The sequence below is a fragment of the Arthrobacter sp. 24S4-2 genome, from assembly GCF_005280255.1.
Classification (GTDB): Bacteria; Actinomycetota; Actinomycetes; order Actinomycetales; family Micrococcaceae; genus Arthrobacter.
Window position 1 is genome coordinate 4,861,639 of record NZ_CP040018.1, and the last position, 55,318, is coordinate 4,916,956.

Annotated in this window: 54 protein-coding genes, 4 pseudogenes and 1 riboswitch (1 of these 59 cut by a window edge); of the genes and pseudogenes, 24 read left to right on the top strand and 34 right to left on the bottom strand. The window is 66.0% G+C overall.

All coding sequences use genetic code 11. The features are described from left to right. The 7 genes from FCN77_RS22550 to gcvP all read right to left on the bottom strand — a co-directional run. Window positions 1-61: the 5' end (the start) of a methylenetetrahydrofolate reductase gene (locus FCN77_RS22550; protein WP_137324073.1), read on the bottom strand. 770 nt of this gene lie to the left of the window's left edge; the window shows 61 of its 831 coding nt (coding positions 1-61); it begins with the start codon at window positions 59-61; the stop codon falls past the left edge of the window. A 38-nt stretch (window positions 62-99) separates the two neighbouring features. Next, on the bottom strand, window positions 100-1,107 hold the full coding sequence (gene lipA, locus FCN77_RS22555) for a lipoyl synthase (protein ID WP_137324074.1): 1,008 nt from the start codon (window positions 1,105-1,107) through the stop codon (window positions 100-102). Window positions 1,108-1,174: 67 nt separating this feature from the next. Beyond that, entirely contained in the window at window positions 1,175-2,572 is a 1,398-nt protein-coding gene (locus FCN77_RS22560; RefSeq protein WP_137324075.1) for an L-serine ammonia-lyase, read from the bottom strand. A gap of 299 nt (window positions 2,573-2,871) precedes the next feature. Then, complete coding sequence (gene glyA / locus FCN77_RS22565) at window positions 2,872-4,197, bottom strand: serine hydroxymethyltransferase (RefSeq protein WP_137324076.1); 1,326 nt, start codon at window positions 4,195-4,197, stop codon at window positions 2,872-2,874. Continuing rightward, on the bottom strand, window positions 4,194-4,577 hold the full coding sequence (gene gcvH, locus FCN77_RS22570) for a glycine cleavage system protein GcvH (RefSeq protein ID WP_137324077.1): 384 nt from the start codon (window positions 4,575-4,577) through the stop codon (window positions 4,194-4,196). Before gcvH ends, glyA begins: the two co-directional genes overlap by 4 nt. A gap of 179 nt (window positions 4,578-4,756) precedes the next feature. Then, on the bottom strand, window positions 4,757-5,908 hold the full coding sequence (gene gcvT, locus FCN77_RS22575; protein ID WP_137324078.1) for a glycine cleavage system aminomethyltransferase GcvT: 1,152 nt from the start codon (window positions 5,906-5,908) through the stop codon (window positions 4,757-4,759). Window positions 5,909-5,917: 9 nt separating this feature from the next. Beyond that, window positions 5,918-8,839, bottom strand: coding sequence for an aminomethyl-transferring glycine dehydrogenase (gcvP, locus tag FCN77_RS22580; RefSeq protein ID WP_137324079.1), 2,922 nt, complete (start codon window positions 8,837-8,839; stop codon window positions 5,918-5,920). Between the two features lie 160 nt (window positions 8,840-8,999). Further along, a riboswitch (glycine riboswitch) is annotated at window positions 9,000-9,097 on the bottom strand. 353 nt (window positions 9,098-9,450) lie between these two features. Here gcvP and FCN77_RS22585 point away from each other — a divergent pair. The 3 genes from FCN77_RS22585 to FCN77_RS22595 all read left to right on the top strand — a co-directional run bounded on the left by FCN77_RS22585 (window position 9,451) and on the right by FCN77_RS22595 (window position 11,121). Next, window positions 9,451-9,897, top strand: a complete 447-nt coding sequence (locus tag FCN77_RS22585; protein ID WP_137324080.1) for a hypothetical protein — start codon at window positions 9,451-9,453, stop codon at window positions 9,895-9,897. Between the two features lie 176 nt (window positions 9,898-10,073). Beyond that, window positions 10,074-10,466, top strand: coding sequence for a VOC family protein (locus FCN77_RS22590; RefSeq protein ID WP_175417359.1), 393 nt, complete (start codon window positions 10,074-10,076; stop codon window positions 10,464-10,466). 130 nt (window positions 10,467-10,596) lie between these two features. Continuing rightward, a complete protein-coding gene (locus FCN77_RS22595; protein WP_137324081.1) occupies window positions 10,597-11,121 on the top strand; it encodes a flavodoxin domain-containing protein in 525 nt (174 codons plus the stop codon). A gap of 30 nt (window positions 11,122-11,151) precedes the next feature. Here the strand turns inward: FCN77_RS22595 and FCN77_RS22600 are convergent, their stop codons facing one another. After that, window positions 11,152-11,688, bottom strand: coding sequence for a nucleotidyltransferase family protein (locus FCN77_RS22600; protein ID WP_254678698.1), 537 nt, complete (start codon window positions 11,686-11,688; stop codon window positions 11,152-11,154). Between the two features lie 148 nt (window positions 11,689-11,836). Here FCN77_RS22600 and FCN77_RS22605 point away from each other — a divergent pair, with 148 nt between their 5' ends. From FCN77_RS22605 to FCN77_RS22620, 4 genes and pseudogenes are all read left to right on the top strand, one after another. Then, a complete protein-coding gene (locus FCN77_RS22605) occupies window positions 11,837-12,307 on the top strand; it encodes an ATPase (protein WP_254678699.1) in 471 nt (156 codons plus the stop codon). A 495-nt stretch (window positions 12,308-12,802) separates the two neighbouring features. Beyond that, window positions 12,803-13,552, top strand: a complete 750-nt coding sequence (locus FCN77_RS22610) for a GAF and ANTAR domain-containing protein (protein WP_254678700.1) — start codon at window positions 12,803-12,805, stop codon at window positions 13,550-13,552. A 548-nt stretch (window positions 13,553-14,100) separates the two neighbouring features. Then, window positions 14,101-14,253: a hypothetical protein gene (locus FCN77_RS27165; RefSeq protein WP_254679054.1), complete on the top strand. Its 153-nt coding sequence runs from the start codon at window positions 14,101-14,103 to the stop codon at window positions 14,251-14,253. Between the two features lie 771 nt (window positions 14,254-15,024). Then, a pseudogene (locus tag FCN77_RS22620) lies at window positions 15,025-15,381 on the top strand (GNAT family N-acetyltransferase); the annotation flags it as partial. 201 nt (window positions 15,382-15,582) lie between these two features. Here the strand turns inward: FCN77_RS22620 and FCN77_RS22625 are convergent. Both FCN77_RS22625 and FCN77_RS22630 read right to left on the bottom strand, forming a co-directional pair. Next, window positions 15,583-16,368 carry an alpha/beta fold hydrolase gene (locus FCN77_RS22625; RefSeq protein ID WP_254678701.1) on the bottom strand — a complete coding sequence of 262 codons (786 nt, stop codon included), beginning with the start codon at window positions 16,366-16,368 and terminating at the stop codon, window positions 15,583-15,585. Window positions 16,369-16,432: 64 nt separating this feature from the next. Continuing rightward, a complete protein-coding gene (locus FCN77_RS22630) occupies window positions 16,433-17,197 on the bottom strand; it encodes a GPP34 family phosphoprotein (RefSeq protein WP_137324086.1) in 765 nt (254 codons plus the stop codon). An 88-nt stretch (window positions 17,198-17,285) separates the two neighbouring features. Here FCN77_RS22630 and FCN77_RS22635 point away from each other — a divergent pair, with 88 nt between their 5' ends. Continuing rightward, window positions 17,286-17,603: a hypothetical protein gene (locus FCN77_RS22635; protein WP_137324087.1), complete on the top strand. Its 318-nt coding sequence runs from the start codon at window positions 17,286-17,288 to the stop codon at window positions 17,601-17,603. Here FCN77_RS22635 and FCN77_RS22640 read toward each other — a convergent pair. Then, window positions 17,577-18,353: an alpha/beta fold hydrolase gene (locus tag FCN77_RS22640; protein WP_254678702.1), complete on the bottom strand. Its 777-nt coding sequence runs from the start codon at window positions 18,351-18,353 to the stop codon at window positions 17,577-17,579. The two genes, FCN77_RS22635 and FCN77_RS22640, sit on opposite strands and share 27 nt — an antisense overlap. A 109-nt stretch (window positions 18,354-18,462) precedes the next feature. After that, entirely contained in the window at window positions 18,463-19,080 is a 618-nt protein-coding gene (locus tag FCN77_RS22645) for a TetR/AcrR family transcriptional regulator (protein ID WP_137324088.1), read from the bottom strand. Window positions 19,081-19,167: 87 nt separating this feature from the next. On the opposite strand from FCN77_RS22645, the gene FCN77_RS22650 reads away from it, so the two are divergent. The 3 genes from FCN77_RS22650 to FCN77_RS22660 are packed head-to-tail and all read left to right on the top strand — an operon-like array spanning window position 19,168 to window position 21,793. Further along, the gene (locus FCN77_RS22650; protein WP_137324089.1) at window positions 19,168-19,902 is read left to right on the top strand and encodes an SDR family oxidoreductase; all 735 of its coding nucleotides are present in this window, start codon (window positions 19,168-19,170) and stop codon (window positions 19,900-19,902) included. Next, on the top strand, window positions 19,899-20,930 hold the full coding sequence (locus FCN77_RS22655; RefSeq protein WP_137324090.1) for an NADP-dependent oxidoreductase: 1,032 nt from the start codon (window positions 19,899-19,901) through the stop codon (window positions 20,928-20,930). Before FCN77_RS22650 ends, FCN77_RS22655 begins: the two co-directional genes overlap by 4 nt. Continuing rightward, a complete protein-coding gene (locus FCN77_RS22660) occupies window positions 20,927-21,793 on the top strand; it encodes an alpha/beta fold hydrolase (protein WP_137324091.1) in 867 nt (288 codons plus the stop codon). The genes FCN77_RS22655 and FCN77_RS22660 overlap by 4 nt, the downstream gene beginning before the upstream one ends. Window positions 21,794-21,895: 102 nt before the next feature. On the opposite strand, the gene FCN77_RS22665 is transcribed toward FCN77_RS22660, so the two are convergent. From FCN77_RS22665 to FCN77_RS22675, 3 genes are all read right to left on the bottom strand, one after another. Next, window positions 21,896-22,690: a hypothetical protein gene (locus FCN77_RS22665; RefSeq protein WP_137324092.1), complete on the bottom strand. Its 795-nt coding sequence runs from the start codon at window positions 22,688-22,690 to the stop codon at window positions 21,896-21,898. Window positions 22,691-22,873: 183 nt separating this feature from the next. Beyond that, a complete protein-coding gene (locus FCN77_RS22670) occupies window positions 22,874-24,352 on the bottom strand; it encodes an HNH endonuclease signature motif containing protein (protein WP_137324093.1) in 1,479 nt (492 codons plus the stop codon). Between the two features lie 135 nt (window positions 24,353-24,487). Then, on the bottom strand, window positions 24,488-25,372 hold the full coding sequence (locus FCN77_RS22675; RefSeq protein WP_137324094.1) for an aminoglycoside phosphotransferase family protein: 885 nt from the start codon (window positions 25,370-25,372) through the stop codon (window positions 24,488-24,490). Window positions 25,373-25,501: 129 nt separating this feature from the next. Here FCN77_RS22675 and FCN77_RS27435 point away from each other — a divergent pair, with 129 nt between their 5' ends. Together FCN77_RS27435 and FCN77_RS22680 are read left to right on the top strand one after the other, a co-directional pair. Beyond that, window positions 25,502-25,636, top strand: a complete 135-nt coding sequence (locus FCN77_RS27435; protein WP_302646256.1) for a hypothetical protein — start codon at window positions 25,502-25,504, stop codon at window positions 25,634-25,636. A 120-nt stretch (window positions 25,637-25,756) separates the two neighbouring features. After that, window positions 25,757-26,035, top strand: a pseudogene (locus FCN77_RS22680) (restriction endonuclease); the annotation flags it as partial. 205 nt (window positions 26,036-26,240) lie between these two features. Here the strand turns inward: FCN77_RS22680 and FCN77_RS22685 are convergent. The 3 genes from FCN77_RS22685 to FCN77_RS22695 all read right to left on the bottom strand — a co-directional run bounded on the left by FCN77_RS22685 (window position 26,241) and on the right by FCN77_RS22695 (window position 29,124). After that, entirely contained in the window at window positions 26,241-27,032 is a 792-nt protein-coding gene (locus FCN77_RS22685) for a GPP34 family phosphoprotein (protein ID WP_137324095.1), read from the bottom strand. Window positions 27,033-27,195: 163 nt separating this feature from the next. Then, window positions 27,196-28,233, bottom strand: a complete 1,038-nt coding sequence (locus FCN77_RS22690) for a hypothetical protein (RefSeq protein WP_137324096.1) — start codon at window positions 28,231-28,233, stop codon at window positions 27,196-27,198. A 33-nt stretch (window positions 28,234-28,266) separates the two neighbouring features. Then, the gene (locus tag FCN77_RS22695; protein ID WP_137324097.1) at window positions 28,267-29,124 is read right to left on the bottom strand and encodes a phosphatidylinositol-specific phospholipase C/glycerophosphodiester phosphodiesterase family protein; all 858 of its coding nucleotides are present in this window, start codon (window positions 29,122-29,124) and stop codon (window positions 28,267-28,269) included. Window positions 29,125-29,355: 231 nt separating this feature from the next. Between FCN77_RS22695 and FCN77_RS22700 the strand changes: the two genes are divergently transcribed. Together FCN77_RS22700 and FCN77_RS22705 are read left to right on the top strand one after the other, a co-directional pair. Continuing rightward, window positions 29,356-29,913 (top strand): hypothetical protein, encoded by a 558-nt coding sequence (locus FCN77_RS22700; protein WP_137324098.1) that lies wholly within the window; start codon window positions 29,356-29,358, stop codon window positions 29,911-29,913. After that, window positions 29,910-32,849 (top strand): ATP-binding cassette domain-containing protein, encoded by a 2,940-nt coding sequence (locus FCN77_RS22705; protein WP_137324099.1) that lies wholly within the window; start codon window positions 29,910-29,912, stop codon window positions 32,847-32,849. Before FCN77_RS22700 ends, FCN77_RS22705 begins: the two co-directional genes overlap by 4 nt. Here the strand turns inward: FCN77_RS22705 and metH are convergent. From metH to FCN77_RS22730, 5 genes and pseudogenes are all read right to left on the bottom strand, one after another. Continuing rightward, window positions 32,839-36,488: pseudogene (gene metH, locus FCN77_RS22710) on the bottom strand (methionine synthase). The gene FCN77_RS22705 and the pseudogene metH sit on opposite strands and share 11 nt — an antisense overlap. 62 nt (window positions 36,489-36,550) lie before the next feature. After that, on the bottom strand, window positions 36,551-36,856 hold the full coding sequence (locus FCN77_RS22715) for a hypothetical protein (protein ID WP_137324100.1): 306 nt from the start codon (window positions 36,854-36,856) through the stop codon (window positions 36,551-36,553). A gap of 124 nt (window positions 36,857-36,980) precedes the next feature. Beyond that, window positions 36,981-37,145: pseudogene (locus tag FCN77_RS22720) on the bottom strand (short-chain dehydrogenase); the annotation flags it as partial. A gap of 272 nt (window positions 37,146-37,417) precedes the next feature. Next, entirely contained in the window at window positions 37,418-39,427 is a 2,010-nt protein-coding gene (locus FCN77_RS22725) for an ABC transporter ATP-binding protein (RefSeq protein WP_137324101.1), read from the bottom strand. Next, window positions 39,424-41,166, bottom strand: a complete 1,743-nt coding sequence (locus tag FCN77_RS22730) for an ABC transporter ATP-binding protein (protein ID WP_137324102.1) — start codon at window positions 41,164-41,166, stop codon at window positions 39,424-39,426. The genes FCN77_RS22725 and FCN77_RS22730 overlap by 4 nt, the downstream gene beginning before the upstream one ends. Before the next feature lie 188 nt (window positions 41,167-41,354). On the opposite strand from FCN77_RS22730, the gene FCN77_RS22735 reads away from it, so the two are divergent. Then, window positions 41,355-41,807 (top strand): group II truncated hemoglobin, encoded by a 453-nt coding sequence (locus tag FCN77_RS22735; RefSeq protein WP_137324103.1) that lies wholly within the window; start codon window positions 41,355-41,357, stop codon window positions 41,805-41,807. 134 nt (window positions 41,808-41,941) lie between these two features. Continuing rightward, complete coding sequence (locus tag FCN77_RS22740) at window positions 41,942-42,790, top strand: PhzF family phenazine biosynthesis protein (protein WP_137324104.1); 849 nt, start codon at window positions 41,942-41,944, stop codon at window positions 42,788-42,790. Here the strand turns inward: FCN77_RS22740 and FCN77_RS22745 are convergent. Further along, window positions 42,787-43,251 (bottom strand): GNAT family N-acetyltransferase, encoded by a 465-nt coding sequence (locus FCN77_RS22745; protein ID WP_137324105.1) that lies wholly within the window; start codon window positions 43,249-43,251, stop codon window positions 42,787-42,789. The genes FCN77_RS22740 and FCN77_RS22745 overlap by 4 nt on opposite strands. A gap of 92 nt (window positions 43,252-43,343) precedes the next feature. Further along, on the bottom strand, window positions 43,344-43,904 hold the full coding sequence (locus FCN77_RS22750; protein ID WP_254678703.1) for a helix-turn-helix domain-containing protein: 561 nt from the start codon (window positions 43,902-43,904) through the stop codon (window positions 43,344-43,346). 110 nt (window positions 43,905-44,014) lie between these two features. On the opposite strand from FCN77_RS22750, the gene FCN77_RS22755 reads away from it, so the two are divergent. From FCN77_RS22755 to FCN77_RS22765, 3 genes are all read left to right on the top strand, one after another. Next, the gene (locus tag FCN77_RS22755; protein ID WP_217496185.1) at window positions 44,015-44,671 is read left to right on the top strand and encodes an AzlC family ABC transporter permease; all 657 of its coding nucleotides are present in this window, start codon (window positions 44,015-44,017) and stop codon (window positions 44,669-44,671) included. Beyond that, the gene (locus FCN77_RS22760) at window positions 44,668-44,982 is read left to right on the top strand and encodes an AzlD domain-containing protein (protein ID WP_137324108.1); all 315 of its coding nucleotides are present in this window, start codon (window positions 44,668-44,670) and stop codon (window positions 44,980-44,982) included. Before FCN77_RS22755 ends, FCN77_RS22760 begins: the two co-directional genes overlap by 4 nt. A gap of 118 nt (window positions 44,983-45,100) precedes the next feature. Next, window positions 45,101-45,724, top strand: a complete 624-nt coding sequence (locus FCN77_RS22765; RefSeq protein WP_137324109.1) for a dihydrofolate reductase family protein — start codon at window positions 45,101-45,103, stop codon at window positions 45,722-45,724. Here the strand turns inward: FCN77_RS22765 and FCN77_RS26425 are convergent. The 4 genes from FCN77_RS26425 to FCN77_RS22780 all read right to left on the bottom strand — a co-directional run bounded on the left by FCN77_RS26425 (window position 45,615) and on the right by FCN77_RS22780 (window position 48,520). Beyond that, on the bottom strand, window positions 45,615-46,337 hold the full coding sequence (locus FCN77_RS26425) for an SDR family NAD(P)-dependent oxidoreductase (RefSeq protein WP_217496321.1): 723 nt from the start codon (window positions 46,335-46,337) through the stop codon (window positions 45,615-45,617). The two genes, FCN77_RS22765 and FCN77_RS26425, sit on opposite strands and share 110 nt — an antisense overlap. Further along, entirely contained in the window at window positions 46,252-46,533 is a 282-nt protein-coding gene (locus FCN77_RS26430) for an SDR family NAD(P)-dependent oxidoreductase (protein WP_217496186.1), read from the bottom strand. The genes FCN77_RS26425 and FCN77_RS26430 overlap by 86 nt, the downstream gene beginning before the upstream one ends. Window positions 46,534-46,662: 129 nt before the next feature. Next, window positions 46,663-47,547 carry an SDR family oxidoreductase gene (locus tag FCN77_RS22775; protein ID WP_137324110.1) on the bottom strand — a complete coding sequence of 295 codons (885 nt, stop codon included), beginning with the start codon at window positions 47,545-47,547 and terminating at the stop codon, window positions 46,663-46,665. Next, complete coding sequence (locus FCN77_RS22780) at window positions 47,540-48,520, bottom strand: helix-turn-helix transcriptional regulator (RefSeq protein ID WP_217496187.1); 981 nt, start codon at window positions 48,518-48,520, stop codon at window positions 47,540-47,542. The genes FCN77_RS22775 and FCN77_RS22780 overlap by 8 nt, the downstream gene beginning before the upstream one ends. Window positions 48,521-48,693: 173 nt before the next feature. Here FCN77_RS22780 and FCN77_RS22785 point away from each other — a divergent pair, with 173 nt between their 5' ends. Then, window positions 48,694-49,050 carry a VOC family protein gene (locus tag FCN77_RS22785; RefSeq protein WP_137324112.1) on the top strand — a complete coding sequence of 119 codons (357 nt, stop codon included), beginning with the start codon at window positions 48,694-48,696 and terminating at the stop codon, window positions 49,048-49,050. A gap of 37 nt (window positions 49,051-49,087) precedes the next feature. Here FCN77_RS22785 and FCN77_RS22790 read toward each other — a convergent pair whose 3' ends face one another. After that, window positions 49,088-50,008, bottom strand: coding sequence for a 2-hydroxyacid dehydrogenase (locus FCN77_RS22790; RefSeq protein ID WP_137324113.1), 921 nt, complete (start codon window positions 50,006-50,008; stop codon window positions 49,088-49,090). A 143-nt stretch (window positions 50,009-50,151) separates the two neighbouring features. On the opposite strand from FCN77_RS22790, the gene FCN77_RS22795 reads away from it, so the two are divergent. Then, on the top strand, window positions 50,152-50,511 hold the full coding sequence (locus tag FCN77_RS22795; protein WP_137324114.1) for a VOC family protein: 360 nt from the start codon (window positions 50,152-50,154) through the stop codon (window positions 50,509-50,511). On the opposite strand, the gene FCN77_RS22800 is transcribed toward FCN77_RS22795, so the two are convergent. Then, complete coding sequence (locus FCN77_RS22800; protein ID WP_254678704.1) at window positions 50,508-50,954, bottom strand: helix-turn-helix domain-containing protein; 447 nt, start codon at window positions 50,952-50,954, stop codon at window positions 50,508-50,510. The two genes, FCN77_RS22795 and FCN77_RS22800, sit on opposite strands and share 4 nt — an antisense overlap. Window positions 50,955-51,226: 272 nt before the next feature. Here FCN77_RS22800 and FCN77_RS22805 point away from each other — a divergent pair, with 272 nt between their 5' ends. Then, the gene (locus FCN77_RS22805; protein WP_137324116.1) at window positions 51,227-51,958 is read left to right on the top strand and encodes an FMN-dependent NADH-azoreductase; all 732 of its coding nucleotides are present in this window, start codon (window positions 51,227-51,229) and stop codon (window positions 51,956-51,958) included. On the opposite strand, the gene FCN77_RS22810 is transcribed toward FCN77_RS22805, so the two are convergent. The 3 genes from FCN77_RS22810 to FCN77_RS26115 form a co-directional block, all read right to left on the bottom strand. Continuing rightward, complete coding sequence (locus tag FCN77_RS22810) at window positions 51,940-52,362, bottom strand: VOC family protein (RefSeq protein ID WP_137324117.1); 423 nt, start codon at window positions 52,360-52,362, stop codon at window positions 51,940-51,942. The genes FCN77_RS22805 and FCN77_RS22810 overlap by 19 nt on opposite strands. Before the next feature lie 151 nt (window positions 52,363-52,513). Beyond that, the gene (locus tag FCN77_RS22815) at window positions 52,514-53,947 is read right to left on the bottom strand and encodes a cation:dicarboxylase symporter family transporter (protein ID WP_254678705.1); all 1,434 of its coding nucleotides are present in this window, start codon (window positions 53,945-53,947) and stop codon (window positions 52,514-52,516) included. A 148-nt stretch (window positions 53,948-54,095) separates the two neighbouring features. After that, window positions 54,096-54,260, bottom strand: coding sequence for a hypothetical protein (locus tag FCN77_RS26115; RefSeq protein ID WP_175417360.1), 165 nt, complete (start codon window positions 54,258-54,260; stop codon window positions 54,096-54,098). A gap of 367 nt (window positions 54,261-54,627) precedes the next feature. On the opposite strand from FCN77_RS26115, the gene FCN77_RS22820 reads away from it, so the two are divergent. Further along, window positions 54,628-55,095 carry a hypothetical protein gene (locus FCN77_RS22820; RefSeq protein WP_137324118.1) on the top strand — a complete coding sequence of 156 codons (468 nt, stop codon included), beginning with the start codon at window positions 54,628-54,630 and terminating at the stop codon, window positions 55,093-55,095. Window positions 55,096-55,318: the final 223 nt, after the last annotated feature.

Here is a 55,318-nt window from a genome sequence, read left to right on the forward strand (position 1 = left end):
CCTTGACCCGCTCAACGATTCCCTCCGAAGGGATGATCTCAATTCTGACGGGGAACATCATTGGTCCTCTCTGAACATCAGGGTGGTGGGTCTGGAAAGTCAGGCTGTGGCCGCGATGAGGGAGCTGGCTTCCTGGCGGGTGCTGCCGGAGCTTTCGATGTGCGAGAGTTCCGCGGGGATTTCCCGGCCCTTCTTGCGCATCGCGGTGGCCCAGAGCCGGCCGGCGCGGTAGGAGGAGCGGACCAAGGGCCCGGACATGACGCCGAGGAAGCCGATTTCCTCGGCCTCGGTGGCGAGGTCCACGAATTCCTGCGGCTTGACCCAGCGGTCCACCGGAAGGTGCCGTTCGGACGGGCGGAGGTACTGGGTGATGGTGATCAGGTCGCAGCCGGCCTCGTGCAGGTCCCGGAGCGCGTCGGAGATTTCCTCGCGGGTCTCGCCCATGCCCAGGATCAGGTTGGACTTGGTGACCATGCCCAGCTTCCGGCCCTGGGTGATGACGTCCAGGGAGCGGTCGTAGCGGAACGCGGGACGGATGCGCTTGAAGATCCGCGGCACGGTCTCGACGTTGTGCGCGAAGACCTCGGGCTTGGAGTCGCAGATCGCCTCGATGTGCTCGGGCTTGCCGGAGAAGTCCGGGATCAGCAGTTCCACACCGGTGCCCGGGTTCAGCTCGTGGATCTTGCGGACCGTTTCGGCGTAGAGCCAGACGCCCTCGTCGGCGAGGTCGTCACGGGCCACACCGGTCACGGTGGCGTAGCGCAGCTGCATGGCCTGCACCGAGCGGGCCACTTTGGTGGGTTCGAACACGTCCACCGGGGAGGGCTTGCCCGTGTCGATCTGGCAGAAATCGCAGCGCCGGGTGCACTCGGAGCCGCCGATCAGGAACGTGGCTTCCTTGTCTTCCCAGCATTCGAAGATGTTGGGGCAGCCAGCCTCCTCACACACGGTGTGGAGGCCTTCCTTCTTGACGAGGTTCTTGAGCTGGACGAACTCCGGGCCCATCTGGACCTTGGCCTTGATCCACTCCGGCTTACGTTCCACCGGTGTGGCCGCATTGCGCCGCTCAATGCGCAGCATCTTCCGGCCTTCTGGTGCCAGTGTCATTGTTCTCTTTCCGTTTGTGCGTGCGCCGGTTCCCCGGCAGTAATTGGTGCTGGAGCGGACCGGCCGGTCAGCACTCCACCACGTTGACGGCGAGGCCGCCCGTGGCGGTTTCCTTGTACTTGGAGCTCATGTCCCTGCCTGTTTCGCGCATGGTCACGATCACCTCGTCGAGGGAGACGCGGTGCGTTCCGTCGCCCCAGAGCGCCATCTTGGCCGCGTTGATGGCTTTGGCGGCCGCGATGGCGTTTCGCTCGATGCAGGGGATCTGCACCAGCCCGCCGATCGGGTCGCAGGTCAGGCCCAGGTTGTGCTCCATCGCGATTTCCGCGGCGTTTTCCACCTGCTGAGGGGTGCCGCCCATCACTTCGGCCAGTCCGGCGGCGGCCATCGACGATGCCGAGCCCACCTCGCCCTGGCAACCAACCTCCGCACCGGAAATCGAGGCCTGTTCCTTGTACAGCACCCCGATGGCGGCGGCGGTCAGCAGGAACTTGACCACGACGTCGTCGCGGTCCTGCTGGGTGGCCTTATCCATGCCGGGAGCGAAATGCAGCGCGTAGTAGAGGACGGCCGGGATGATCCCGGCGGCGCCGTTTGTCGGGGCGGTGACCACGCGTCCGCCCGAGGCATTCTCCTCATTGACTGCCAGGGCGATCAGGTTCACCCATTCCTGCCAGTACTTCGGGTCCCGGTCCTTGTCCTCCTTCAGGAGCCGCTCGTGCCAGTCCGGCGCACGACGGCGGACCTTCAGCCCGCCGGGCAGCAGCCCCTCACGCTTGAGGCTGACATCCACGCAGCCCTCCATCACCGAGTAGATATGCAGCAGGCCCTCCCGGATCTCTTCTTCCGAACGGCTGTCTTCTTCATTGATCCGCATAACCTCGCTGATGCTCAACGACGTGTTCTGGCAGTGCTTGAGCAGTTCCGCGGCGGTCCTGAACGGCAGCGGCAGTTCCTTCTTGGACTCCTCGAGTTCCTGCAACGCCGCGTCCTCTTCGCCTTCGCGGACGATGAAGCCGCCGCCCACGGAGAAGAAGGTGGCGCTGTGCAGGACTTCGCCGCCGGCGTCGGAGACGCTGAAGGTCATGCCGTTGGTGTGCCGCGGCAGGATGGTCAGCGGGCGCAGGACCATGTCCTTGACCCCGTAGGGCAACGGGACGGACCCGGCCAGCTGCATGGTGCCCGTTTCGGCGATGGCCGCGAGCCTGTCCTCCACCTGCTCAGGGAGGATCTTCTCGGGGTGGAAGCCTTCCAGGCCGAGCAGGATGGCGGTCATGGTGCCGTGACCGTGGCCCGTAGCGGCCAGTGAGCCGTACAGGTCCACCCGCAGCGACGCGACGCCCGCCAGCTTGCCAAGGGATTTGAGTTCCTCGGCAAAGACGGCGGCGGCCCGCATCGGACCTACCGTGTGCGAGCTGGACGGCCCGATCCCGATCGAGAACAGGTCAAAAACTCCAACAGCCATGCGCGTTTCCTTACGAGTGAAAAGGTGGTCGGGTTGGGTGAGGAGGTGGCGGGACATCCTCTGCATGCCTTGGGCCCACGCCGTCCGGGTTCCCTGACCGAGCTTGCGAGGTTAGGGGGTCGGTGGGGAGCATGCTGCCGGATGCCCCACCCCCTCGGAGGTGCCCTTCGCGAAAGGGTAAGGGAACCGCGAGCGTCGGCGGAGCCGGGCTTTTCGAAAGCGTGCGTCAGAGGCGAGGAACGAGCCAGCACGCGTGAAAAGTCCGGTCCGCCGGGGCGGACCCAGCCGCTACGAGGCACTCAGCTGAGGTTCGCTACGCCCGGGTAGAGCGGGTGGGCTTCGGCGAGGGCCTCCACCCGGGAGCGCAGGCCGGAGAAGTCCGCGCCGGCGTCGGCGATCAGGGCCTCGGCGATGATGTCCGCGACCTCGGCGAAGGCGGCCTCGCCGAAACCGCGGGTGGCCAGCGCCGGGGTGCCGATCCGCAGCCCCGAGGTGACCATCGGCGGGCGCGGGTCGAACGGCACAGCGTTGCGGTTGACCGTGATGTCGATTTCCGCGAGGCGGTCCTCGGCTTCCTGCCCGTTGAGCTCGCAGTTGCGCAAATCCACCAGGACCAGGTGCACGTCGGTGCCGCCGGAGATCACGCTGATCCCCTTGGCGGTGACGTCCGGCTGGACCAGGCGCCCGGCGAGGATCCGGGCACCGGCGAGGACACGTTCCTGGCGTTCCTTGAACTCTTCGGACGCGGCGATCTTGAACGCCACGGCCTTGCCCGCGATCACGTGCTCCAGCGGCCCGCCCTGCTGGCCCGGGAACACCGCCGAGTTGATCTTCTTGGCGATCTCGGCGTCGTTGGTCAGGATGATGCCGCCGCGCGGACCGGCCAGGGTCTTGTGCGTGGTGGAGGTGGTCACGTGGGCGTACGGCACCGGGGAGGGGTGCAACCCGGCGGCGACGAGCCCGGCGAAGTGCGCCATGTCCACCATCAGGTACGCGCCCACCGAATCCGCGATCCGGCGGAACTCGGCGAAGTCCAGCTGCCGGGCGTACGCGGACCAGCCGGCAACGATCAGCGCCGGCCTGTGCTCCAGGGCCAGGCGTTCGACCTCGGCCATGTCGATCCGGTGGTCCTCTTCCCGGACCTGATACGGGATGACCTTGTAGAGCCGGCCGGAGAAGTTGATCCGCATCCCGTGCGTCAGGTGCCCGCCGTGCGCCAGGTTCAGGCCCATGATCGTGTCGCCGGGCCTGATCAGGGCATGCATCACCGAGGCGTTGGCCTGCGCGCCGGAGTGCGGCTGCACGTTCGCGAACTCCGCGCCGAACAGGGCCTTCACCCGGTCAATCGCGAGCTGCTCGATCACGTCAACGTGCTCGCAGCCGCCGTAATAGCGCTTCCCCGGGTAACCCTCGGCGTACTTGTTGGTCAGCACCGAACCCTGCGCCTGCATCACCGCCGCGGCGGTGTGGTTCTCCGAGGCGATCATCTCCAGGCCCGTACGCTGGCGGGCGAGCTCGTCATCGATCTTCGCCGCGATCTCCGGATCCAGCACGGACAGCTCCGCATCCAGGCTCGGGGAGACTACCTGCTCAAAGGCTGCCGTTGCGGCACCTGCCCCGCTCACAGCTCGCCGCCGTTCTTGGACGCGTACTCTTCAGCTGACATGAGCGGACCTTCTTCGGTCACGGCCACCTTGAAAAGCCAGCCGGCGCCGTAGGGATCGCTGTTGATCAGCGCCGGATCGGAAACGACGTCGTCATTGATCTCCACCACTTCGCCCGTTACAGGGGCGTACAGGTCCGAGACGGACTTGGTGGACTCCACCTCGCCGCACGCCTCCCCCGCGGTCACGGCCGAGCCGACCTCGGGCAGGTCAACGTACACGATGTCACCCAGGGCATCGGCGGCCACGGCCGAAATTCCAATCCCCGCAGGGCCCGACCCGTCACCAGCAACCCACTCGTGCTCGGCGGAGTACTTCAGTTCAGCAACTACTTTTGCCATTTGTGTTTCCTTCAGTTGGTGTGTGAAAAGTGAGAGAGCGTCGGCCTAAAACCTGCGAAAGGTGATAGAGCGTCCGAGGGCCGGCAGAGCCGGGCTTTTCGAAAGCGTGCGTCAAAGCGACGAAGGAGCAGCACGCGTGAAAAGTCCGGTCTGCCGGTCCGAACCCAACCCCGAGAAACCTACTTCGAGCGCTTGTAGAAAGGCAGTGGGACGACTTCGAATGGCTCCGCCTTGCCGCGCAGGTCGATGTCCAGGGCGGTGCCGGGTTCGGTGAACTCGACGTCGACATATGCCATGGCCACCGGGTAACCCAGGGTGGGGCTCGGCTGGCCGGACGTCACTTCGCCAACAACGTTGCCGTCCTTGAGGACCGGGTAGTGGCCCCGGCCGGCTCTGCGTCCCAGGCCTTTGAGCCCGACGAGCTTGCGGCCGGTGGTGGAACCGGCGCCGGCTGCCTTCAGTGCGCTCAGGGCTGCCTTGCCGATGAAGTCCGATTCCTTGGCGAGCGAGACAACCGGGCCCAGGCCTGCTGCGTAGGGGTTGCCGCCGCGGGACAGCTCGTTGCCGTAGAGCGGCATGCCGGCTTCCAGGCGCAGCGAGTCGCGGCAGGCCAGGCCGGCGGGGATGAGCCCGTGCCCGGCACCGGTTTCGAGCAATGCCTCCCACAGGCCGGCTGCGTCCTGGTTCGGTACGTAGATCTCGAAGCCGTCTTCGCCGGTGTACCCCGTGCGGGCCAGCAGCAAATCCTGACCGTTAATTTCGACCTCGACCGCCGCGTAGTACTTGAGCTCCGTGACCAGCGAGTGCTGCTCGGCCGGGACCAGCGTCAGCAGAATGGCCTCTGCGTTGGGGCCCTGAACGGCGATCAGGGACGTCTCGGCAGACACGTCGTCCACCTTTACGTCGAAGCTTCCCTCTTTGCCGGAAGCGGCCCTTTCGGCCAACGCTGCGGCGACCACCACGGCATTGCCGGCGTTGGGCACCACCAGGTACTTCTCTGTTCCATCCGCAGCCGCGGGGAGGCGGTACGTGATCAGGTCATCGATGATGCCGCCATCTTCCTGGCAGATCAGCGAGTATTTGGCCTTGCCGACGGCGACCGCCGACAGCTTGCCGGCCAGGGCGTAGTCCAGGAAGGCTGCAGAGTCCGGGCCGGTGACCCAGACTTCACCCATGTGCGAGAGGTCGAACAGGCCGGCGGCGTTGCGCACGGCGTGGTGCTCGGCCAGTTCGGAGGAGTACTTCAGCGGCATCTGCCACCCGCCGAAGTCGGTGAAGGAGGCGCCGGCTTTTTTGTGCTGCTCGTAGAGCGCGGTGTAGTTCTCAGTCATCAGGAATCCTTAGTTTTCAAACTCGACTGTGTTGTCTTCGAAAGCCTCTATGTTGTCCTCGAACGCTTCGAGGGGCGGGCAGGAGCAGACCAGGTTGCGGTCCCCTGCCGCGCCGTCGATGCGGCCGACCGGCGGGAAGTACTTGTCCTGCCGGAGGGTGTGCACGGGGAAGGCAGCCTGCTCGCGCGGGTACTCGCGGGCCCAGTCGGAGGAGACGACGGCGGCAGCGGTGTGCGGGGCGTTGCGCAGCGGGGAGTTCTCCAGCGTGAAGTCACCGGCGGCCACCTGTTCAATCTCAGCGTGGATGGTGATCATCGCTTCGATGAAACGGTCGATCTCCGCGAGGTCCTCGGACTCCGTCGGCTCCACCATCAGCGTGCCCGCAACCGGGAAGGCCAGGGTGGGTGCGTGGAAGCCGAAGTCGATGAGGCGCTTGGCTACATCCTCCGCGGTCACGTCGGTCCTGGCCGTCAGTTGACGCAGGTCCAGGATGCACTCGTGCGCCACGAGTCCGCCTTCGCCGGTGTAGAGGACGGGGTAAAACTCATTCAGGCGGGACGCGACGTAGTTCGCCGCGAGCAGCGCCGACTTGGTGGCCTCGGTCAGCCCCTGGCCGCCCATGAGCTTCACGTAGGCCCAGGAGATCGGCAGCACACCGGCGGACCCGAAGCGCGAAGCCGAGATCGCAGCACCAGTTCCTGGTTCGATAGCGCCAGCCTCGTGTGCGGCCTTGTTGGCGTCGCCCGGCATGAACGGCGCCAGGTGCGCCTTGGCAGCCACCGGGCCCACGCCGGGACCGCCGCCGCCGTGCGGGATGCAGAAGGTCTTGTGCAGGTTCAGGTGCGAGACGTCGCCGCCGAACTTACCGGGCTGGGCCAGGCCCACCAGTGCGTTGAGGTTGGCGCCGTCCACATAGACCTGGCCGCCTGCCGCATGCACCGAGTCACACACCTCGCGGACGTCGGCGTCGTACACGCCGTGGGTGGACGGGTAGGTGATCATGATGGCAGACAGGGCGTCCTTGTGCAGCTCGATCTTGGCATTGAGGTCGGCATGGTCGATCGTGCCGTCGGCCGCCGTGGCCACCACAACCACCTTCATGCCCGCCAGGACAGCGGACGCAGCGTTCGTGCCGTGCGCCGAGGCCGGGATCAGGCAGACGTTGCGCTGCTGCTCCCCGCGGGAGTGGTGGTAGCCGCGGATGGCCAGCAGGCCGGCGAGCTCACCCTGGGAGCCGGCGTTCGGCTGGATGGACACCTGGTCGTAACCGGTGATTTCGGCGAGGTCAGCTTCCAGGCCTCCGATCAGCTCACGCCAGCCCTCGGTCTGGGAGTCCGGGGCAAAAGGGTGGATGGAGGCGAACTCGGGCCAGGAGATGGCTTCCATCTCGGCCGTGGCGTTCAGCTTCATGGTGCAGGAACCCAGCGGGATCATGGTGCGGTCCAGGGCCAGGTCCCTGTCCGAGAGCTTGCGGATGTACCGGAGCAGCTGGGTCTCGGAGCGGTGCTTGTTGAAGACCGGGTGCTGCAGGAAATCGGAGGAACGCAGCACCGCGTCGGGTAGTTCGAAGCCTTGCGCGTCCACCACCGGACCCGCGCCAAAGGCGACGACCACCGCGGAGAGGACCTCCGCCGTCGTCGTCTCATCGACTGACACGCCAACCGTGTCCGCATCGATGAAACGCAGGTTGATGCCCCGGGCCTCGGCAGCGGTAAGGACCTTCCGGGCCTTCCCGGGCACGCGGACCGTGATGGTGTCGAAGAAGGAGTCGCTCACCAGTTCCCGGCCGGCGACCTTGAGAGTGGCGGCGAGGGCCCGGGCGTTGTTGTGGACGGTCTCGGCGATGGCCTTCAGCCCGTCGGGGCCGTGGTAGACGGCGTACATCGACGAGACGATGGCCAGCAATGCCTGCGCGGTGCAGATGTTGGAGGTGGCCTTTTCGCGGCGGATGTGCTGCTCGCGGGTCTGCAGGGCCAGGCGGTAGGCGGGAACGCCGGCGTTGTCCTTGGAGACGCCGACGATGCGTCCCGGGAGGGTGCGTTCCATGCCGTCACGCACGGCCATGTAGGCCGCGTGCGGGCCGCCGAAGAACAGCGGCACGCCCAGGCGCTGCGTGGATCCGACGGCGACGTCGGCCCCCTGCTCGCCCGGCGGGGTGATCAGGGTCAGTGCCAGGAGGTCGGCGGCAACGGTGACCAGTGCGCCGCGGTCTTTAGCCGCGGCGATCACGGCGGACTGGTCCCATACCCGGCCGGATACGCCGGGCTGCTGGAGTACGACGCCGTTGATGTCGCCGTCGGGAAGTCCCTGGGACAGGTCCGCGACCTCAACCTCGAAACCCAAGGCTTCGGCCCGGCCCTGCACGATGGCGATGGTCTGCGGGAGGCAGTCGGCGTCAAGGACGGTTTTGCCCTCGCGGGCCCCTGATTTCTGACCTGCGGTCTTATTGGCCCTGCGCATCAGCAGCACGGCTTCGGCGACGGCGGTGGCCTCGTCGAGGAGGGACGCATTGGCTACCGGCAGTGCGGTGAGGTCCTGGACCATGGTCTGGAAGTTCAGCAGTGCCTCGAGCCGGCCCTGGGAAATCTCGGGCTGGTACGGCGTGTAGGCCGTGTACCAGGCGGGGGCTTCAAGGATGTTGCGGCGGATCACCGGCGGCGTGACAGTGTCGTAGTAGCCTTGGCCGATCATCTGCACGGCCGTGCGGTTCTTGGAAGCCAGCTTGCGCAGCCCGGCCAGCACCTCAACTTCGCTGAGTGCGCTGTCCAGGCTAAGCGGCTTTTCCTGGCGGATGGAATCGGGGACCGCGTTGTCAACAAGACCGTCGACGCTGTCGTAGCCGACGGCCTTGAGCATGGTGTCGATGTCTGTTTGGCGTCGGGCGCCGATATGGCGGTCTGCAAATGTGGACGGGGACGACTGGATCGTCATTGAGGAACTCCATAATTCAGGTGGCACTGGAGTGCCACGATGATTCGGGTTCCTCCCCGCTCTGTATTGGACCTGAGAGTTTCCGCTTTGCCTGCTGTTTAGCAGCGCGCCACTTGCACCGTCGGTGAGCCCGGTTTCCCGGACTGCTTTCCAGAGTTGCCTTGCCGCGGCGGTACGTGGGCCTGAGAGATTCCTGGGGAGGATTTGCTCCTACGGCGCCTGCTGAACGTACCGGCAGGACTCTCCCGCCGCAGATCATAAGCTGTGCCACTGGTGGGTGACACGGCTCACACTTTATCTGCTGTTCGGGCCGGATGCAAAATTTGCGTCACATGGCCGGGTGTTTCCTGCCGCCAGGCGGCATTCTCCGCTGGTCCGGCGAAAGTCCGCGCTGAGGGCTGCCTTGTTTCCTGCACGCTTTGGAAATCGCTATTGTCACACAGGCAGGTAGTTAGTAATCTACGGCCAACCGGACTTTCGGCCGCATCTGGCGGCGCCCGGAACGGCGCTGCCGTCAGGGGCTACGCCCCGTACATTTAAGACGCCCAGTCACCGCACTGGCCGACAATGCGGAACACAGGACGCCACGCTTCCATTCAAGGGAGAACCTGATGTTAGGCACCAGAAGCTGCCTCGCCGCCGCTCTTGCCACTACCCTCGTGACCATGGCCGCCCCCGCACAAGCAGCCCCCGCCACGCTCGTGAGCGCGGGACCGGGAATCCTCGTCGCCAAGGGCGCCGCGGTGGATGTTCCCGTCACCTTCATGTGCGACACCGACCCCGCCCTGACCATCGCAATACCCGTGGTCCAACTGACCCAAAGAGTCAGCGACGGACGGATCGCCGGCGGCGCCGGAAACTTTCAGCTCAGCTGCACCAAGCAGGCCCAAACAGTCACCATACGAGTAGTTCCAAATGTGATGGCGTTCAACGAAGGTGCCGCCGCAGCTTCGGTCTACCTGCAAACCTGCAGTGCGCAATTCCAGTGCTCCGCCGTCATTATCAACACAGAAATAACGCTCGCCACACCGGCCGACACCGGGCTTCAGCACCAATAATAAACATGCCAAAGGGCAGCAGCGGCCGCTACAGGTCCACAGCGGCCATAGCTGCCCTCGGGATGCACCTGAGCTCAATAGCCGTAGCGCTCAACGGCGGAAGAACTGAACACGCGGATCCAGTTTTTGCTGCACGCAATCGAGTACTGCCAAACGAGTTCGGAAAGGAGCTAGAAATGCCCAACGACCCTACGGACATGGTCAGCGTCCGATACATGGTGGACGATGTCGATGCGGCGATCGACTTCTACACAAAGCACCTCGGATTCACCCTCCGGATGAGCGCCGCACCGGCGTTCGCCGACGTCGCCTGCGGCCAGCTGCGGCTTTTGCTGAGCGGGCCCAGCAGTTCGGCGGGCCGGCCAATGCCGGATGGCACGGTGCCGTCGCCGGGCGGATGGAACCGCATCCACCTCATCGTGGGCGATATCGCGGCCGAGGTGGAGCGGCTGCGCGCGGCGGGCCTCACCTTCCGGAACGACATCGTCACCGGTCCGGGCGGCCAGCAGATCCTGCTGGAAGATCCGGCCGGCAACGTGGTCGAGCTCTTCCAGCCGGCTGGCCGGTGATTGTTTCGGGACGTTCGACCCTACAGCTGCATTTCCAGACGTTGACAGACTGGTGGGAGACGAATCCCGAGGTTCATCCACAGGCATGCTCTGTTCAAGCGCGGGCCAACAGCACAAGGAAGCGCCGACCATGGCCACTATTTACATTCCTTACGGGACCACCGAAGGTCAGACAGCAAAGATCGCCGAGTACATCTCGGATGTGCTTCAAGCACACGGCCACAACGTGGAAACAGCGGACATTAAGCAGTCCGGGGATACTATTCCGGACGGGTACGACGCAATAATCGTTGGTGCGTCAGTCCATATGGGCAAGCACGAAGACTACGTCCGGGACTTCGTGCGAAAGAACAGTACCGTCCTGAAACACCTCCCGTCGGCGCTCTTCTCTGTCAGCCTGGCCGCGCACGGTGACACCGAAAACGCAGAGAGTTACGTGGAGAAATTCGAGGGTGAAACGGGTTGGCGGCCGGCTCAAGTGGGGCTCTTCGGAGGGGCGCTGCTCTACACGCAGTACGGTTTCCTCAAGCGCCATGTGATGAAGAAGATCGCCAGCGACAAGGGCACCCTGGATACGGACACGTCGCAGGATTACGTCTACACCGAGTGGGATGGTGTCAAGCGGTTCGCGGAGGACTTTCTGGACAGGTTGTAAGTGGACGTCCGGTGCCGCGCCCCTGCCTTCCTAGACGTTGACCGCGGGCCATGGCTGGACGGTGAGTGAGGGCCATTCCGTGCTCCACCGCCTGGTTTTGGTCAAGTACACGTCCCTCGGCGCAAGGACAGGATTGGGCACCACCTTCCGCCCGAACAGGTCATCGTAACCGTGCGGCGCATACGTTGTGAGGCCACCGTGCGCGTCTGCAGTGACTGCGAAGCAGCAGGTCTTCGCCGCGAAGTGATCTATTGCATCGGCCGTGCTGGTGAACGGGACCGCCGGGACCCCGAAATGCTCCTCATACCAAAGGTGCACGCGGGCTTCGTTGCGGACTTCAACCTCTGCGCCCAGGCCTTTGAACAGTTCCCGCGCCCGGCGAATCACCGCATCCTCCGCTTCGTAGGACGTGTCTTCGTCAAAATAGAACAGATCGTAGTCCCGGATGCCAGCGCCCGGGTCTCTGCCGTCCAGCACGTTCCAGACGGTCTGGAACAGAGCCCCCGCTGTCAGCCACCAGTCCGAAACACCCAGCACCGGTGCCAGCTGAAGAATCTGCCGATTCACCGGATTCCTTCGGATATAGGTCAGAAAGAGTCGCTCATCATCGGAATTCACCAGCCCATCCTGCCCCGCTCTGCACGATACTCAAGGGATGAACATGCAGAGTGAGGTTCTTTTCCTTGGCGGTCGGTCAGGTGTCGGGAAGAGCTCCGTGGCGTTTGAACTCCACGCCCGGCTCGCCGCCCTGAAAGTCAGACACTGCGTGATCGAAGGGGACAGCCTCGATCTGGCCTTTCCGCCTCCATGGGAGGGCCACCTGGCCGAGCGGAATCTGGCCGCGGTCTGGGCAAACTACCGGGATCTTGGCTACCGGCGGATGATCTACACGAACACCGTCAGCGTCCGATTCACCCAGGAATTGGCTGCAGCCATGGGCGACGAACCCAGAATTGCTGCCGTTCTGCTGACCGCCACCGATGAGACATCCTCAGCCCGGCTGCGCGGCCGTATCCAAGGCAGTGACTTTCAGGAACACCTTGACCGCAGCAAAGCCGCCGCCAGGGAACTTGAACTCCTGACACCGGAATGGGTCCATCGGTGCCCCACGGACAACCGCAGCGTCCAGGAGATTGCCTCTGACCTCCTGCCGCTCACCGGATGGACCGACGAATCGGCTGACTAGGCTGGTCGCCGCTTCAGTTGGCGGTTCCCGGTGGTTGTTCGGGCTACCTCAGTTGGTCGCAGGGTGAAGGGAAAACTGGCCGAAGCCGCCACGGTGATCACAATCGCCGGCAACCATCAGGGGGACCAGCGGTGGCTACAGTTCGGGCCGCCCTTGTGCGTCCCGACCAGGGTGGGGCAATCACCCACACCAGGAACCCAGGCGCGAAGGTCCTCCGCGGGGTGCGGCGCTGTGTCCGGCACGGCATGATCCGTCTTGGTTGCAGGTCACGGAACGCGTTGCGTGGGCGTATGACCGCGGCCAGCGGGAGAGCGGCCGGCATGCCAAGTCCTCTAATGAAGCGGTGGCCGGAGGGGAGTCAATGATGAATTTCGTGACGCCGAACGTCCGCCATGGCGTTCCCGTGCGGGGTGCCGGGCCTGTTCCAGATGGTGTGCGGCCGGTCCGGTAAGCATAAGATCGAATCACAGGGAGCAGCGGAGGCCAGTGATGGGCGTGAACCGACCAGAGGTAAGCAATACCCGCCAAGGAAGCGGCCGTGTCAGCGCCGGGCTGGCTATCCGGCTCAGTGAACTCGCACGGGAGCTGCAGCAGGACGACGATGTCCACGCCGTCCTGTCCGGCATCGTCCAGGCTGCCCTGGACCTGATCCCGGGGACCGCGCATGCCTCCATTAGCCTCGTTACGGGCAGCAAGAAAGTTGATTCCGAAGTCGCATCGGGAGAGCTCCCCCGCCAGGTCGATGCCCTGCAGAACTCCACCGGGCAAGGACCCTGCCTGGACGCGGCTTACCAGGAGCGGGTGGTTCGTGTTCCAGACCTCAGCCGTGAGGACCGCTGGCCCGAATTCTCCCGGGGCGCCGTGAAACTCGGGGCACGGAGCATGCTTTCGTTCCAGTTGTTCGTTGAAGGTGACCGGTTCGGAGCACTGAACCTCTACGGAACCAGCCCGAATGCCTTCGACAGCGAATCCGAACAGGTCGGTTTACTTGTTGCCGCGCACGCCGCCGTGGCTTTCGCGGACTCCCAGAAAATTAATCAGCTCGGCGAAGCGCTGGTTGCCCGGCAGCTGATCGGCCAGGCCGAAGGCATCCTGATGGAGCGATACAAGCTCACGGCCGAGCAGGCCTTCCTCCTCCTCAGCCGCGCCAGCTCCAGATCCAACATCAAACTCCGGGATATTGCCGAACACCTCGCCAGTAGCGGAGAATTCACCGCTCCGAGGCTCCCCGCTGCCGACAGCTGAACGGGCGTGACGGCGCAGCAATGGGCTTGTCGCCTTGCCGCCCAACTACGGTGTGGCGTGAGGAGCCGGCAGACTCCGGCCGACGCAGGAGGAACCCGCTCCCGCCCCGCATGAACGCTCGATGCCCAGCATAGGGACGGCTGCGTCATTGAGAGCTGCCGCCGACTCGTATCAAGTGAACCGCGGCGGTGCGCTGTTCTAACCGAGGACAGCGTGGGGCTGTCATTGATTCCGCAGACACGGCATCGATCCCGCCTACGACTGGTGGCCAGGCGAATCCCGGCACTGTCCCGGGGGTATAGTCAGGGGAGGTCAGGACGCGGCCATTGGAACCTCATCGTGGAGCTACCATGCCGAAGTTTTCCCCGTTTCTGCCTTCCGCCGCTAAACGCGCACACGTGTATCGAAGCCGGCCACTTGTCCCGGCGCCAGCCGGGCCCGACGCCGTTCCCGTCGATGAACTTCCCTGGCGCTCAACTCCCGGTACGTTCGAGATCGTGCGCGTCGACGGGGGAGGGTTCCTCCTAAGGCTCGTTGACGGGAACGGGATGGTGCTGGCCCTCTCTCGGACTTACCCCGACATTTCCGCCGCAGTGAAAGGTGTCGAGGCTGTGCGGGAAGGCGCTGCCACGTCCCACATTTCGGACCAGACGGCCCGCCCCGCGGTGTCGACCCGATCCCGGTGGACACCGGGTCCGTGAATGCTCTCCAGCCCCTCGCCGCAGCCCGGAGGCGCGCAGCCAGGACCCGCCGGATGGCCCGTCGCCACCGGCCCTGCAGAGTTGCCGAAGCCATGCGCGGGCCCCCTGGTCCGACGCGGCGCCGCACCGAGTTCAACCGCCCGCGGGCCCAGCCCGACTGCGTGCCACGCTTTTGATAGCGAAGCCGACATAACCGCCGACACGTGATTCCCTGCCCGGTGGCTGCCGATCACCATTGGGGGTGACCGGCAGCCCATGGCTGCGAACTCTTGGACCAGCGGATGCCAGGCCGTCCCGTTGTCCGGGTCGAGCAGGTAATACCTGAAGGTGTTGTTGCCGGCGTCGGGCAATCCCCGTTGCCACGAACCGTCCGTCCGCAGAGCGGACGACGGTGACGCGGTCACCCAGATTCAGATCGTGCGCGTAGGCTGGCACCGCGAGAACAGTGACCGTGCCATCGATTTCGGGCCGCCCGTTCAGTCCTTCCCAGTACCTGACGCTGTCAGGTCCCACGGGCAAAGGAAACCATACTGTCTTGGTCGCTGCTGCAGCCTTCGGCCACGGTTCCGGCACGCCGGCTCGCCGGTGAGTAACCCGGCTTGGGTGAAGCCGATATTCGTCCGTGTGCCGAGCCTAGCCGGTCGGGAAAAGTACAGAAGTCTGCCCCACAGCCTCCCGCAAGGGTGTCGCGTATAGACGCCTCGCCGGAGAAGTCGGCCGAACCCGCAATAGAATCCCGCTGCTGTCGCGCCCAAGCGGTCGCCGACCGGAATGTCTTGCAAGTTGGTGAGCCCGCGACATGACCGGAAGCGCAACACATCTTCGGATAACCGCGACGTCTGGCGCCTGGTTCAGGATTTCGCCCCGACGTTCCGGCCGGAGCGGCAGGCCTTTGACCCAATCTTCCGTTCCCTGGTGGAGGCGCCCCAGGCACTTGTTCTTGTAGCCGAACAGAGTGCCGGATCCGTCGTCGGCTATCTTTTAGCACATTGCCGGGCCACGTTCCTTGCCAACGGCCCTGCTGCCTGGGTCGAGGAGGCTATGGTGTCCGAGCGGGCACGCCGGCAAGGGGGCGTGGGACAGGCCCTGATGGTCGAAGCCGAGTCATGGGCTGAGTCGCAGGGCGCTGCTTATGTGTCGTTGGCCAGCCGGCGGGCCGGCGGTTTCTATCGTTCCTTGGCGTACGAGGATTCCGCGACCTTCTTCAAGAACCCCCTCATTTCCCGATATCGGCGGCGCGTGTGGACCCGTCCCCTCCGGTTACGGTTCATTGCTCCTCTAGCGGGATTGCAAACCGTCATTCCAGGCGGCGCCTCCCGCCGTGGTCCGCTACTCGCCGAGGAACTGCAGCAGGAACGGGACGGTGGCGTGCATCGTCCGGAGGTCCCCTCCGCTGGCGGCCTCCTCGCCGAGGTAGTCGCCGTGGCCGCCGGGGACGATCAGCAGTCGGGCGCCCGGGATGACGCCGGCCATCCGTGCAGCGTACCCGGCGGTGACAACGTCGCGGTCGGCGCTCACCACCAGGGTGGGCGCCGTGATGGCGCCCAGCTCGTCGTCTGACCAGCCGGGGAAGTCCAGGATGCGCTGCCTGTCCAGTTCGAAGAGCCGGTCCAGGTGGCCGGGTTCGGGGTTGAGGAGGCGGTCGGCGTCCTTGTACGTGTCCGGCATGTCATCCGGCGTGGCCTTCGCCATGCCGTCCCAGAACGCGTCCGGCACGGCGTCGCGGCTCGCGAAGGTGGAGGCCGCGATGAGGCGCCGGACAGCGGCGGGGCGCGCGAGTGCCAGCGCGAGGGCGGTGTGGCCGCCGGCGCTGAATCCCAGCACATCCACGGATTCCACGTTGAGCTGGTCCAGGACAGCGAGGACGTCGCCGGCGGAGTTCTCGGCGGTGAGCGGGCGGCTGGTGGGCTGGGTGCGGCCGTGGCCCTCCTCCTCAACGGCAATCACCTGGCGCTGTCCGGCGAGCAGCGGGATGAGTTCGCTGAAGTTGGTGTCGATGGTGGAACCGCCGCCCGGGATGAGGAGCAGTGGCGGCTGGCCGGGCACCGCCTGGCCGTGGACTTCGTAGTACATGCGAAGGCCGTTGTTGTCCGCGAAGCCGTGGGTGAAAGTCACACGGCATCCTAACCCCGGACGCTTCCGGCGAACAGGGGCCAGGTCCCGGTCTGTTGTGATGGCCTTAGGTTGCGGCTTCTGCCAGCCCCAGCCTGATCATGCGCAGTTCGTCCTCCACCGCACGGGAGGGCCAGTGGTTCTTCACCAGCGCACTTGCCCGGTTTTGGTCTGCTGCCGGGAAAAGCCTGCCGAGCAGCCCGGCTGCCTGAAGCAGCGCAATCAGTGCCGTGGTCCTGGCATCGGGCGGCATCGCACCCGCCGGTGTGGCATCTGTGGTCCTGGCATCGGGCGGCATCGCACCCGCCGGTGTGGCATCTGGCGGCGTGGCACCTGCTGGTATTGCACTGGCACCTGCTGGTGTTGCATCTGACGGCTTAACGCCGAGTGCGGCTTGGATCTTTTGCAGGAGCGCCGCTTCCGGTGCGTGGTCCTTCTCCGGGTAGCGCGTGGACTTGAACGGACCAAGGTGTTTTTCGCCGACATGCTCCACGATGCCCAGCGACGCCATCCCTTCGTACACACGGCGCACTTCGCCGCGGCCCTCCAGCATGGAGACCCACCGCTTGGCAGTGTGCGGCCGTGATTTTTCACGGATTAGTTCCAGCTCGTGCTGGAAGTCCGATTCCGGGGCGGCTCCGGTAGCCCTGACGTGCTTTCCCTGCACCGCCACTGCGCCGAGGAGGTCCAGTTCGGCGAGTATCGCCCCTGCCAGCGTGGTCCTCAGTACGTATGCCGGCAGTTGGGGTTCGCCGTCCTTGTCGTTCGTTGCCAGAAGAAGGAAAGCCTGGGGAAGGCTTAGATCCTCGGCCTTCGGTGTTTCAGCGTTCATACGATCATGGTGGACCAGTAATGCAGCCACCACAACGGCGATCCCCAGGGACGGACGACGGCGGCGAGCATGACGGAGATCCCGCACAATGCTCTTGTCCACCGTCCGTGTCCATGCCGTGCCTTACCGTCGTGCGCTCATGGACCTCGCCCCCTTTCTCGAAGGCTTCGCCACCTGGAGCCAGGCGCCCCTCGGCGTCGCCATTGTTGTGCCATTGGCTCCTGCTTCCCTCGGCGCCCTGGCCGTCGGTATTCGTAAGTTCATCCACTCCGTCCCGGCCCGTTTCGACCCGCTGGCTGAAGCGGCGGGTAGGGCTACTTTGAGTCAGCCCCCGGCCCGCGGACGACGGCGGGACGTCCCGCCGTCGTCCGCTTGCGTTTTAGCGGGGTGCTTTGGCCTCGATTAATTGCCGGATCCACTGGATGGTTTCGGGACGGTCCAGATGGAGGCCGTGGCCGGCGCCGGGAACCCTGACCAGCGTGGAACGGCGTATCTGCCGATGCAACTGGATGGCGTTGGGCAGGGGCGTCAGCGCATCACCGGTGCCGTGGAGAATGAGGGTGGGCGATTGGATGGAGCCGAGCTGGCCCCACGCGTCGTGCTCCCGGCTGGCGCGGAAGTGGCGGGATTTTGCCCAGGCGGATGCCCGCGAATTGAAGAAGGCGCGGACTGCGTCGGGGTGGTTCGCCGCCCATTCCGGATTGAAGAACAGCGTCTCCAGCCGTCCAGCAACGCCGCTGACCAGCGCTTCCATGGCGTCCTTGGTGGGCTCCGCCCCAGCGAGTTTCCCTCCGCTCGTTGCGGCAACGATCAGCGCGCGGACACGTTGTGGATGATCAATGGCAAGCCATTGGGCGATCCTTCCACCCATGGAGTGGCCGTACACGTGCGCGCTGTCGGCGCGGGCGGCCTTTAGGACAGCGGCCGCATCGGCGGCCAGGAGCCTCGTGGTGTAGCGGTCGGCGTCGCCATTGCTGCTCCCGCCGATCCCCCGGTGGTCAAAGCGGATGACGCGGAAATGTTCGGCCAGGGCCTCCGCCGTGGGTCCCCATCCGTCCATGGCCGTTGCCTGACCGGCGATCAGGAGCAACGGCTCCCCGCGGCCCTCCTCGACCCACGCCAGCGAGGCGCCGTCGGGAGCCAAGGCAATCTTCACCGTGACACTCTATCTTTCGCGCGGACCGGACGGCGACGATGTCCAGGGGCCGTCACCCCCAACAGCGCACCGCAAGCGGCGGAACCTGATGGAGGGGGAGCTGAAGAGCTCACGCTCCAACGCGCTGAGCGCCCAGAAGCGTCCGTACCTGGTCGCGGATGTTCCCGACGACCGAGTCGTCGCTAAGTTTCGTGAAAGCCGTGGCTGTCATGTTGATGAACATGATTGCGGAGATGATGCTCGCCAGCTGCGCCGCGTCCTGTTCGTTCCTGTCGTCGTCCCTGCTCAGAATCCCGGCCATCGCCTCGTCTACACGCGTGGTCAGTTCTAGCCCGACCTTGTGGTGGTATTCGTCGGGATCGCCAAAGACGAGCTCCCGAAGATAAGTGCGGCCGTTCTCGATCTGTACGCGGTTGCACGCGACGATCGGCTGCACGATCGCCATGACAGCGTCCAGGATGCCTGGTGTCGCGCCGGCGACTGTGACGCCGCTGTTGATGGCTTCGGCGTACTTGACGTTATGCACCAGGAGGAGGAGTTCCGCCTTCGTCGTCGCATAGAAGAAGAGCGTTCCCGTACCCACATCAGCCTTGTCGGCGATCTGCTGCGTTGTGACCTCGTCGACACCGTACTTGCTGAAGAGCTCGCGGGCCGCGGACGTGATCCGATCGAGCTTCTCCTGTTTGTTGCGCTCGCGACGACCAGGGGCTCGGGATTCAGCGTGCATGGTTCGATTATCCACAATCCTCGCGTGAATAAATATTGAGCGTACTCAATTATGAGTATAGTCAGAACATTTCTACAGGAGGATCCAATGCCATCACTGAACGGAGCCGTTGTGCTCGTCACGGGCGCCAACGGCGGAATCGGCACCGAGTTCGTACATCAGGCCCTCGCCAGGGGCGCCGCGAAGGTGTACGCGACGGCGCGAACCCCGAAAGCCTGGGATGACCACCGCATCGTCCCGCTAACGCTCGATATCAACAACCCGGTATCCCGCGCCGCGCCCGCCCTGACCGCGCGGGATGCCACGGTCCTCATTAACAACGCCGGCATGTTCATTGGCGGCGACTCCATGGCGCAGATTCGCGAGACGGTGGAGACGAACTTCTTCGGTCCCGTGCTTCTCGCCAAGGCGTTCGCGCCGGTGCTGCCATCGCATCCGGAATCGGTGATCGTGGACATGCACTCGGTCGCGAGTTGGTACGCCTTCGGCGGCGCATACAGTGCCGCGAAGGCCGCGCTGTGGTCTGCCACGAACTCCCTCCGCCTCGAGCTCGCACCCAAAGGCACCCATGTTGTCGCCGTGCACGTCGGCTACGTGGACACGGCAATGGCCGCACACGCTACCGGTCCGAAGATGCAGCCCGACGACCTCGTGCGCCTCACCTTCAACGCCGTCGAAGCGGGCGATTACGAGGTGATCGCTGACGAGCTGACCGCAGCCGTCAAGGCGGCCCTCAGCGGCCCGGTCCTCTCGCTCTACCCGGAACTTCTCGGCTCCGCCTCAGCCGACATCCAAGTCAACGTGAAGGAGGGAGACAGGTGAAGGCGTTTGTCATCGACCGCTACAAAGGTCCGCTGCGCCAGGCCGAGGTAGCCGAACCGGCCGTCGGAGCCCATGACGTGCTGGTGGAGGTCAAGGCTGCCGGCGTCAACCAGCTCGATGAGAAGATCCGCCTGGGCGAGTTCCGGCAGATTATGCCTTACCGAATGGCGCTGATCCTCGGGCACGATCTGGCCGGCGTTGTCACAGCCGTCGGAGCCGAGGTCCGGCAGTTCCAGCCCGGGGATGAGGTGTACGCCCGTCCGGCCGGGGACCGGATCGGGACGTTTGCTGAGCGCATCGCGGTGCACGAGGACGACCTGGCTCTCAAGCCCGCGTCAATCAGCATGCGCGAGGCCGGTTCGTTGCCGCTGGTCGCCCTGACGGCGTGGCAAGCCCTGGTGGAACGTGGCAACGTTGAGCGCGGACAGAGGGTGCTGATCCACGCGGGCGCCGGAGGCGTGGGCTCAACCGCGATCCAGCTGGCGAAGCACATCGGCGCCTTCGTCGCCACCACGGCCAGCGCATCGAACACAGGATGGGTGCGTGAACTGGGCGCGGACCTCGTCATCGATTACCGGAGCCAGGACTTCGAGGACGTCCTGCACGACTATGACCTCGTGCTGGACAGCGTCGGCGGCGAGAACCCGGAGAAGTCCCTCCGAGTCCTCAGGCCCGGCGGCAAGGTGATCGGCATCGCAGGTCCGCCGGACCCGCGGTTTGCCAAGGAACTCGGCGCGAGTGCACCCCTGCGGCTGGCCATGACCGTACTGAGCAGCCGCATTCGCCGCAAGGCCCGTCGTCGGAATGTGAGCTACGAGTTTCTCTTCATGCGGGCGGACGGCGGCCAGCTCCAGAAGATCTCGTCCCTGGTGGATGCCGGCGCGATCCGCCCGGTGGTCGGACAGGTCTTTCCCTTCGACCAGGCACCCCACGCGGTATCCGCCACGGGAACCGGCGGCGGTCGCGGGAAAGTCGTCATCGACAACGAACTAGGAACCAGCCAGAGGAACGAACAGGAATCATCATGAGCATCCAACAAGGCACCGGCGACGAGCTGGTCACCACCTACAAGGACGCGGTAACACGTACCGTCAGTGTCGGAGGAGACCAGATCGCCTATCGCGACCTCGGGCCCCGCACCGGGATACCCGTCGTCTTCCTCACCCACCTCTCAGCCAATCTCGACAACTGGGATCCCCGCGTGGTTGATGGCATTGCCGCGCAGCGCCGGGTGATCACCGTCGACTACCGCGGCGTTGGAGGCTCGATGGGGGCAGTCCGCGACTCAGTCGAGGCGATGGCAGACGACGCAGCCGCCTTCATCAGGGCCCTCGGCCTGGACCGTGTCGATATTCTCGGCCTCTCCCTCGGGGGCATGGTCGCGCAGAGCCTGACGCTGCGGCACCAGGAACTTGTCCGCAAGCTCATTCTTGCGGGGACGGGCCCTGCCGGCGGCGAAGGCATCCAGAACGTGACACGAATCGCCAACAGGGATCTTGCCCGGGCGTTGCTCACTTTTCAGGACCCGAAGGTGTTCCTGTTCTTCACCCGGACCTTGAACGGGAAGCGTTCAGCGGCGGATTTCCTCGCCCGCCTCAAGGAGCGGACAGTCGGCCGCGATCGTACGATCACGTTCCCCGGGTATCGCACCCAGCTGAAAGCGATCCACCACTGGGGACTACAGGATCCCGACGACCTGTCGGTCATTCGCCAACCGGTTCTGGCCGTGAACGGCGACAACGACCGGATGGTCCCGACGATCAACACGAAAGACCTTGCCGGGCGCATCCCCGGCAGCGAGCTCATCATCTATCCCGATGCAGGCCACGGCGGCATCTTCCAGCACCACCGCAGCTTCGTCACGAGTGCGCTCGATTTTTTGGACCGGTAGTCCCAGCGCAGTCAGGCCATCCAGCGGACGACGGCGGGACCGCCCGCCGTCGTCCGCTTGCGTTTGATTTGCGGAATGTCCACGAATCCGGACCGCCGGCCGCTACTCTGGCAGGTTGCCGACGTCATTGACGGATCCGCTACGGCGCCGGCGCAGCTGCTGACCGGGCACTGACGGTGGGCCTGACAGCGGGAAGTTTTCCCGCCGTCGTCCGGCCAGCTCGCTAAACCGGTCAACAGCCTGCTGGGCCGCCGCCTGCAGGGCCGGATCCAGGGAAACAGCCCGGGCATATGTGCCGACTGCGGTAAGGGCGTCCATCAGCAGCCGGGCGGGAACCTCCCCGGATTCGCCGCCGCCCTGCAGCAGTATGGCCTCGCGATCCGCCGCCAGGGTGTCAGCCATGGTACCCACGGTAATGCGCTGCCACACGTCGGGAATTCTCTCTACGCTCGCCAGCTTTTCGCGAAGCGGCCATGATGCAATGAATCGGGCAAGCCACGCCTTGTGCCGCTTTTTGTGCCGCCATCCCTGCCAGTGCGGGTAGAAGCTGAAGACGACGGCGAACGGCGCGATGAGTCCCAGCACCACAAGCGCCCAGTCCGCTTCCCCCTGGTAGGGTCCGTCTGCCGCGTCTGCGTAGACGCCGAACATCACGCCTGCGGTAATGCACGCCAGGATCCACGCAACACCCAAGATATCCCGTGTGCGTTTCTGTGATGTGGTGGCGTACTGGACGGGGGCTGGTTCGGAGACGATGTGAGCTTCAACCGCAGTGAGCCCGGTGTTCAGGAGTTTGGATGTCGCAGCACCTTGCAAACCGGATTGGTGCGGCACTTCCAGGTACACCGGCGGTAGTCCCTGCGTTTCCTGTACAGGCACATTAGTTCCGTCGTCCATGTCTCCCCCGTTAAGGCCGTCCGGATTGGCCTCTTGAGTATAGGGTCCGCTGCGGGCCGTCCCCTGCATTCGCCACCGGTGGTTGCTGGCGGCCTGCCCAACCGGCCAACGGGAAGCGGGCAACGGGAAGCGGGCAACGGGAAGCGGGCAACGGGAAGCGGGCAGGACGGTGCAAGGCTGATCCTACGCCGCGATGGATAGTGCCCAGTCGGGCAAGGGATCCACCGGTAATGGTGGCCCGGTCTCTCCGAGACCGGCGGCACCGGCAAGCACGTCCGGCCAGTCGGGCGGTTCCCACTCCGGGTCTTCGCCCGCCCGGCCGGGGCGGTCCGGCCAGTGTGGCGGTTCCCAGTCCTGTTGTTCGCTGGGATAGGAGCGCCCCGAGGGTGAGATCCAGCCGGGTGGTTGATCTCGGGTCGCGTCAACCGGTCTCCACGGCGTGCTGTGTTTGAGTCGGTGGTGGCGCCGGCAGGGCTGGCCCAGGTTGGTGATGCCAGTGCCGCCTCCCTCGGACCAAGCCAGCAGATGGTCCGCTTCGTTATCCAGGGAATGGTTGTTGCAGCCGGGAAAAGGGCACCGGCCATCCCGAAGCCGCAACCACTGGCGCATCGCCTTCGGAACCCGGTAGCTGGTGCGGCCGATCTCCAGCGGCGCTCCGCTGCGCGGATCGGTCAGCACTCGCAGGAACGATCCGGCGCCATCCGCGACAAGCCGGCGGGCCATGCTCGCCGGAATGGGACCGTACCCGTCCAGCGTGGCCGGGTCCGTCCCGGTGCCCAAGAGCGACAACACCGGAACGGTCACCAGGACCTGTGCCTTGGGCGACGGGGTTCCTTCCGCCACACCCTCCAGTAGCCAGCCAGCGGCGACGTCCGCACGGAGCTGCGTCAGGGTCCGGGATTCGGACGGACCCTGCAGAGCACGCGCCGTTTCCGTGGCACGGGACCAGACACCCGCCGCCACATCCGCGGGCAGGTAGGCCGAGAGCCAGGCCATGCCATCCCGGTCCGGGACATATTCCAGCCGACGGTCCTGCACGCCCTTGCGGTGGCGCGCTTCGATGCTTACAGGATGGTGCCGCTCACGCCAGCTGCGCGCTTTAGCCCGGAACCTGCCCGGCACCAGCTGTCCCGCCGGGCAGCCACGCGCAGCAGAGGGAGCTTCGGGGTCCAGGAAATGAGCCTCCAAAGCAGCAGCCGCGGCGGGGTCCAGACCGGATGTTTCATCACACATAACTCGCGCGTGCTGCCACGAAATGCTCCCTGTCCGTAGCGCAGACAGCGTCAGGGGCAACCCGGTGGTCAGGGTGGCTGACTCCGCCAGTAACGCAGCTGCCGATCTTTCACTCACAGTCAGGACACAGGCCAGCTCTGCTGTCACCGCCATTTCCTGGGAGGTGCGCTCCTGCGGGGAAACGGCCGGGGCCGCCATGGCCGCGGCAGCGTGGGCGTATCCGGCGGCGAAGTGCACTTTCAGCGCGGCCAGCCTGGCTTCCATTCTGCCCACCTCAGCCGCACCGTCCAGGCACGCGTCCGCTTCGTCCTGAAGAGGGTCAGGACCAGTCGAGGCCACGTTCCCGGCCCCGCGACCGACAAATGTAGCCAACGCAGCAAGGGAGGCCTCCATGGCCTCCAACGTCTCCGCAACTGCTCTGCCTTCCATACCCACAGCATGACAGCAGGCACTGACAATAACGCCGGCCTCAGAGTTGGCGATCGTTCCAGGTCCGGATTGGCGCCTCCGGTATTCCTCACGTCCGCTGAGGCTTATCGATTTGGTAGCCGGCTACAAGCAAAGTCAGCCTTCCAGGATCTGCCTGATCCCGAACTCTCCCACGGCGAACATCCGCGGATCATCGTCGGAGTTGCTCAGCATGGCGGTGGACAGGATGAGAGCCCAGCCCCGGGCCCTCATCCAGGTGTCCCCTTCTACTGCGGGGCCAAAGGCGTCCATGAAGCGGTGGCGGGCGCCGGCGTCGAACATCAGCCACCCCACCGCAAGATCGACAGCAGGGTCCCCTGCTCCGACGTCGCCGAAATCGATGACGCCAGCCAGGGAGCCGTCGTCCGCCAGCAGGATATTGCCCGGGTGAAGGTCCCCGTGGAGCATCATCGCTGGGCCATCCCAGGCTTTAGCAGCACAGGCCTCCGCCCACACCCCTCTCAGTGCTGCTGCCTGCGGGTAGCGTTCGCGGTCCCCGAGCCGTTCCACCACCGCAGAGTCACGGTCCGTCAGCGGCACGCCGCGGAACGGATTCACCGGGACACCGGTTTCGGCGGGCACGTGGAGGGACAGGAGGAAATCGGCCAGGCATTCAGCGGCCGGCCTGCGGGCTGCTGGGCCGACGTCGGCCGCGGCGGCTCCGGCGACCCACCGCACGATGCTCCACGGCCATGGGAAGTCTGACGTCGGCAAGCCGGCATGGACGGGGACAGGAACCGCAACCGGGGAGCGGCGGGCTATGTCGGGAAGGTAGCGCTGCTCATGCAGTATTAGCGAAACGGCCTCCGCCCTGCGCGGCAGCCGGACGGCCAGGTCGTCCCCGAGGCGGAAGGTCGCGTTGTCCCAGCCATTCGCAACCCGCGTTAGAGGACGATCGCCGAGGTCGGGCCACTGGTCCCGGACGAGGCACTGGACGACGACGTCACTCACCTCCAAAATGGCTGGTGGCATTCCCGCCATTCAGAGATCCACCTTCCTTGTTCCTGCGATGCCATCCGGTCCTTTCCCTTGTCCGAATATAGTTCAGATCCCCGAGAGCAGATGGGGCGCCTTGGCGAAGCCAGGTTTAGGCGCGCAGTCCGGCGGCGGGTGTCGTCTGCGTTTGCCGGCGCCATGGTCAAGGAGGCTGCCGAGAAGCTCGGCGAAGAGCAGAAGGAACTCGACCACGCCATTTGGAGCTTCGCCAGCACTACGCGGTTGAAGAGCACGCCGGAAATACCCTGAACGACACAGGCAGGAAGTGGACGACGGCGCTGACAATGGCCTGCACACTAACGGGCCGAGGCGTTCGGCCGCGAGCCGCGATCCCCAGATAGTTCCTCGGTTACTTTCATCAAATTGGCAACGCTGGAGGAAATCGAGGGGTACCAGATCGTCCGGGCCATCGTCTGCAGCGAAGTGAAGCCCGCTCGCGTAGTCCAGAGGGATGCCAAGTCCTACTTCGCGGTGTTGCTGGACGACAACAACCGCAAGCCGATCGCGCGCCTGCAATTCAACCGCACCCAGAAGTACATCGGAATATTCGACGACAACAAGGAAGAGACCCGAGTGCCCATTAGCTCGCTGGAAGAAATCTACGAGCACACTGAAGCACTGCGCGCGAGCGTAAAAAGCTACCTCTGAGCACGGCTGCTCCTAAAGCCAGGCCGGCAATTCTCTGAAGCCTAAACGCAGGGGCGGGAAAGTGGACGGCGGCGGGACTTCCCGCCGTCGTCAGCTTGCGTTTGGTGCCGCTCACCCACAGCGCCGACCAGCCGCCGTCGGCCGCAAGGATGGCGACCGGAGTCCGCGCAGACCGACGACTCCGGCGCCGCGGTTCCAGGCAGCCTCATAAGGTTGCGGCTTCTTCCTCCGCCAGTCTGATCAGACGAAGTTCGTCCTCCACCGCGCGGGAAGGCCAGTAGCCCCTCGCCAGCTCACTTGCCCGGCTTCGATCCGCTTCCGGGAAGAGCTTGCCGAACAGCCCGGCCGCCTGAAGCAGGGCGATCAGCGCTGTGGTCCTGGTATCGGGCGTCTTGGCATCGGGCGTCTTGGCATCGGGCGTCGGGGCACCAGGCTTGGCGGGAGCAGGCGTCGTGGCGTCGGGTGCCGTGGCGTCACCCGCCCCGGAATCAGCCGCCCCGGCCTCGGTCGCCGCGGACGCAGACGCCTCGGGATCGGACAGCGCACTGCTGAGTGTGGCCTGGATCCTTTTCAGGAGAGCCTCCTCCGGAGCGTGGTCCTTCTCGCGGTACCGCACGGCCCGGAACCGGCCCAGGTGCTTTTCGCCGAAATGTTCCACGATGCCCAGCGACACCATCCCCTCATAGACTCGCCGCACTTCGGCGCGGCCCTCCAGTATGGCGACCCACCCCTTGGGAGTGTGGTGCCGGGATTTGCCACGGATGAGCTCCAGCTCGTACTGGAAGTCCGTTTGCGGGTCGGTCCCGGTAGCCCTGACGTGCTTTCCCGGCAGCTCGATCGCGCCGAGCAGCGCCAGCTCGGCCAATATTGCCCCTGCCACAGTGGTCCTGAGTGCGAACACCGGCACTTCAGGTTTGCCGTCTTTGTCGTTCGTAGCCAAGAGGAGGAAAGCCTGGGGAAGGCTCAGCTCCACCGCCTTCGGTGTTTCAGCATCCATAGCATCATGGTGGCCCTGTTGGGGAGCCACCACAATGAGGATTTACAAGCGTTCACGTCGCCATCCGCATTGCCTTGCCGCTGGCCAACCGCTTCCAAAGGTTTGCGGCCACAGTGCGCGGACGACGGCGGGACCTCCCGCCGTCGTCCGCTTCCCTTGGTGCCTACTGGCTGAAGGGGACCTTCTCCCAGCTCAGGACACCTCCGCCGTCGCTGCTGTTACCGGCCACCGTGAACCTGACGTAGTTGGTGGCGTTGGCCGCTCCGTCCACAGTGAGCCGCTGCAGGTCATCCGCGGCGCGCTGGCCGTAGATGTTCAGCCACGGTGAGCCCTCCGCCAGCGGCTGGTTGTCGGCGAAGGCGTGGCTGTCGCCGTTGATGAGATAGACGGGGTGGTCGAAGCGGTTGGTCTCTTCAATGATGGCCGCAACGATCTCCCGGAACCCGGAGACCGTTTCCGGGTTGGCAGTAGCCGCGGCGAGCAGCGACGGATCGAACATGTCGGCCTGGGTCATCAACACCACGGCGCGGTCGTTGCGGCGCTCGGCGTCAGTGAACGTTTCGTGTATCTGCTTCAGGACGGCATCCGTCCGGTGCTCAACTTCGGCCAGCTGCTCGGGCCCGGGAGAGGTTTCGCCCAGGCCGCTCCACGGAAGCAGCGAGTTGTTGCTGCCCTGGATGTCCATCACGGAGAAGGCAACGCGGTTCTGGGTGAAGCGGACATTTTCCGGAAGCCCAAGGTTCTCCTGGCTCTTGACCGGCATGGTTGTGCCCAGGGTCTTGCCGGGCTGGTCGAAGAAGACCTCCCGCAGCTTGGCCAGCCGTTCCAGCGGGTTGTACGCGCCGTTGTTGGTGCGGTGGCAGTCCACCCACTCGTTGTCGCCCGGCGTGTAAACCAGCGGGTGCTCGAAGGTGTCGAACTCTGAGCGGATCTTGGCGAAGTACTCGTCGGAGCAGACGGAGGAGCCGTTCTTGATGTCGCCCACGTGGGTAACAAATTTCAGGGCACTGTCGGCGTTGATGTCCTGGATGTGGGACGGGAACTTGGCGATTTCGGCGTCGCCGTAGGGGGTGTCGCCGATGACGCCAAAGGTGAAGGCCTGGCTGTCCGAGGTGTCGGCTGCGTTGGCGGGCTGGGACGCAAGGAGGCCGAGCGCCAGGACGGCTGCCGCCGTCGTTGTTTTCAAGGTCTTTGAAGGCATGGAGGTGTTCCTGTCTCTGCTGAGTGGGGCGGCTTAGAGCGTGCGGGCGGTGAGGAACTGTTCCAGTGCCTCGAGGTCGTCGGTGTTGATGTGGTCCACGCCGGCGTCGAAGAGCTCATTCCAGACAGCTTCGCGTGCGGCGCCGGGCTGGTCAGGGGTGGCCCAGAAGCGGACCCGGTAGCCCTGGGCGTGGGCATCGGCCACGTAGGCCTGGAGTTTGGTGCGTTCGGCCTCGGGCATGGGGCCCACGCCCTGCCAGCTGAAGAGCTTGGTCCAGTTGTCGCTGACCAGCGGCATCAGCCCGGCAGGCATCCCGGAGGTGAGGTCCGCGGAGCGTCCGTCATAGAAGCCGAACCGCTTTTCCTGTGCCTGCATGGTGGCCAGGGGACGGTTTCCGCTGATGACGGCGGTGACGGGCCCGGTTTTGGTGGTGCCGTTGCTGTAGCGGCTCATGATGTCCCGGTGCTCGGCCAGTTCCTGCTCGATGGCGGCGTAGGTGGCCTCCCCTTCACTCTTGATGTCGATCAGGAGCTGCAGGCTGCCGTCCCAATGGGGATAAACGCTGCGGCCCTGGTTCCGCACCAGCTCGTCCAGCGGATCGAGGTAGAGGCTCTCGAGCGTTACTCCGGGCTTGGCGTCCGCGAGGTCGTGTGCCACCAGGAGTTCGCCGTCGACCAGCCACACATCTGCTTCGACGCTGGTGAATCCATGCGCCAGCGCATCGAACAGGGGACGTTCGTGCCCATAGTCGTTGTGGGCGTGCGTCCCTGCGAGGGGCTGGCCGACGACGACGGGCGGGGGCTTGGGTGCCTCGGCCTGGGCGGGTGCTGCTGCGGTTCCCGCCAGGGTGGCGAGGATGGCGACGGCGGCGAGGGCGCTTTTCACGAACACGGAGTACTCCTGGTACCTCGGGGATGTCCGCCAGGCTAGGGGTGTGCCGGGCGAAAGGGTACGTGAAAAGACTGCTGGGCGTGGGAGAACAGCCAAGGTCGCAAGGGTTTCGCGGCGGTGAACACAAAGCGTCTTTACCGGAGGGTTCACAACCTTGGATTTATTGGAGACCTAACGTCACACAACGCGACGGCATCCGGATCCGGACCAGCAACGCCCTACCCTTGACAGGTGACATTGACTAAGATTCGCACCGCCGCCGCGAGCTCCCTCGCCGCCGCAGGTCTCCTGTTTACTCTCGCTGCCTGTTCCACGCCGGCCGCCACCCAGCCAACCACCTCTGCACCGGCGTCCCCGGCAACGGCTTCATCCAGCGCCGCCTCCGGGCCCTGCGCCGGCGTGAAGGTCATCGTTGATTCGGGCGCCCTGAAGCAGACTGCCGCTGACACGTCCGTGTGCGTGCCCGTGGACGCGCCGACGCCCGCTTCCAAGGTGCTTGATGAGGCAAAGGTGAAAACCGAGGGCACTGCCCAATATCCCAAGGAACTGGTGTGCCGTGTGAACGGCGTGCCCGCCGCAGACCTCGACATCGCCCACAAGGGCGGCACGTACCGGGAAGACTGCAGCAAGATGCCCGCCGCTTTTGCCTACTGGGCTCTCTGGGTTAAGCCGGCCTCCGGGGCCTGGGAATACGCGCAGGAAGGCCTCGCCACCCTGCAGGTAAGCCCGGGACAGAGCCTGGAACTGCTCTTCACGGTCGACGACGCACCGGCCGCACCCGCGGCATGACCTTTCGACCCGCGCCGTTACGCGCAGCGGCGGCTCTCGCCGTCGTCTTCATCGCGGCGCGGGTCATCTACCGCATCCTTTTCAACGGAGCGGGCGCCGGTGGACCGGTTCTGCTCAACATACCGCCAGTGCCCCTGCCTGCCCCGTATGCCCATGTGGTCCTCCTCGGCCCGGTAACGGCGCCTGGGCTGTGGGAGGCGGTCCTGTCCGCCCTGCCGATTGCCGGGATGATCCTCGGTTTCGGCCTGCTCAACGCCTGGGTGGACGTGGCCCGCGGCTTCGTGCTGCTGGCCCGCGGCGGCCCCATGCAGGGCCTGGCCCGGACCCTTGTGGTGGCTTGGGCGGCGCTCCCGGCGCTCTCCGACGCCGTGACCTCTGTACGCCTGGCGTTTCGGTTGCGGGGCGAACGCTTCGGACCCCGCGCCCTGGTGCCCGTGCTCGAGCGCACGCTTGAGCACGCGGGCCGGGTTGCTGCGGCCCTGGAGTTGCGTGGCTTCGGGAGCCGGGCAGCACACCAGCCCGGCCCGGGTGCCGAAGAACCGGTTCTCGTCCGGGACGCCCAGTTCCGCATTGGTGACGCACAGGTGAGCGTCGCAGGGTTCGCGCCGTCGAGCGGGTCAATTGCGGTCATTACCGGGCCGACGGGCTCCGGCAAGTCCACTATCCTGCGGGGTATCGCTGGCCTCCTCTCGCACGTTGACGGTGGAGGAATTTCCGGCACCGTGCGCGTCGCCGGAACGGACCGTGCCACTACGCCGCCGCGCGATACCGCCCGCCTCGTCGGCGTCGTATTGCAGAATCCCCGGGCCGCATTCGCCACCACCCGGGTCCGGGACGAAATCGGCCTCGCACTTGAGCTGCGCGGCATGGAATCCGGGACCGCCAAGGCGCGGGTGCTGGAGGTCGCGGAGCGTATTGGGGTGTCGGCGCTGCTGGACCGGAATGTCAGCACTCTCTCGGCGGGTGAGGCAACGCTCGTAGCCGTCGCCGCCGCGGTGGTGGAGCATCCTGCCCTGCTCCTGGTTGATGAGCCCCTGGCCGATCTTGACACCGTAGCCCGCAGACACGTCATCGCTGTGCTCAACGCCCTCGCCCGCGACGCCGGTGTCTGTGTCATCGTGGCGGAGCACCGGGCGGAAGCGCTCGTACCGGTTGCCGACTCGTGGTGGACCATCGACGACGGCGCCCTGGTACCGGGTGCTGCGCCATCCGCGCCTTCGCACCCCGTCAGTGCCCGTCCGACGCCGGCACAGCCAGTGGAGCTCGCGACCGTGCTGACTGAGCCCGTGCTGACGGCGGCAAAGCTCGCGGTGCACCGCAAGGGCAAGCCGCTGGTGCGCGACGCGTCCCTGACCCTGCACCGCGGCGAAGTGGTGGCCCTGGTGGGGCCGAACGGGGCCGGGAAATCGTCCCTCCTGGTGGCGCTCGCCCTGGGTGAAGGCACGGTTGGTGAAGGCAGGGGCGGTGAAAGAACGGTCGACGGCGGCACTCTCGGCGGCGGCCGCGTCGCCCTCGTCCCGGACGCCTCGGACGACCTCTTCACCCGGGATACCGTGGCGGCAGAGCTCCGCGCGGCCGAGAGGCGCCAGGCGCGCCAGCGTAACGCGGGGCGCCACTCAAGCCGGCGTCTCTCAGACCTGCGCCGCCCGGGCCGCGACCAGCTTGCCCCACAGACTGCGGCGTCACGCCTGGCCCGTTTGCGGGGAGACGTTCGGATTCCCATTGGACCGGAGCATCCCCGGGACCTCTCTGCAGGAGAGCGCAGGATCCTTGCCATCGCGCTGCAGACCATGGACGACCCCCAGGTACTCCTGATCGATGAGCCCACCCGCGGACTCGATCCCGCGGCGCGCACAGCAGTCTCGGCGGCGCTGCGCGCCGCAGCGGACGCCGGCGCGGCGGTCCTGATCGCCACGCACGACCTCGACTTTGCCCACGGCCTCGGCGCCCGGATCCTGCCGATGCGTGACGGCGTCGCGCCCTCTTCCGCGCCGGCCACTGCACCTGAAGCGCCCCTCCCGCTTCCCCGGCGAGCGGGTGCCGGACCGAGGCCACGGGTCATCGAACAAACGGACACCCAGGGCGCGGCAAAACAGCGCCGCATCCGGATGCCGCGGCGCGTCGAGCTTTCAGTTCTCGCAGCTGCAAACCTTCTGGCCCTCGCAGCGTTCTGCTGGCCGCTGCTCGCCGCGGCCTTCCCGGAGGATGCCGCCGCGGCCCTCCCCTACGCAGCGCTGGCCATTGCACCGCTCGCCGTCATCGCCATCGTCGTTTCCCTGGACGGCTCGGTCCGCTCCGCACACACGGTGGCGCTGCTCGGCGTCCTGGCCGCCGTCGGTTCGGCGGTGCGGGTGGCCAGCACCGGCGTCGGGGGCGTGGAGGCAGTCTTTATCCTGCTGATTCTGGCCGGCCGGGCCTTCGGCGCGCGTTTCGGCATGCTCCTCGGCGCCGCTACCATCGCGCTCTCTAGCGCTTTGTGGGGTGGCGTCGGGCCGTGGACACCGTTCCAGATCTTCGCCTGTGCGTGGGTGGGCGCCGGGGCCGGCCTGCTCCCCCGCCATGTGCGGGGCAAAGCCGAACTGTGGATGCTGTGCGGCTACGGCATCCTGGCGTCCTACCTGTTCGGTCTGCTGACCAATCTGTGGTTCTGGCCCTTCGCGGTGGGCGCCGGCACCGGTATCTCCTATGTGCCCGGCGCGCCGCTGGGCACCAACCTCAGCAGCTTCCTGCTCTACTCGCTGTTGACGTCGACGGCGGGCTGGGACACCCTGCGCGCCATCACCACGGTCATCGGAATCGCCATAGTGGGGCGGGCCATTCTCGCCGCACTCCGGCGGGTGAAGCCGGTCTCCAGCGTGGGCAGTCAGGCCGGGCAGGCCAGCCCCACCCAGGCTCAATCCAGTCAGGCCGGGGACCGGCGCCAACTCACACCTTGAAGTACTTTGCCTCCGGGTGGTGGAACACGAACGCGTCCGTGGACTGTTCGGGGTGCAGCATCAGCTCATCGCTCAGGACCACGCCCATCCGCTCGGGCTTCAGCAGTTCCGTCACCTTGCGGCGGTCCTCCATGTCCGGGCAGGCGGGGTAGCCGAGCGAGAAACGCGCCCCGCGGTAGTCGAGCTTGAACAGGCCCGCTTTGTCCTTCGGCTCCTCGGAAGCGAAGCCCAGCTCAGAGCGGATGCGCGCATGCCAGAACTCCGCGAGCGCCTCGGTGAGCTGCATGACCAGGCCGTTGAGCTCGTAGTAGTCGCGGTAGTGGTTTCCTTTGAACAGCTCGGACGTCACCTCGTCGATCTTCGAGCCGGCGGTGACCAGCTGCACCGGCAGGACATCGATCTGCCCGGATTCGCGCGAACGGACGAAGTCGGCGAGGCACAGGTGCCGGTCGCGGCGCTGGCGCGGGAAGTCGAAGCGCAGCCGCTCGGTGCCGATCGGGCCGCCTGAGCCGCCGTCGGGGGCGAGAAGCCCAGGGGTGCCGAGGACGCCGTCGCGGTCCTCCCCGTGGTGCAGCACCACCACCTGTTCCCCTTCGGAGACCACCGGGAAATAGCCGTACGCGACGGACGCGTCCAGCATTCCCTCGCCGAGGATGCGGTCCAGCCAGTACCGCAGGCGCGGCCGGCCCTCGCGTTCCACCAGTTCCTCATAGGAGGCGCCGTCCTCGCCGCGGCCGGGCTTCAGCCCCACTGCCCCATGAAGGTGGCGCGTTCGTCGAGGAAGGTGGAGTAGTCGTGGAGCGAGACGCCGCGCACGATGCGGGTGCCCCAGAACGGCGGCGACGGCACGTGGTTGTCGGAGGCGACGTCGGACCGGCCCGGCATCGCTTCCGGCTCGGTCACCGTGAACTTCGGGCCGCCTTTGTGGATCCGCTTCTTCAGCGGCGGGAGGCCGACGGCGTCGGGATCGGCGCCGCGGGCCACCTGGACCAGGGGTTCCATGAGTGAGAGGCCCTCAAAGGCGTCCTTGGCGTACCTGACGGTTCCTTCAAACTGCTCCGCGAGGTCCTGCTCCACGTAGGCGCGGGTCAGGGCCGCGCCGCCGAGGATGATGGGCCACTTCTTCGCCAGCCCGCGGGACTGCAATTCGGCGAGGTTCTCCTTCATCACCACGGTGGACTTCACCAGCAGGCCGGACATGCCGATCACGTCCGCGTTGTGTTCCTCGGCCGCGGCCATGATCTCGGCGATCCCCTGTTTGATGCCGATGTTCACCACTTTGTAGCCGTTGTTGGTGAGGATGATGTCCACCAGGTTCTTGCCGATGTCGTGCACATCGCCGCGCACGGTGGCGATCACCATGGTGCCTTTGCCCGAGGAATCCGACTTTTCCATGTGCGGCTCGAGCAGGGCAACCGCGTTCTTCATCACCTCGGCGGACTGCAGCACGAACGGCAGCTGCATCTCGCCGGCGCCGAAGCGTTCGCCCACCACCTTCATGCCCTCGAGCAGCTGGTCGTTGATGATGCCCAGCGGGGTCATGCCTTCGGCGCGCGCAAGGTCCAAGTCCTCTTCGAGGCCCTTGCCTTCGCCGTCGATGATGCGCCGCTGCAGGCGTTCACCGGTGGGCAGCGCGGCGAGTTCCGCGGCGCGCTGGTCCTTGAGCGCTGCGGTGTCGACGCCGGCGAACAGGTCCAGCATGCTGTTCAGGGGGTCGTACGTGACATTGCCGTCGGCATCGTATTCGCGGCGGTCCCAGATGAGGTCCAGCGCCACCTTGCGCTGCTCTTCCGGCAGCGACGCGAGCGGCACGATCTTGGCGGCGTCGATGATGCCGCTCGTCAGGCCGGCCTGCACGGCCTCGTGCAGGAACACCGAGTTCAGTGCCATGCGCGCTGCCGGGTTCAGGCCGAAGGACACGTTGGAGACGCCGAGTGTTGTGTTGATGCCGGGGTACTTGGCGGTGATCTGGCGGATGGCCTCGATGGTTTCGATGCCGTCCCGGCGGGTTTCTTCCTGGCCGGTGGCGATGGGGAAGGTCAGGCAGTCGACGATGATGTCCTCGACCCGCATCCCCCATTCGCCAACCAGGGCGTCGACGAGGCGCGAGGCGATGGCCACCTTGCCCTCGGTGGTGCGTGCCTGGCCCTTTTCGTCGATGGTCAGGGCGATCACGGCGGTGCCGTGTTCCTTCACGAGCGGCATGATGCGCGCGAAGCGGCTGTCCGGGCCGTCGCCGTCCTCGTAGTTGACGGAGTTGACCACCGGGCGTCCCCCGATGTGTTCAAGCCCGGCCTGCAGGACGGGGGGTTCGGTGGAGTCGATGACGAGCGGGAGCGTGGAGGCCGACGCGAAACGTGAGACGACCTCCTTGATGTCGGCCACGCCGTCGCGCCCCACATAGTCAATACACACATCGAGCAGGTGCGCGCCGACGCGGACCTGCTCGCGGGCAATGTCCACGCAGTCGTCCCAACGCTCGTCGAGCATTGCCTGGCGGAACGCCTTCGAACCGTTCGCGTTGGTGCGCTCGCCAATGGCGAGGTACGCAGACTCCTGGTCGAAATTCACGTGGTGGTAGAGGGAAGCGATGCCAGCTTCACGCTCGGTGGGAAGGCGGCTGCCGTCGGCGCCCCTCCCGCCGCTGGTGACCGCGGCGCTGGTGCGGAAGGGCGCAAGGCGCTCGACGACGGCGGCCATGTGCTCCGGCGTCGTACCGCAACATCCGCCCACCAGGCCGAGGCCGAATTCGCGCACAAACTGCTCGTGCGCGGTGGCGAGTTCGGTGGGCGAGAGCGGATAGTGCGCGCCGTTGGCGCCAAGCACCGGGAGGCCGGCGTTGGGCATGCAGGCGATGGCCACTGAGGACTGCTTGGCCAGGTGGCGCAGGTGCTCGCTCATCTCATCCGGCCCGGTGGCGCAGTTCAGGCCGATGGCGTCGACGCCGAGCGGCTCGAGCGCGGTGAGCGCCGCGCCGATCTCGGAGCCCATCAGCATGGTTCCGGTGGTCTCGACCGTTACCTCGACGAAGATGGGGAGCCGGATGCCGCGGGTCACGATGGCCTGCTTGCAGCCGTTGACCGCGGCTTTGGTCTGCAGGAGGTCCTGGCTGGTCTCGATGAGGAAGGCATCCGCTCCCCCGTCGATGAGGCCCTCGGCCTGCAGGGCGAAGGTCTGCTTGAGGTAGTCGTAGGTGGTGTGCCCGAGGCTGGGGAGCTTGGTGCCCGGCCCCATTGAGCCCAGCACCCACCGCATCCGTCCGTCTGTTTTTTCTGCCGCTTCGGCGCGTTCGCGGGCGATCTCGGCGCCCTTGCGTGCTAGTTCTTCGATGCGGTCGTCGATGCCGTAGTCGGAGAGGTTGGACCAGTTGGCGCCGAAGGTGTTGGTTTCGACCGCGTCGATGCCGGTGGCGAAGTACGCGTCATGGATGTCCGCGAGGACGTCTGGGCGCGTGGCGTTGAGGATCTCGTTGCAGCCTTCGAGGCCCAGGAAGTCTTCTTCAAGGGACAGTTCCCGGCCCTGCAGCATGGTGCCCATTGCGCCATCGGCGATGACAACCCGGTGGTTCACCGCATCCAGGAGCTCCTGGGCGCGGACGGGGCGGGGGACGGACTCAATATCAAGCGCAAAACGAGGCATCTAAACAGACTACGGGCGGGGCCCTATGCAGTGCGCTGTGTGTCCATGTACTACGACGGCGGTCAGCCCGCGCCCTGGCCCTCGCGGGCCACTTCCTCCAGGATCCTGGCTGTGGGCGCTGCCGTCATCAGCTGCCCTATCACCGCCGGCTTGTCCCACACGTCGCTGCGGAGCCGTTCCAGAAAGCCGTTCGCAGCATCCTTGGTGTCGAAGTCAAGGAGCACGGCCACGCTGTTCTGGTCCTCTGTATCCCGGAACAGGCGGACAGACCTGGCGCCGGAGGCAGCGCGGCCTGCAGGATCGGTGTCGAATACTTTCTTGAAAGCCTCGTAGTCCCGGACTGGATAGCTGATCTGCAAGGTGAACATCGTCGTTCCTTTCCCTCGGGTGGTGTCAGGTCAAAGATAGGCCTTCCAGCGTCATCCCGGTAGGGCCGGAGGGCGGCCTTGACCCGGTGATGCGTTGCCCTCCTAGCGTGTGTGTATCCAGGCCCTACAGCGCCGACCAGCCGCCGTCGGAGGCGAGGATAGCGCCGTTGACGTTGGTGCCGTCGTCGCTGAGCAGGAAGGTGATGGAGGCGGCGAGCTGCGCCGCGGTGGCGGGCGTGGGGACGGTGGCCTGCATCAGCGGGCCGAGGCGTTCGGCCGCGAGCTGAGATTCGTTCCGCGGCATGTGCCAGCCAGTCAAGGCGCCTTTGAATGCATCTGTGACGAGGCCGTCATTCCGACCATTAGCAGCGAAAGGCGCGATCCGATGTATGGACTGCCAACCCGAAGTTTCCTCACCTGCAAAAATGATTTCTCAGACAATGCCGGCGTGATCGCCGAAACATCGAACGCCACCCCTCGCCAGCCGGAGTCCGCAAACGTATTGGAGTTAAAAATGCGACGAACCATCAAAGTTCCCCGCGCAAGAAACAAAACGAGGGCTTAAACCTCCGCCACAGGAGCCGCGAACTGGGCCTCATACAACCGCGCATAAGCCCCGCCCGCCGCCAGCAACGAAGCATGCGTCCCCTGCTCCACGATCTGCCCGGCCTCCATCACCAGGATGAGGTCGGCGTCGCGGATGGTGGACAGGCGGTGCGCGATCACGAAGCTGGTCCGGTCGGACCGCAGCGCACTCATCGCCTTCTGCACCAGCACCTCGGTCCGCGTATCCACCGAGCTCGTCGCCTCGTCCAGGATCAAAACAGAAGGCCGGGCCAGGAACGCCCGGGCGATCGTCAGCAGCTGCTTCTCGCCCGCCGACACGTTGCCGCCTTCGTCCTCCAGCACGGTGTCGTAGCCCTCGGGCAGGGAGTGCACGAACCGGTCAACGTATGTCGCCGTCGCCGCCTCCAGGATCTCGTCCTCCAAAGCACCGGGCCGGCCGTACGCAATGTTGTCCCGGATCGACCCGCCAAACAGCCACGTATCCTGCAGCACCATGCCCATCCGCGAGCGCAGCTCGTTGCGCGTCATCGTGGTGACGTCCACGCCGTCGAGCGTTATCCGTCCCGCATCAATCTCGTAGAACCGCATCATCAGGTTCACCAGCGTCGTTTTCCCGGCCCCCGTGGGGCCGACAATCGCCACCGTCTGTCCCGGCTCGGCCACCAGGCTCAGGTCCGAAATCAGCGGCTTGTCCGGTGAATAGGAGAACGACACGTTCTCGAACACCAGCCGCCCCCGGCCGCCGTTCGGCGCCACTGAAGGCGAAGGATCAGGCGACTGCTCGTCCGTGTCCAGCAGCTCGAACACCCGCTCGGCGGACGCCACGCCGGACTGCAGCAGATTCGCCATGGACCCCAGCTGCGCCAGCGGCTGGGTGAACTGCCGCGAGTACTGGATGAACGCCTGCACATCGCCCAGCTGCATCGCACCCGAAGCCACCTGCAGGCCGCCCACCACGGCGATCCCCACGTACACCAGGTTTCCGATGAACGTCATGGCCGGCATGATCAGGCCGGAGATGAACTGCGCGCCGAAGCTCGCCTGGTACAGCTCCGCGTTCTTCTGCCGGAACCGCTCCCCCACCTCCTGCTGCCGGCCGAACACCTTCACCAGCGCATGCCCGGTGTAGGTCTCCTCGATCTGCCCGTTCAGCTCCCCCGTGTGCTTCCACTGCGCCACGAACAGCTTCTGCGAGCGCTTGGCGATCATCGCCGTCGTCACCAGCGTCAGCGGAATGGTCACCAGCGCAATCACCGCCAGCGTGGGCGAAAGCAGGAACATCATCAGCAGCACACCCAGCACCGTCAGCAGCGACGTGACCGCCTGGCTGATGGACTGCTGCAGGCTCTGTGAGATGTTGTCCACGTCGTTCGTCACCCGGCTGAGCAGCTCACCGCGCTGGATGGAATCGAAATACCGCAGCGGCAGCCGGTTGATCTTCGCTTCGATCCGCTCGCGCAGCCGGTACACCGTCCGCTGCACCACGCCGTTCAGCACATACGCCTGCACCCACATGAACGCGGACGCCAGCACATACAGCACCAGCGCCCACAGCAGCACACTGGCCAGGGCCGTGAAGTCGATCCCCGTCCCGGGCGTCAGCGCCATGGCACTGAGCATGTCCGCCTTCTGGTTCTCCCCCGCCGCCCGCAACTGCGCGATCAGCTGCGCCTTGCTCATCCCCGCCGGCAGCTGCTTGGACACCACTCCGGCGAAGATGATGTTGGTGCCCTCGCCCAGCAGCCGCGGCCCGATCACCGACAGCGTCACCCCGGCCACGCTCAGCGCAATCACCAGCACCAGCCACAGCCGCTCCGGCCGCAGCTGGCCCAGCAGCCGCTTGGCGGACGGCCAGAAATTCATCGCCTTTTCGGCGGGGATGCTCATCCCCGCAAAGGGGCCTCCGCGGCCGGGACCCATGGGCGGACGCGGCGGGCGTCCGACGGCGGTGGTCCCGGCTTCCGGGGCCGGTCCCGTCCGGGTGGGGGTGCTGCGCCCGCTCATACCGCCTCCTCCGCTGCCAGCTGCGAGGATACGATCTCGCGGTAAGTCTCAGAAGTCTCCAGAAGCTCATCGTGTGTTCCGTACCCGACTATCCTGCCGTCGTCGAGCACCAGGATCTGGTCCGCGTCGGCGATGCTGGACACCCGCTGGGCGATGATCACCAGGGTGGCTCCGGAGGTGTCGTGCTTGAGCGCCTGCCGGAGCCTGGCGTCGGTCGCGGTGTCCAGCGAGGAGAACGAGTCGTCGAAGATGTAGAGCTCGGGCTGTTTCACCAGCGCCCGGGCGATCGCGATCCGCTGCCGCTGGCCGCCGGAGACGTTAGTGCCGCCCTGCGAAATGGGAGCATCCAGCCCGCCCTCCATCTCCCGGACGAAGTCCTGCGCCTGTGCCGTGGCCAGCGCCCGCCACATCTCATCCTCGGTGGCGTCCGGCTTGCCGTAGAGCAGGTTGCTGCGCACCGTGCCGGAGAACAGGTACGGCCGCTGCGGCACCAGGCCGATGTGGCCCCACAGCTGGTCCGGATGCAGCTCGCGGACGTCCACGCCGTCGAACTTCACCGCACCGCTGGTCGCGTCGAAAAGCCGCGGCAGCAGGTTCACCAGGGTGGTCTTTCCGGACCCGGTGCTGCCGATGATCGCCGTCGTCTGCCCCGACCGGGCAGTGAAACTGATGTCGCTGAGAACCGGCTGCTCGGCACCCGGGTAGGCGAACCCGACGTCGTTCATCTCCAGCTCGCCGCTGCCCAGCTGACCGGCGGCGACGGCCACCGGATGATCCGGCGGCCGCACGCTTGACTCCGTGTTCAGCACCTGGCCGATCCGGTCCGCCGAGACCGCGGCACGCGGGATCATCACTGCCATGAACGTGGCCATCATGACGGACATCAGGATCTGCATCAGGTAGCTGAGGAAGGCGATGAGCGTGCCCACCTGCATGGAGCCGTCCTCGATCCGGAACGAGCCGAACCAGATCACCGCCACGCTGGAGACGTTCAGCACCAGCATCACCACGGGGAACGCGAGCGCCATGAGCCGGCCGGCCCGGAGCGCGGTGTCCGTGACGTCCTCGTTGGCCCGCGCGAACCGGGCGGTTTCGATGTCCTCGCGCACGAACGCACGCACCACCCGGATGCCGGTCAGCTGCTCGCGGAGCACCCTGTTGACGGTGTCGATCCGCACCTGCATCTTGCGGAACAGCGGCACCATCCGGGTGATGATGAGCCCGACGGCGATCAGCAGCGCGGGCACGCTGACGGCGATCAGCCAGGACAGCTGCACGTCCTGCCGGATGGCCATGATCACCCCGCCGATGCTGAGCATGGGCGCGGCCACCATCAGCGTGGCGGACATCAGCACCAGCTGCTGGACCTGCTGGACGTCGTTGGTGGACCGGGTGATGAGGCTCGGCGCCCCGAACCGGGTGACCTCCTGCTCGGAGAACTCCCCCACCCGGGTGAAGATGGCCCCGCGCAGGTCCCGGCCCAGGGCCATGGCCGCCTTCGCACCGAAGTACACGGCCACCACCGAGCAGGCGATCTGCAGCAGGGTGATCACCAGCATCACGCTGCCCAGCCGCAGGATGTAGTCGGTGTCCCCCTTGGCCACGCCCTCATCGATGATGTCCGCGTTGAGGGTGGGCAGGTACAGCGACGCGATGGACTGCGCCAGCTGGAAAATCACGACGGCGAGCAGCAGCCGCCGCTGCGGCCGCAGGTATTCAACAAGCAGTTTCCAGAGCATCCGGACTCCACATCACGCAGCGGGGGTTCCGGAGAATCCCCGCGCAAACAGATTCGAAGGCCAGTGTACGTCCGGAAGCTGGGGACGGAACGGGTTCCTCTCAGGGCGAAGCGGGGCGTGGCTGGCGCGGCGCTCTTCGCCCTGCCTATCCCCTTCCGTGCTGCGATGCCGCGTGCCATCGTTGCTCCATGCTTACCGTGTATGCGGCCGCCGGCGGTGCCGACTTTTTCCTGAGGCTGGCCAACGCCTGGCATGCCCGGGTAATGGCTGACGAGGTGGTCAGTCATGCGTTCAGCCATGGCTTCCATCCCGAGCACAGCCGGCGGCTCGCCGCCTATTGGGCGCAGGCTTTGGGCGGCCCGCCGGGGTATTCAGGCTCGTATGGCGACGAGACATCGGTGGTGCGGATACACAGCGGCAACGGGCCCCACGAGGACATGGACCGCAGGGCAATCGCCTGCTTCGACCAAGCGTTGGCCGACGTCGGACTCACCGACGGTAGCGTCCTCCGTAAAGTGCTGCACGACTACTTCGCCTGGGCCACGACCACCACGATGTCCCGGTACGAACGTTCCCCGGATGACGTGCCGGACCGGCTGCGCATCCCACTGTGGTCCTGGGACGGGCTCGTCAGTCAGTGAGACGGTTGCGGACGCTACTGGCTGAATAGGGCCACTTTCCGGAATTGGCTATGGTGCCCGGGCTTGGCGGCCACCTACCGTGGACTGCTAGGAACTCCCGCACGAATCCCGCGAAAATCCAGAGAAAGACCGGCATGCCCACCGTTGTGAACGAATATCCCTTCTCCCAGGTAGACGTCTTTGCCCCCGGGCCGAAAGCCGGCAACCCGGTCGCCGTCGTCCATGACGCCGATGGCCTGACCACCGAACAGATGCAGAGCTTCGCGAACTGGACCAACCTCTCCGAGACCACTTTCCTGCAAAAGCCGACGCACCCGGAGGCGGACTACAGGCTGCGGATCTTTACGCCGGCGTCCGAACTGCCGTTTGCCGGGCATCCCACCCTGGGCTCTGCCCACGCCTGGCTGGACAAGGGGGGCCAGCCCCGCCGTGACGGGGAACTGGTGCAGGAATGCGAGGCGGGGCTGGTGAAGATCCGCCGTGCGGATACCGACCTGGCTTTCGCGGCTCCGCCGCTGGTCCGGTCCGGCGGGGTTGAACCGGCGGTCCTGGGACAAGCCATCGCCAGCCTGGGGATCGAGGCTGCAGAGATCCTTGGCAGCAACTGGGTGGACAACGGCCCGGGCTGGATAGGAATCCGGCTGGAATCAGCAAGGAAAGTGCTGGAGCTGCAGCCTGACTTCGCCCTGATGGGACAGCTTTGCGTTGGCGTGATTGGAAGCTACGCCCCAGACGGACCGGCGGACTTTGGGGTCCGGGCGTTCGTTCCGGGCTTCAGCGTTCCCGAAGACCCGGTAACCGGCAGCCTCAACGCCGGGCTGGCGCAATGGCTCCTTGGCGAAGGAGTGGTGGACGGCGACTACACGGTCCAGCAAGGCACCGTCCTGGGACGCGGCGGCCTGCTGACCATCACCGTCGAGGATGAGAATATCTGGGTTGGCGGGACCAGCCGCACCGTGGTGAGCGGCCGCGTTTCGCTTTAGGGTGCAACCTCCAGGCCGGTTTCGGAGATGAGGAACACGTCGATCGGGTCCTCATGTTCATGAACGAATCCGTTGCGTTCGTAGAGACGTCTGGCCGGGCTGCCTTGGAGGACGTTCAGCCGGAAGGGCCGGTGATCGCGATGCTCCGTCATGAAGTGGCGCAGTACGGCGCTTCCGAGACCCTGCCCCTGGTATTGAGTCGCCACGTAGAAGTGTTCAATCCATTGCTCATAGGGTTCGGGGCGGACCGCGATGACGCCCGCCGCGGAGGCCCCAATGTCGATGACGAACGTATGCGCGGGGTGAAAACCGGTGAGGAAACGTTGCCTGACGCGCACTGGATCCCAGCGTCCCAGGCGTTCGAGATCGGGCCGCATCACCTGGGCGCGCAGCTCCGCAATCCAGGGAGCATCAGAGGGAAGGCTTGGGCGCAGGGACCAGACGGGAGGCATGTCCGACATTCAAGCGGAATACCCTCCAACAGGGAAATGGAACAGGATCCCGGCCCGAATGACGGAACGCAGTTACCGCACGCTGTTAACGGTGTTCGACCTTAACGGTGTTCGTCGATCATGACCGCCGTCGTCCCGGCTTCCAGCGCTTCAAAGACGTGTGGGGCGTCGCCGGGATAGCTGATGTAGTCCCCTGCGTGAAGCGTGGCCGGAGACCCGGAGGGGCCAACTTTCGCAGAGCCTGCGGTCAGGATGACGTGCTCAATGGTCCCCGGCGTGTGCGGCTCCGATTCCCTGGGTGGCCCCGGTTCCGCAGCCAGCTTATACAGGTCCCGGCGTGAACCCGCGGGGGCGTGCGCGAGCAGGGTGATGGCGTAGTCGGAGTGCTCGGACCGAACCGGTTCGCCCTCACCTGCTCGCATGATCACCACGCCCGCGCGCGGCGGATCCACCAGGTCCGTGAAGGACACATCCAAAGCAAGCGCGAGCGCCCACAGGGTCTCAACGCTGGGATTGCCCACGCCGGACTCCAGCTGGGACAGGGTGGACTTCGCAATCTGCGCTCGGCGGGCCGCTTCCGTCAGCGACAGGCCAGCAGCTTCGCGGTGGCGTTTGATGGCCGCCGCAATCGCCTTGAGCGGGGCTTTGCTCTGCTCGGTCACTGTTCGCTCCATCGGTCGATCGTTCGGCTTGACAGTCACCAGTGTACGCGTTCATTCTATTGAACATGGATACGATGAACCGAACGTAGCTGCATTCGCTCCTGCGCTCAGTGGCGGTGGTCTGCCTGGCCGGCGGGATCCTCGGAATCTCTTACGGCGCCCTGGCCATCGGCTACGGCCTGCCCTGGTGGATCCCCCTGCTCCTGTCGATCGCCGTGGTGGCCGGAGCCTCGGAAATGATGTTCGTGGCGATCATCGGCGCGGGCGGCAGTCCCTGGCTGGCGGCGGCGGCCGGGCTGCTGGTCAACGCCCGGCACATCCCCTTCGGCTTCCAGGTGGCCCCGCTCATGGGCAACGGCCTCCCCTCCATCCTCGGCGCCCATGCCATCAACGACGAGTCCACGTCCTTCGCCCTCGCCGGGAGCAGCCCGGCCGTGCGCCGCCTGGGATTCTGGGCGTGCGGCGTGGGCATTGTCCTTATCTGGCCGCTCGGGACAGCGCTGGGCACCTGGCTCGGCGCCTTCCTCGGCGACCTGGACCGCTGGGGACTCGACGCCGTCTTCCCGGCCATGATCCTTGCGCTGGTCATTCCGAAAGCCCGGGCGGGCGGGGCGCTGCTGACCGCCGCGGTGGTGCTGGGCGCGGCAATCACTGTTGCAACGGCGTCGACCCTTCCTGCCGGGCTGCCGGAACTGCTCTCCCTGGCCGCGGTGGCAGTAGCCCGTCCCTGGCGTCCCGCCACAACAGAACCGGAGCTGACCTCATGACCGAACTGCTGGCGGCGATCGCCGTCCTGGCCGTGGGCACCTACGCCTTCCGGGCCACCGGGCCGCTGCTGCGCAAACGGTGGAAGCCCTCCCCCGCCCTGCAGCGGACCCTGGAGGTGGCATCCGTGGTGCTGCTGGCGGCGGTTGCGGCCCGGTCCGGCACCTTTCACGACGGCGAACAGGCGGGCGTCGCGCTGATCGGCGGTGCCGCCGTGGCCGCCGTCCTCAGCTGGATCAAGGCGCCGTTCCTGGTGATCGTCGGAGCCGCCGTCGCAGTGACCGCCGGGCTCAGGTTCGCGGGTCTGGCCTGACGCGGCCGCCGCAGACAAACCGGAAGCCCGGCTCCGTTGCTTCGCAGAGGGATGGTGTGTCAGCCTCGGAGTGATCCCGTCGCCGGGGCGACGACGGGCGACAGAGAAGGAGCACGGCATGGGACTCATCCATATCGACCTGTTCACCACGCTCGACGGCGTCGCTCAGGCGCCCGGCGGGCCGGAAGAGGACACTGACGACGGTTTCGCGTTTGGCGGCTGGCAGGCACCCCTCATCGACGAGGTCGTCGGCGAGCAGGTCGACTCCGGGATGGCGGGGATGGACGCGCTGCTGCTTGGGCGCCGGACCTACGACATTTTCGCCTCCTACTGGCCGCACGCGGACGGGGGCATCGCGCGGCTGTTCAACCGCCTCCCGAAGTACGTGGCCTCGCGCCAGACGCCCACCCTGGAGTGGGCCGACTCCACACTGCTCGGTCCTGATGTCGTCGCCGCCGTGCGCGAACTGCGCGAGCGGCACGCGAACATCCACGTCATCGGCAGTCTCGACTTCGTGCAGACCCTGTTCGCCGAACGGCTCTTCGACCGGCTCACGCTCTGGGTGTATCCGATCCTCCTCGGCAGTGGAAAGAAGGTCTTCGCCGACGGGGTGGTTCCGACAAACCTCAGGCTCATCGAGCCGGTTGTCGCCTCACCGAAAGGTGCGGTGCTGCAACGCTATGCGCTGGCCGATGGCACGCCCCGCGTCGGCGACATGTCAGCCGTCGACCAGGAGGGCTAGGGCGACCCAGGTCACCATGGGTAGGTCCCATCGGTTGCGGGGACGGGGTCAGGCCTGGTCGGTGGGCATGATCCAGAGCTCCACGACGGAGGCGTGGCGGCCGGGTGACCACGTAGGCGACGCCGTCGGCGATGTCCTCCGGCGCGAGGACCCCGGTCTGCTCGTAGAAGGGGTCGATCATCTCGCCCCGGACCTGGGGGTTGTTGTGCGAACCCAGTTCGGTGTCCACGCCGCCGGGTTCCAGGACACCGACGCGCACGTGCCGCTGGATGATTTCCTGGCGGAGGGATTCGGTGAAGCCGTTGACGCCAAACTTGGTGAGGTTGTAAACGCCGTAGCCGTTCCAGGCGACGCGGCCCGCGATCGAGCTGATGTTGACGATGTCCGCGACCCGGCGCGGGCTGTCCTCGGCTGCCTTCAGCAGGTGCGGCAGGGCGGCGTGCGTGGTGTGGAGCAGGCCCTGGACGTTGATGGCGATTATGCGGTTCCACTCCTCGGGTCGGCGCCGACCACCGGGCCCAGGAGCATCAGCCCGGCGTTGTTGACCAGGATGTCCAGCTGCCGGAGCGTTCCACGGTCTGGTCCACGGCGGCCTGCGCCTGGGCGCGGTCAGTGATGTCGGCTTCGATCACCAGGGCGGTGCCGCCGGCTTCTTCGATGTCGGCGGCGAGGGCTTCGAGCCGGTCCCGGCGTCGGGCCACGAGCGCAACGGAGGCGCCTAGTGCTGCGAGCTGGCTGGCTGTGGCCGCGCCGATGCCGCTGCTCGCGCCGGTGACGAGGGCGGCGGTTCCGGTCAGTTTCGATGTCATGGCTGGGTTCTCCTCAATGTGTAGGTGCCGGTTTTTGGGCAGCCGGAAGCCGTTTGCGTCCAGCGGGTACCGCTGGTGGGGCTGGCGGACGACGGCGGGACCTCCCGCCGTCGTCCGTTTGCGTAGGTGTCAGGCGTCCTGGTGGGCGAGGTTGCTGGACAGCTCGCGGTGGGCGTCGGCCTGGTCGCGGAGCTCGGTAGCCCGGGTCTCGAAAACTCCGACGGCATCGGCACCCGCAGCGAACCGCAGCGGCGGCTCCTCCAGTTCGGCCAGCTGGATCAGGGCATCGGCGAGCTTGGCAGGATCCCCGCCCTGAAGGCCGTTCATGCCCTTCCAGGCGGTGACGGTCTGCTCGGTGCGTTCGGCGTAATCCCCGATAGTGGATTCGGCGTAGCGGGTGGATTCCGGGGTGAGCAGCTCGGTGCGGAAGAACCCAGGTTCCACGATCATGGTGCGGATTCCGAACGGGGCGACCTCGGGAGCCAGGGACTCGGCCCAGCCCTCAACCCCGAACTTCGATGCTGCGTATGCGGTGAGGAATTCCCCGCCTGCGATTCCGGCGGTGGAGGAGATCGTGACCACCAGGCCCGAGCGCTGCGCCCGCAGGACCGGCAAGGCCGCGCGGGTAACGTTCATGGGCCCGAACATGGTGGTTTCGATCTGCGCCCGGAAGTCCTCCGGGGTGATTTCCTCGAAGAACCCGGCGTAGAAGTTGCCGGCGTTGTTCACGAGCACGTCGATCCGGCCGAACCGCTCGACGGCGGCACGCACGGCCGCTTCCGCCGCGGCGGGGTCGGTGACGTCGAGCTTCACGGCCAGCAGGTTCTCGTTTTCGCCCACGGCCTGGGCGACTTTTTCCGGGTTGCGGCCGCTGGCCACCACCGCGTGGCCGGCGGCCAGGGCCGCCTTCGCGATGTCGGTTCCCATGCCGCGGCCGGCGCCGGTGATGAACCAGACCTTCTTGTTTTTGTTCTGCTCAGTGGTTTCCTGCCCAGTGGTTTCTTGCTCAGTCATGTGAAGGTTCTGTCTTTCCCTTAGGTGTTCCTGGCTGCGCGTGGGCGCGTGCCTCCCGGACGGTGGATCCGCCGGCAGGTTTGCCGGCGGTGGTTGTTTCGGGAGGCGATGCCGCCCAGCTGGCGAGGAACGCCAGTGCGTTTCCGGACGCGGAGCCCGGCTCAGCGGTGAAGGTGAACAGGGTCTGGCCCTCATCGCCGGGAAGGTGAAGCGTCTCGTACTGCAGGGACAGGTCCCCGGCGACCAGGTGGTGGAAGCGCTTGGTCCCCGTGGTGTGGATCCGCACGTCGTGCCCGGCCCACAACTCGGCGAACAGCCCGCTGCGCATGGTCAGCTCCCCGACCAGTTCGTTCAGCGCCCGGTCATGCGGGTTCCGCCCCGCTTCCAGGCGCAGCATCGCAACCGTGGTGGCAGCGATGGCACGCCAATCGGGGTAGAAGTCCGCAGCGCCCGGATCGAGGAAGAGGTAGCGCGCCTGGTTCGGCAGCCGGACCGGAGTGCCCGGCCCCGACGCTGCGGCGAAGTTGAACACTGGCCCATACAGCGCACGGCCCAGCAGGTTCGCGGCCAGCACGTCGGAACGGCCGTTCTGCACCATGGCGGCGACTCCGGTCATGCCGTCCAGCAGACGCAGCACGCCGGGACGGACGCGCTGCTGCGCCGGCCGGCGCGGTGCCCGGGGTGACGGCATGTTGGCCGTGCGCGCCAGGTCCATCAGGTGCGCCCGCTCGGCCTCGTCCAGCTGGAGGGCAGAAGCCACAGCCTCCAGGACCGAATCCGAGACGCCGCGGATGCTGCCGCGTTCCAGCCGCGTGTAGTAGTCCGTGCTCACCCCCGCGAGCTGCGCTACTTCCTCACGGCGCAGGCCCGGCACACGCCGCAGCTCCCCGTAGCTGGGGATGCCCGCCTGCTCCGGGCCGAGCTTGGCGCGCCGTGAGATCAGGAACTCACGGATTTCCTCTTTTCTGTCCACATCCACCACGCTACGCAGGCCTGGGGTCCGGTGGCAGTGTCTATCAGACACCCCCAACGCGCGGAAAAAACAGACAACGGCTGGCCTGTGGAAGCACCTCTCCGGGGCGCGGGTTGGGATGTCCCCCCCACCCGGTGGCACCGGACTTTCCAGGCCAGCGGTAGGCTCAGAAAATGATTGGACGCGTTGATGAGGTCGTAGTGGATTGCCAAAGCCCGGCCGCACTTGCGGAGTTCTGGTCCTCGGTCCTCGGTGGCGAACCAGTGCATCGAAGCGATGCGTGGTCCTTCATCGATCCGCCGGGATGGACGCGGCTGGCCTTCCAACGAGTGCCCGAGAACAAACAAGGGAAAAACCGGCTCCACATAGACGTGCACGTGGAGGACGTGCCGGCAGCCTCTGACGCAGCCGAAGCCCTTGGAGCTGTCAGGATCGGCAAGATCCACATAGATAGTGTGGGCACGTTCCAAGTGCTCCAGGATCCGGAAGGCAACGAATGGTGCGTCGTGCGCGCAGCTACAGGCGGGTGACTACCTCTTGGGGTCGGGTCCAACCCGGCCGGCAGCCCTAGCCGCCGAGCACCACGTTGACCGGCGGCTCCCCCGCGAGCATGAGGTCGATCTGCCGCTGCAGCAGCCGGCCCATCCGCGGCCGCATCGCGGAGCTGGCTCCGCCCACGTGCGGGGTGATGATGACGCCGGGCGTTCCCCACAGCGGGTGGTCCTTGGGCAGCGGTTCGGGATCCGTCACGTCCAGCGCGGCGCGGATCCGTCCCGAGGCGGTGTGGCGGACCAGTGCTTCCGTGTCCGCCACCGGTCCCCTGGCAACGTTGACCAGCAGCGCGCCATCGGGCATTGCAGCCAGGAACGTGTCGTCGATCAGGTGATGCGTGGCGTCGCTGAGCGGGACGCCGACCACCACAATGTCGTGCTCGGGCAGCAGCTCCGGCAGCTCGGCGATTCCGTGGATGACGCCGCTCTCATCGGTCCGCCGCCGGCTGGCCACGCGCGTTACGCTCGTTTCGAACGGGATGAGCCGCTGCTCGATCGCCTTGCCCACGCCGCCGTAGCCCACGATGAGGACGCGGCGGTCAGCGAGGCTGGCGGTGGGCCGGGCTTCCCAGAGGCCCTCCTGCTGGTTCCGGATAAGCCGCGGAAGCTCCCGCTGGCTGGCCAGGATCATGGCGAGGACCAGTTCCGCGGTGGAGGTTTCGTGCACGCCGGCTGCATTAGCAAACAGCCGGCCGGCCGGAAGCGAGTCCGCCACGCCGTCGTACCCGATCGACTGGCTCTGCACCAGGGCAGTGCCCACAGCCTCAAGGTTCCGGAGGACGCGCGTCCCGCCCATGTACGGCGGGACCACGATGTCGATCTGATGCTGCGGCGGCTCGCCCGTGAAGTCCCACTCAAGAACAGTGACATCCGGGTGCGGCGTCAGGTATTCACGAAGTAGCGCGTCCGGCAGGCTGACTGTGATCTTCCGGGTCATGATTCTCCAACTGCTCCGTCGGCTCGGGGCAGGGGGACGCCACGGAAGCGCCGCCTGCCGGGAGGGTTATTTGCTGCCAGCCTAATGGAGGGACGCCATCCAACAGCGTTGCAGGGCGGATTGCGTCGGTGTACCTTGGCCGGATGCTGAGCATTGGCTCGATCGTGATCCGCGTTGACAACCTCCAGCTCCAGATGGCCTTTTGGCAGACCGCCCTTGGATTCGAGCCACGGCACGAACCGGAGGACGATTTCGTGATCCTGCAGCCCCAGGGCGGTGTGGGCACCTGCATCTCGCTGGACCGCGTCCCGTCCTCCGTGCACGTCCCGCCCCGCATCCACCTGGACCTGTACACGGAGGACCAGGCCGGCGAGGTGGAGCGGCTCCTTGGCCTGGGCGCCACCCGCGTCGAGTGGAGCAAACGGCCCGCAGATGCTGACTACGTGATCATGGCCGACCCCGAGGGCAACCGTTTCTGCGTCATCGACACCGCGGGCCGCTAACCGGCGCTGGAGCACCGCCGGCTGTCGTAGTCCCCGCGGGCTTCCTCCACCTGGTCCATGTTGCCGTCCGCCCACTCCTTCATACCGTGGATGACGCCCAGGAGCGAGTGTCCCAGCGGCGTGAGCTCGTAGTCCGTGCGCACGGGAACCGACAGGGTGAGCAGGCGGGTGACGACGCCGTCGCGTTCCAGCGAGCGCAGCGTGGACGTGAGCATCTTTTGGCTGGCCCCCGGAATCCGCCGGCGCAGCTGGCTGTGCCGAAGCTCCCCTTCCGCCAGCTCCAGCATCACCAGTGTGACCCACTTGCTGCTGATCGCTTCGAGGAGTTGGCGGGCCGGGCACAGGTCCAGTCCGTCCGTGTACCGCGCCTGTGCTTCCAGCCGTTTTTGGTCCGCCGTGAGAGTCATCGCAGAAAGGTCCCCTGTGCCATTGTCCTGTGCCATTGTCCTGTGCGGTTGTTCTTTTACCGTGCCGCGGCACCAGCCTAGTGAGGCGGCGCCGAGGGCGCCCGTCAGTGTGTCACGGTTGCAGCAACGGCCGGTAACAAAACGTGGAGGAGGCACTTCAAAGTTCCCTAGGCAGATCAAAGTGCGTTCTTCCGCCACCACGGCATGGCCCGGAAGGATCGGAACAGCGGACCTGACCATTCGCAGCGCACACATGCGCAGCAGAACACGGGTGCAGCCGCCCGAAACAACCTGACGAAAGGCCACCCATGCCCAGAATCCTCCATGTCAACGCCTCCCCCCGCGGGGACCACAGCGATTCACTGCTGCTTGCACGCCACTTCATCTCCGAAGCCCAGGCGGCCGGCGCCGACATTGAAGGCGACGCCAGCGGGGAAGGCGGTTTGGAGCTCGAAACCCTGAACCTGTTCGACGACGGCGCCCTGCCCGAGTTCGGCACCACCGCCGCGGCGGCCAAGATGGCTGTGTTCTCCGGGCAGGAGCAGACTCCGGAACAGCTGAAGGCCTGGGCCGATGCCCGCGCTGTGTTTGACCGCTTCGCTGCAGCCGACGCCTACATCTTCAACATTCCGATGTGGAACGCAGGCGTGCCGTACGTCCTGAAGCAGTGGATAGACATCGTCACCCAGCCGGGCTGGAGCTTCGGTTTCGACCCCGCTGCCGGCTACACCGGGCTCCTGGCAGGAAAGCACGCCCTGGCCATCCACACGAGCGGCGTCTACTCCCCCGGTGTCGCACCCGCCTTCGGCCAGGACTTCAGCAGCACCTTCTTCGCGGACTGGCTGCGCTTCGTGGGCATCACGGACGCCACGCATGTCCGCTTCGCGCCCACGGTGCTGAACCCCGACGTCGACGGCTCCCGCCGGGAAGCCGAAGCGGAACTGGCGAGGCACGCCGACGGCTTTGCCGCCCGGCTCCGCGCGACTGACCTCCGCGCGACTGACCTCTGCGCGACTGACCTTCAGCCGGTGGGCGGCTGAGTTTCCGTGGTCGCGGTGCCTGACCCGGTGTCAGTGCGGGCTTCTTGCAAGGTACGAGCGAGCAGGCAGAACTCGTTGCCTTCGGGATCACTGAGAACAACCCACGTTGCGTCGGGCCCTTGGCCCACGTCTGTGCGTCGCGCGCCCAGGCCCAGGAGTCGCTCAAGCTCGTCGGCTGTCGATGTGCCGTCGGCGCGGAGATCCAGATGCAGTCGGTTCTTGACGGACTTGTTCTCCGGCACCGGCACCACGTCGATTGTGGGCCATGAGCCGTCTGGTGGCGCAATGCTGATGACACCGTCGTCCTCGTCCACCACGTACCAGCCGAGGATGTTGCACCAGAAGTCGGCGACCACGCGCGGCCGCACGGCGTCGATGGCGATGACCGCTATACGACTGGACATGGCACCATCCTATGCGGGCTCTGGGGCTGGCCGTGAACCTGAGCGCGGGTCTGGTCTCGGCACCCGGCCCGGAGACTGCGGGAACGGCGGAAGCCGGGGTCGGCAGACAATACCGACCACGGCTTCCGCCGTTTTACCCCAGCCAACCGTTCTACCGCACCGCCGCCGGTTCGGCTTCGGAAGGCACGACGGCGGTATCAGCCGCCGGCGTGCCGCCCGCCGCCGGGCCCCCCGCCGTCGTGCTTTCAGTGACTTCACTTTCTTCCCCGCGGAACGCACGGAGCATGGCGTCGCGGTCGAACTGGCCCTCCCACTTCGCCACCACGAACGTGGCCACGCAGTTCCCCAACAGGTTTACGGAGACGCGCATGGAGTCCATGAGGCGGTCGGCACCAAGGAGCAGCGCGACGCCGGCCACGGGGAAAATGCCGAGGGCGCCGGCGGTTGCCGAAAGCGCCAGGAACGCTGAGCCGGGAACGCCGGCCATGCCCTTGGACGTGAGCATCAGGATGCCGAGGGCCGCGAGCTGCTGGCCGAGGTCGAGGTTGTGCCCGAACGCCTGGGCCAGGAACAGCAGGGAGATGGACAGGTAGATCGCGGCGCCGTCCAGGTTGAACGAATAGCCGGTGGGGACAACCAGTCCTGTGGTTGCCCGGGAGCAGCCGGCGTTGGTCAGTTTGGTCATGATACGCGGCAGTACGGACTCGGTGGAGGCCGTGCCGAGCGCCAGCAGGAACTCTTCACGGCTGTATTTGATGAACTGCCACAGCGGAACGCGCGGGTACACCCAGGCCACCACGAACAGCAGCGCAATAAAGATGATGGCGGCGCCGTAGCAGGCGGCGATCAGCAGCGCGTAGGTGCTCAGCGAGCCGAGGCCGTACTGGCCGATGATGAACGCCATGGCGCCGAACGCGCCCACGGGCGCGACGCGCATCACCCAGGTCATGATCTTGAAGAACAGCTCCAGCACGGTCTCCAGCAGATTCACCACGGGCAGGCAGCGTTCACGGCCCACTACAACGATGGCCGCGCCGAAGAACACCGAGAAACACAGCACCTGCAGCAGGTTGTTGGAGGCGAAGGCGCCCACCACGCTGGTGGGGATGATGCCCAGCAGGAACGCGCCGGCATCCTTGGGCGGGGCCGTGCCGGTCTTGGCGTTGAGGGCGTCCTGCGACAGCGTGCCGGGATCGATGTTCAGGCCTGCGCCCGGCTGCACGATGTTGCCCACCACGAGGCCGAACACCAGGGCGAACAGGGTGGCGCCGGTGAAGTAGAGCAGCGCCTTCACGCCAACGCGCCCCACGGCCTTCACATCACCCACGGCCGAGATGCCCGTGACAATCACCAGGAAGATCAGCGGGGCGATGATCATCTTGATGAGCTGGATGAAGCCGTCTCCAAGCGGGCGAAGGGCCGAGCCAAGGTCAGGCCAGAAGTGGCCGATGCCGATGCCCAAGCACACGGCCACGAGGATCTGGAAGAAGAGCGACTTGTACAGGGGCTTTTTCCGGGGCGTGCTGGAGTCGGGCACGGCGGACAGGGCGGGATTCGATGCCGAGGCGGGCGGGGGAGTTTTCATCGGGCTGCCAATCAACGGGGGAAAGGCGCGCTGGACGCCTTCAGGTCATTGGCAACGCTAAGGTTCCAGTGTTTCAGGGAGGATAAATCCATACTGCGGAATTGTTTAACCGCAAGATGGAAGCGGTCGGCGGCGGGGTCGCCCTGCGTTAGTCCCCGTCATCCCAGGTGTCGGCCGCCTGCGCCTGCTGTTCCTCGCGGATGTTCTTCGCCGTATCGGGGCCGAGGTAAGGCTGCTTGGGGTCGACGTCGTCAGGATCGCCAGGGCCGAGCAGGTCGGCGGGGTCCGTTGCGGATTCTTTGGGGTCGGTCATGGCGGCACCTTTCGTTCCTGGCTTGTAGGTCTCGCGTCGCCGGTTCGGCGGCACCTTCAGCCTATGGTTTGCGGTACTGGAGTGACCAGATTTCCGCCTGTTAAGTGCCGTGAGATGGAAAGGATTTACTCTCGAAAATCCGGTCAAAAGGGCAACAGCTGCTCTGGCGCACGGGCAAAAGCAGGCGCACGATGGAATTACCGGGCCACGAACTGCAGTGAGCAGTGCCCGGAGTCAAGCCCCCGCAGAGACCGGGCGTGCTGTTTGAAACCGGATGGAACTGATAGCCGCTTCACAGGGGAGTGTTATCGCGGCGAGATAGTCCTGCCCGAATTATCCCTCGCATCCTTTTCTAGGAGCAAAAGATATGTCCATCACTACACCAACTAAATCCCGCCCCTTCGGAACCCGATTTGCTTTGATTTCGGCTGTTTCGCTGGGTCTTATTGGCGGACCTGTTGCGCTGGCCGTGCCGGCTGACGCTTCAACGTCGCTTCGCGGTTGTACCGTGGACCCGTTGAAGCCCACGGACGAACGGAACAACTGGGCGGACTTCAGAATAAAGGTGGATTGCAACGGCAACAAGACCGTGGAAATCCGCCAGAAGCGCTTTGAAAAGGATCGGCACGGGCGCGACGACTTCCTGGGCCGTTCCGAGTTCAAGGAGCATTTCGATAGGCACGACGGCCGCGTCATCATCCATAGCAAGGACAAAGTCGACAAGGATAAGGCCAAGGACCGCGTGTACCAGGAGGTCTCCTTCCGGGTGAAGAGCGGCAACAACTGGTCTGACTGGACCCGCTGGGAGAGGAGCGACGTCGCGACCATCCGCTGACCGTTTCAGCGTTCCGCGCATCCGATCCGTTCAATGGATCTGCGCATCCTGGAGCCAGGGGCACCTGCCCCTGGCTCTTCCGTGTTGCGGGCCGACAGTGGAGTCAGCGCCCCTCGTCCTGAACTCGACCCAGTGCTGAACTCGACCCAGTGCTGAACTGGGGCCAATTAGCCTCTGGCAGCGGGCCCCCGGCGGCGTTATGTTTGCCCTACTGATGACCTGC

Bases quoted from the DNA above. Each gene is read 5' to 3' on its own strand.
- gcvH (WP_137324077.1), bottom strand. From the start codon at position 4,577: ATGGCAAAAGTAGTTGCTGAACTGAAGTACTCCGCCGAGCACGAGTGG.
- FCN77_RS22745 (WP_137324105.1), bottom strand. From the start codon at position 43,251: ATGTCGGACATGCCTCCCGTCTGGTCCCTGCGCCCAAGCCTTCCCTCT.
- FCN77_RS22645 (WP_137324088.1), bottom strand. From the start codon at position 19,080: ATGCACGCTGAATCCCGAGCCCCTGGTCGTCGCGAGCGCAACAAACAG.
- FCN77_RS22690 (WP_137324096.1), bottom strand. From the start codon at position 28,233: ATGCCTTCAAAGACCTTGAAAACAACGACGGCGGCAGCCGTCCTGGCG.
- FCN77_RS22665 (WP_137324092.1), bottom strand. From the start codon at position 22,690: ATGGACGACGGAACTAATGTGCCTGTACAGGAAACGCAGGGACTACCG.
- FCN77_RS22760 (WP_137324108.1), top strand. From the start codon at position 44,668: ATGACCGAACTGCTGGCGGCGATCGCCGTCCTGGCCGTGGGCACCTAC.
- FCN77_RS22560 (WP_137324075.1), bottom strand. From the start codon at position 2,572: ATGGCTGTTGGAGTTTTTGACCTGTTCTCGATCGGGATCGGGCCGTCC.
- FCN77_RS22765 (WP_137324109.1), top strand. From the start codon at position 45,101: ATGGGACTCATCCATATCGACCTGTTCACCACGCTCGACGGCGTCGCT.
- FCN77_RS22805 (WP_137324116.1), top strand. From the start codon at position 51,227: ATGCCCAGAATCCTCCATGTCAACGCCTCCCCCCGCGGGGACCACAGC.
- FCN77_RS22635 (WP_137324087.1), top strand. From the start codon at position 17,286: ATGCTCTTGTCCACCGTCCGTGTCCATGCCGTGCCTTACCGTCGTGCG.
- FCN77_RS22705 (WP_137324099.1), top strand. From the start codon at position 29,910: ATGACCTTTCGACCCGCGCCGTTACGCGCAGCGGCGGCTCTCGCCGTC.
- gcvT (WP_137324078.1), bottom strand. From the start codon at position 5,908: ATGACTGAGAACTACACCGCGCTCTACGAGCAGCACAAAAAAGCCGGC.
- FCN77_RS22595 (WP_137324081.1), top strand. From the start codon at position 10,597: ATGGCCACTATTTACATTCCTTACGGGACCACCGAAGGTCAGACAGCA.
- FCN77_RS22630 (WP_137324086.1), bottom strand. From the start codon at position 17,197: ATGAACGCTGAAACACCGAAGGCCGAGGATCTAAGCCTTCCCCAGGCT.
- FCN77_RS22730 (WP_137324102.1), bottom strand. From the start codon at position 41,166: ATGCTCTGGAAACTGCTTGTTGAATACCTGCGGCCGCAGCGGCGGCTG.
- FCN77_RS22790 (WP_137324113.1), bottom strand. From the start codon at position 50,008: ATGACCCGGAAGATCACAGTCAGCCTGCCGGACGCGCTACTTCGTGAA.
- FCN77_RS22715 (WP_137324100.1), bottom strand. From the start codon at position 36,856: ATGTTCACCTTGCAGATCAGCTATCCAGTCCGGGACTACGAGGCTTTC.
- FCN77_RS22670 (WP_137324093.1), bottom strand. From the start codon at position 24,352: ATGGAAGGCAGAGCAGTTGCGGAGACGTTGGAGGCCATGGAGGCCTCC.
- FCN77_RS22685 (WP_137324095.1), bottom strand. From the start codon at position 27,032: ATGGATGCTGAAACACCGAAGGCGGTGGAGCTGAGCCTTCCCCAGGCT.
- FCN77_RS22795 (WP_137324114.1), top strand. From the start codon at position 50,152: ATGCTGAGCATTGGCTCGATCGTGATCCGCGTTGACAACCTCCAGCTC.
- FCN77_RS22740 (WP_137324104.1), top strand. From the start codon at position 41,942: ATGCCCACCGTTGTGAACGAATATCCCTTCTCCCAGGTAGACGTCTTT.
- FCN77_RS22775 (WP_137324110.1), bottom strand. From the start codon at position 47,547: ATGACTGAGCAAGAAACCACTGGGCAGGAAACCACTGAGCAGAACAAA.
- FCN77_RS22800 (WP_254678704.1), bottom strand. From the start codon at position 50,954: ATGGCACAGGACAATGGCACAGGGGACCTTTCTGCGATGACTCTCACG.
- FCN77_RS27165 (WP_254679054.1), top strand. From the start codon at position 14,101: ATGGTGCTGGCCCTCTCTCGGACTTACCCCGACATTTCCGCCGCAGTG.
- FCN77_RS22585 (WP_137324080.1), top strand. From the start codon at position 9,451: ATGTTAGGCACCAGAAGCTGCCTCGCCGCCGCTCTTGCCACTACCCTC.
- FCN77_RS22725 (WP_137324101.1), bottom strand. From the start codon at position 39,427: ATGAGCGGGCGCAGCACCCCCACCCGGACGGGACCGGCCCCGGAAGCC.
- FCN77_RS22660 (WP_137324091.1), top strand. From the start codon at position 20,927: ATGAGCATCCAACAAGGCACCGGCGACGAGCTGGTCACCACCTACAAG.
- FCN77_RS26430 (WP_217496186.1), bottom strand. From the start codon at position 46,533: ATGACATCGAAACTGACCGGAACCGCCGCCCTCGTCACCGGCGCGAGC.
- FCN77_RS22820 (WP_137324118.1), top strand. From the start codon at position 54,628: ATGTCCATCACTACACCAACTAAATCCCGCCCCTTCGGAACCCGATTT.
- FCN77_RS22815 (WP_254678705.1), bottom strand. From the start codon at position 53,947: ATGAAAACTCCCCCGCCCGCCTCGGCATCGAATCCCGCCCTGTCCGCC.
- gcvP (WP_137324079.1), bottom strand. From the start codon at position 8,839: ATGACGATCCAGTCGTCCCCGTCCACATTTGCAGACCGCCATATCGGC.
- FCN77_RS22785 (WP_137324112.1), top strand. From the start codon at position 48,694: ATGATTGGACGCGTTGATGAGGTCGTAGTGGATTGCCAAAGCCCGGCC.
- FCN77_RS22590 (WP_175417359.1), top strand. From the start codon at position 10,074: ATGCCCAACGACCCTACGGACATGGTCAGCGTCCGATACATGGTGGAC.
- lipA (WP_137324074.1), bottom strand. From the start codon at position 1,107: ATGACACTGGCACCAGAAGGCCGGAAGATGCTGCGCATTGAGCGGCGC.
- FCN77_RS22650 (WP_137324089.1), top strand. From the start codon at position 19,168: ATGCCATCACTGAACGGAGCCGTTGTGCTCGTCACGGGCGCCAACGGC.
- FCN77_RS22810 (WP_137324117.1), bottom strand. From the start codon at position 52,362: ATGTCCAGTCGTATAGCGGTCATCGCCATCGACGCCGTGCGGCCGCGC.
- FCN77_RS22735 (WP_137324103.1), top strand. From the start codon at position 41,355: ATGCTTACCGTGTATGCGGCCGCCGGCGGTGCCGACTTTTTCCTGAGG.
- FCN77_RS26115 (WP_175417360.1), bottom strand. From the start codon at position 54,260: ATGACCGACCCCAAAGAATCCGCAACGGACCCCGCCGACCTGCTCGGC.
- FCN77_RS22675 (WP_137324094.1), bottom strand. From the start codon at position 25,372: ATGGCGGGAATGCCACCAGCCATTTTGGAGGTGAGTGACGTCGTCGTC.